The sequence below is a fragment of the Gilliamella sp. App4-10 genome (genome assembly GCF_001690495.1).
GTDB lineage: Bacteria > Pseudomonadota > Gammaproteobacteria > Enterobacterales > Orbaceae > Gilliamella > Gilliamella apicola_G.
The window spans coordinates 1-57671 of record NZ_LZGS01000046.1 but is presented as its reverse complement, the minus strand read 5'-3'; the positions used below and the strand labels follow the sequence as shown (position 1 = coordinate 57671).

The following is a 57671-nucleotide window of genomic DNA, read 5'->3' as shown; positions in this document are numbered from 1 at the left end:
TATATTAATCAACATGATACCAGAATTGAAATAAATTCCATATGCTATATTATATTTAGCACATTGCGACTCTTGCATATATGACTCATCAGCAACAGAAGCTACAATAGCAAATTCTAAATTAACCTGATAAATAAATCTACGTTTTTAAGGCAAAGTGCATCACTATCAATATAAAGCAATCTTTCAGCAACATCTTTTAAAATTATGGGAGCAATTAATTGCACATAAGCTGATATAGGAAATCGTTCAGTATTTTTTGATCAACTTTAAACTCATCATTAATAATATATTCAGTTATAGAAACATAATTAAACTTTATTGTTGCCAATTTTTGTCTATTCTGTTCCGAAACAATATGCATAAAAATATGAGATCGAATTTGATTTTTTTATTATTTTCAATATTTAAAACAATGTCTATGCCAGCTAATAGGGCATCGTTATCATCAAAACACAAAAGGATATGGAATACCCTTTTATTATCTAAAAATCATATGACAATAACTCATGTTTTTGCTAATAAACTTATCAACACCAATTACCGTATTATTTCTTAACGTTTGTTCAGAGTTTTATGCTTCAAATAAAGTAAATAATATTTGAATGCAGAAAAATATTTATGCTGGCTAGCAAGTAATTTTGCATATCTTCTGGTGGTTGATGGGGCATTTTCATTAGCTAGCAATAACTTAACGTTTGCCCATGGAGAAGACTTGATATAACGTTGATAAAGTGGCGTCAAATATAGTTTATACCACGGTTTATTGCCGGTGACATAATGGATAATCACGGCATCATCGCCGATAAGATTATCTTCTTTTCCACCGACAGTTAGCGCAGTAAGATAATTAAAGCGTTTAGGTAAGAATACGGTTTTACCCTGCATTAAGATATTGAGAACATCTTGATCGGCAAATTTATAAACTTTACCACTATTAATCATCGCAAAAGCTTTTTCCGTAAGGTTATTTTGCACCCACATATCCGTATTAATATAAATCATTCCAGCATTAAAGTATTCACCATATGGGATATCGCAAACGAGGCATTGTTTTTCTTGTGTTTTTTCGACATCAGGTACAACCGCTGAATATTTATTGCTTAAATCAATATTAGTTAATTCATTAAGGTTATTTGTGCATAACACATCACAATCTAAATATAAAACTCGAGAAGTGACTTTATTTAGTATCTGTGGGACAACGAATCGTAAACAAGTTGATGCCGAAACATGTAGAATTAAAGTATCAGGATTAATTGAAAAATTATCGCTAATTTCGTAACAAATTATGGTAATATTTTCTTTATTGAATTGATTAAATCTTATAATTTTTTCACTAGAAACATTATTAGCAAATAAATGGAAAACCAGATTTTTATCGGGATTATTCAAAATTACTGAAGACATAGCAATGCTAGCTGGCATTGCATAATTATCATCAAAGCAAAATGCTATATGAAGGGTTGTTAGAGATTCTATGGCGTTACTAAATAACGTCTTAGTTGCGCTGATAAAAAGATTTTCTTTCATTTTGTGCCAAGGTTCGACTAGGTTAAAAAAAATTGAACCATTGTAACATACGTTAAATTAAACAATGAAGTAATAATCAATTTTATATTGACATATCAATTTTGTAATGACTAAATAGCATGGTTAAGTTTTTAAAGAGCGTTAGAAATGAATAATAGAATTAACATTGCATATTGTACGGATTCAAATTACCTTGAGCATGTAGGTGTATCTATTACCTCCATTATGCTTAATAATATGCAACATAATATTCATTTCCATGTTTTTTTATATGATGTATCTCCAAAAGACCAACAGAAATTACAAAAAATTAGCCCCCTAATTAGTATCTACATTATTCCTTGCGAAGAGCTAGATAAATATAAAGTTCAAACAAACAATAAAATAACTCATATTAATCGTTCAATGTATATTCGGTTATCAGTTCCAAGACGATTATATGGGAAAGTTGATAAATTTATTTACTTAGATGCAGATACGCTCTGTTTTTCTGACATATCAGCGATTTCAAATATAAATATAGATTCGGTCATTTGTGCTGTGACACCAGACTCATTAGATAAACAAAATATGTCAAAAAATAAAGAAAGACTTGAGCTTACTTCTGAAAGTTATTTCAATTCCGGCTTTTTATATATTAATGTTGATAACTGGATGAAATTTGATACAGAAAATAAAACAAATAAAATATTATTATCGTTAGAACATAAAGATTTGATCTATCCAGACCAAGATGCGCTAAATATTGTTTTACAACATCAAGTTCTATTCATAGATCCTAATTGGAATTATTTGTTTACTTGGATGAATGATGAGCAAAAAGAAACATTTTTTTATAATGAAAAATCTTTACCCTATATCATTCATTTTACTGGTACTCGAAAAATGTGGTATCAAGAACATACGGGACTTGCGCAAAATATCTATTGTTTTTATAAACACTTCACACCTTGGGCAACTAGTCCACTTAAAAGTTATAAACATAAAATGCGCGTTAATGATTATCGTATTTATGCTCAATCATATTTTAAAAGAAAACAATTCCTAAAAAGTTGTAAATATTTTTTACATTATATTAAATTAAAGTTGTTTAGAAAAAATTAAATAAACTTTTTAACTAGATATAAGATAGAAGCAATAAAACTTAATTTCTAAAATATCGCATCTTTCATTGATGTAATATTTAGCATAATGACGAAAATTACATATTCACTATAATAGATGCAGTGAGAAAAATTTTGTAACCATCCTCCTAAAATAGTAGAAAATTCTCTATGATAAAAATAAAAGAGGATTTAAATATGCAAAAATGACTGAACACCAAATCGTATCTATTTTAAAAGAAGCTGAGGCAAACATTTCAGTTAAAGGGCTTTGCCATACATACAATATGGGCAATTCAGCTCTTTATACACAAAGGAGAAAATACAGTAGTATGGAAACTTCATAAACAACCATTGATTATATTAAAATCAAAACGGTTATATTGAACAATTTAACCCACTTATCGAACAGAATTTTTTGGTGAAACGTGGGATGCATATTGATGATAATATATAGATGTATATCATACAATTTATTTTTTTGATTCAACTCGTTGTATGTAGCAAATTGATAGTTTGAATTATTGGAAAGCGCTTGTCACTTTATAGCATTTATCCACAACATCAATTTTATTACTTTGTAACCGTTTTTTATCTGTTTTATACTCTTCTTTCTATCATAAAATAAAACACCATCAATAGAAATAAATTTATTAATAAAGAAAGATAATCCATTTTTATGCTACAACATCAACATAAAGCTTAAGGATATTTCCTCGAAGAGATTTAAAAATAGGAAGTAACTATTACTATTGCATCCCCCCACTTCCTTAATCATTCATAAGGTTTGCTACAGAACGATATTTTTCCATAAAAAATATAGACCTTACTTTTTTTGATTTAACAAGGCTCTTCATAGCTAAATTAAACGCTTTTACCATTAAATTTTTCTGCCTATTTAAGTAGTAAAACATTCTCGTAGTTTATTATCATACTCCCTTCAATACCTTATCAAGCAAAAAATTTTTACATCTAAGCCTGTAAAAATCCTGTTCTATTAATTTGTAAAATTTCCTTGATATAATTTTGCATATAATCCATTCATTGATAACAATTCTTCATGATTACCTTGCTCAACAATCTTGCCACTATCAATAACAAGTATTTTATCCGCATTTTCAATTGTTGATAGACGATGAGCGATAACTATTGATGTCCGCCCTTTTTGAAGATCTTCTAAGGCTTTTTGTATTACTTGCTCTGACTCAGTATCTAAGGCAGAGGTCGCTTCATCAAGCACTAGTATCGGAGTATTTCGTAATAAAGCTCTTGCTATTGCAATACGTTGACGTTGACCACCTGATAATAATACTCCACTCTCTCCAACTATTGTATTAAACCCTTTTTCAAGTCCTTTTATAAAATCATAAGCATAAGCTTTTTTAGCAGCTTCTTCGATTTGCTCTTGAGAGTATTCACCGACTCGACCATAAGCAATATTATTAGCTATAGTATCATTAAACAGATGAACATTTTGCGAAACTAGCCCAATTTGATTACGCAAACTATGTAAAGTAAAGTCTTGAATATTATAATTATCAATTAAAATTTCACCATCATTTATATCATAAAAACGAGTTAGCAAACTTGCGATAGTCGTTTTTCCTGATCCTGATCGCCCAACTAAAGCAATCGTTTTATAGGGTTCTACTGTGAAATTAATATTTTGTAAAGCTGGTTCTTGTCTAGTTGCATAAGTAAAATTAACGTGCTTAAATTCAATGTTTCCTTTAACTCGATCAATATTGATTTTTCCATTATCTTTCTCGATTGGTTGATCAAAAATAGCAAATAAAGTTTGGCAAGCAGCCATTCCTTTCTGAAACTCGGCATTAACACTAGTTAAACTCTTTATCGGTTGCATTAACGCAACAAGTGAGGAAAAAACGACGGTAAACTGTCCTGGAGTGATATTCAAGTCAGGATCACTTGCCATTAATAATACAAAAGCAATTGCAAATGAAATGATAAGTTGAATAATAGGCGTTGATAAAGCAGAAATAGACACAAGTCGCATTGAATCATGTCTAAACTTATTGCTTACTTTATCAAAGTTTTTAGATTCTTCGTCTTGAGCACCAAATAAAATAATTTCGCGATGACCTTTTAACATTTGTTCAACAGACATCGTGACACTACCCATTGAGTTCTGCATACTTTTAGCCAGTTTTCTAAACTTTACAGAAATAAAAGTGATTAAACCAATAACAACTGGTGTAATAATGATCAACGATAAAGATAGTTGCCAGCTATTGGTAAACATTGTGTAAAATAATCCACAAATAAAAGCAGATTCACGTACTATTGTTATTAAAGCATCAGATGAAGAAGAAGCAACTTGATCTGTATCATAAGTAATTCGTGATAATAATCTTCCTGTAGAATTTTGATCATAGTAACTTACCGGCGCATCAACAAAATGATTAAAAAGTCGTTGCCGAATTTTAAGGACAATTTTAGTTGAAATTAAAGACAAAAAGAAAGCATATCCATAATTTGCAACACCCCGTAATAAAACTAATCCCAAGATATATAAAGGCGCCATCATTAAAAAATGCTGATCGTTTTCTACAAAACCTTTATCAAGTAATGGTTGCAACAAAGCAATAAGCGAAGTGTCTGCAAAAGCACTAAGAATCAGTAATATTACTGATAAAAAAAGAATAAATTTATGTTTAGCAATATAAGGCCACAATTTAGAAAAAGTTTGCCAAGTTGATGAGTCTTGATCAATATTATTATTTATTGCTGAATTAGCTGGATTATTATTTTTTTTCATAATATATTTTTTAATTAAGTGTTAAATTGTAATTGATGCATTTTTGCATAGAGGCCATTTTGTAATAACAATCCTTTATGAGTGCCTTCCTCAATTATTTTACCTTGATCAATAACTAAAATTCGATCTGCTCGTTCAATTGTTGATAATCGATGTGCAATAATAATAGAAGTACGATTTTTTTGTAAATGTTCTATTGCTTGTTGGACTAATCGTTCAGACTCATTATCTAAAGCTGATGTTGCTTCATCAAAAATCAAAATCGGATTATCTCGCAATAAAACTCTAGCAATAGCAATTCGTTGACGTTGCCCACCTGATAATAAAACACCATTATCACCAATTTCAGTATCCAAACCATGCTCCAACTTTTCAATGAATTCCATTGCATTAGCTTGTATTGCTGCATTTATGATATCTTCTTGACTAAACTTATTTTTTGCTCCATAAGCTATATTATCAGCTATCGTTCCATTGAATAAATGAACTCGCTGAGAAACATAACCAATTTGATTACGTAACGATTTAAGAGTGTACTTTTTGATATCCACAGAATCTAATAATATTTCCCCTACTGAAATATCATAAAATCGTGGCAATAGACTCGCTATAGTGGATTTACCCGCACCAGAACGGCCAACTAAAGCAACCGTTTCACCTTCTTTAATTTTAAAACTAATATTATTTAAAGATGGCGATGTTCTTGTTGGATATGTGTATGTCACATGATGAAATTCAATACTACCTTTGGCTCTTTTTAAATCAATAGTTCCGCTATCTTCTTCAACTGCTGAATTTAGAAGCCCAAAGAGTGACTCACAAGCAACAGAACCTTTTTGCAATTCAAGATGCACACTTGTTAGCTCTCTCAAAGGACGCATTACAGCAACCATAGCCGAAAAAACGACAGTAAATGATCCTGGTGTAATATCTAGTGTTTGGTTAGCGACAAGAAATAAAATTAGCCCTAAAGCCAATGTCGCCACTAATTGAATGATCGGTGTTGATAAACCAGAAACTAGAACGATCTTTAAAATACCTCGCCTAAAGACTTCATTAATTGAATAAAAATTATTTTTTTCATATTTTTGAGCATTAAAAATCAAAATTTCTTTATGCCCTTTTAGCATTTCATCTGCTGCAGTTGTAATAGTTCCTATACCTTTTTGCATGGAAATAAGTGCATGTCGAAATTTTTTTGCGATAAATTGAGCGATAAAAATGACTAATGGCACAACAACAATTAAAACTGAAGCAAGTTTCCAATTTCCATAAAACATCACTATACATAAACCAATAGCATAGGCTACTTCTCTAACTAATATAATAAGTGCATCTGATGATGCTTTTGATAATAGTTGTGTATTATATGTTATTAATGTAACAAGCTCTCCAATAGGATTTTTGTCGAGAAAACTAATAGGACTTTTTACTAAATGGTTAAATATTAACTGCCGAAATTTAGTTACCACTTTACCCGACAACCAAGAAAGACAATAGGTAGAACAATAATTTGATAAACCGCGTAATGCGATTAGGCCAATAATGCCAATTGAAAAAAGAATCAATAACTCATAGTTCTTATCCATCAATCCATTGTCAAGCAAAGGTTTTGTTAATGAAATTAAAGTTGCATCCGTTGCTGCATTGAATAAAAGTGCAATAATTGCAACAATTAAAGCTTTTTTATGCGGATAAATAAATGGCCACAATTGTTTTATAGTATTTAATGAGCTATATTTATTGGACATAATAGATACACAAAGTTAATTAGAATATAGATTATACTATACATAATCTATGAATTTGAAATTTTATTACAATTCTTTTTCAACTAGAAAAAATTTGTTTTACCTATATAATACACAATTAAAGCAAAACAAGTTTTTATTCTTTACTGTATAGAAAGCTCAACTCAACAATTAATAATTAATTGTATTAAAGAGTGATGCAATAGGAAATAGGCAATGTATTTCAATGCTAATGACATTATAAAAAAAAGAATAAGATTTGGAGTCAATGATAATATTCATCAATTAAACATTGCATATGGCATTGATAAAAACTTTTTTTTGGGTTGTGCTGTTTCAATCACGTCTATTTTATTAGCTAATCCTAATTTGGATTTTAGTTTTCATATATTCACAAATTACATTAACAATGAGCTTGAAAAGAAATTAGAGCAACTTGCCGATAAATATAACACCAATATAACAATTTATTTAGTGGATGATAATAATTTATCTAACCTACCAACTACTAAAAACTGGACAATTGCGACCTACTTTAGATTTATAGTTGCCGATTATTTCTATGAGAAAACAGATAAAATACTTTATCTGGATGCTGATATTATATGTAAAGGATCATTGGAAGATTTATTTATATTGCAGTTTGACAATGCTGTTGCCTATGTAGTGACTGAAAAAGATCCAATATGGTGGGATAAATGTGCTACTCGACTCAACGAACACAAATTATCAACAGGTTACTTTAATGCGGGATTTTTACTGATTAATCTGAAAAAATGGCAAGAATTTAATGTAAATAGTAAAGCTTTAGAGTTACTTTCTGATTCAAATCTATCAAAAAAATTCACCCATCTGGATCAAGATGTATTGAATCTGTTATTGCTCGAAAAAGTTAAATATCTTGATAGAAAATATAATCAACAAGTCAGTATTAATTATGAATTAAAATATAAATCAGACATCAACCATTGCCCACCTATTTCAGATGAAACAATATTAATTCATTATATTGGACCAACTAAACCATGGCATAGTTGGGCAAAAGATTACAAATGTTCCAAATATTTTATTGATGCTAAATCTGCTTCGCCGTGGAAATCAACGCTTTTATTATCAGCTACCTCAGCTACGCAAATGAGATATTGTGCAAAGCATAGACTACATCAGAGAAAATTTTTTTCGGGAATAATTTGTTATTTAAGATATTGTATAAAAAAAATAAAAATCTAAAAATATAATTATTTATAAGAACGCACTTCTAATCGTACCTAACATTGCATCTGGACTGTATTGATACAAAATATCTAAAGCAACAGGTTTAAACTTATTCTCTAGAAAAAAATCAATATTTTGATAATTTTCATCATCAAGAATAAAAACTTGCTCTGGTGAATAAAAATCATATTCTTTTATAGATTTATTAGTAGTAATTAATTTTTTATTAAATAAAATAGCTTCAATAGCTCTTAAGGTCACTCCACTTTGACCAATTTGTCCTATTTCTAAAATTATATCACTATGTTTTACTTTTTCTATATTCTCAAAATAACTGATTTTTTCTCCTGATTTATAATAACCAGATTGATTAAGCTGATGATCTATATTGGTTGATTTGTAATTGATTAAATTAAAATCTGTTTGATAACCATGTTGTTGTAATATGGGCGCAATTTTATTAATAACCTCGGCCCTATTTTCCCAATACTCACCTATAAAAAAGCAAGTTTTTATAGAGTTACAAAAATGATTTGACTCAGCCCTCAATTTTTTCATTTCTGAATAAGTAAATGGCAAAAATTGATTTAAATATGTAAAATTGTATTTGTGGCAATCATCAAAATCAAAACTATAAATTTTATCAAAAAAAGGTGTGATTTTATCTACATAATCTTCATTTTGGCACAACCATTTTTTGTTATTTTTCATACTATTATTTAAAACTTCAATAGTATCACGTAATATCAGAACTCGATGACATTGCAGATTTTTAACTAAGTCAATAAATCCAGAAATAGCAAAGCCACTACATAATAGAATATCATTGGTTTTTAACGCTCTTAATTTCATAAATTGGTGAATTTTGATAAACCATTGCCTAGGAAGGTTTTTTCTATCTAATATAAAATTAATATCCCTAAAATGTTTCATTAATTTGTTAAAAAGCACAACGTCATGCTCAGATTTCATGCTATTAACCATATACTTTTCATAATCAGCATTCCATTCAGCAAAATAAACAGTCATCAAATAGCCTAAATAGATTTAATTTTAGAAATACAAGAAAGTAGTTGTTCTCTCCAATTTGAACCCGATATATTATATTTTTTTAATTTTTCCATGCTCATCACTGAATATAATGGTCTTTTAGCTTTAGTAGGAAAAGATTGAGAATTAATTGGAAAAACTTCAGGCACCTGTGTCAATAATTTTTTTTCTAATGCTATATCAAATATCTTTTTAGCAAATAAAAACCACGATGTAGACTCATCACCACAATAATGATAAATGCCTCCATCAATTTTTTTCTCAAGAAGTTGAATAATTACTCTGGCAAGATCTCCAGCATAAGTTGGATTGCCAACCTGATCGTTCACAATAGATAACTCTATTTTTTCACTTGCTAACTTTAACATAGTTTTAACAAAATTATTACCATGCTCACTAAACACCCAGGAAGTTCTAATAATAATCGCTGAGGGGTCATTGCTTAAAACCGCGAGTTCACCTTTTCGTTTAGTTTCGCCATATACGTTGATTGGATTAGTTATGTCACTTTCCACATAAGGTTGATTTTTTGTTCCATCAAATACGTAATCAGTTGAAACATGGACAAGTTTAGCATTGTATTTTTCAGCGGCAATAGCCAAATTTTCAGGTCCAATAACATTGGCTTGATAAGCCAATTCATACTCATCTTCTGCTTTATCAACTGCCGTAAAAGCAGCTGCATTAACAATGGCATCTGGTCTATGTATAGAGAAATAATTATCAATAGCTAAATTATCAGTTATGTCTAATTCTTGGCTATCAGTTATAAGTAACGTCCAATTTTTAGGAAATATATTTTTAAAACAATGCCCCAATTGACCATTGGCTCCCGTTAACAAAACTTTCATGAACTTATTATAACTCCCTTAAAGTTTTACCTAATTTATCTTTAGCAGATAATATAGGATTTGATATTGGCCAATTGATATTTATAGTCGGATCATTCCACAATAAACACTCTTCAGATGATGGATCATAATAGTTGGTACATTTATATTCAAAATCAGCTATATCTGACATTACCAAAAAACCATGTGCAAGGCCAGGTGGAATCCATAATTGCGTTTTATTATCTTCAGATAGAATAACACTAACCCATTTTCCATAGGTTGGTGAATTTTTTCTGATATCTACAGCAACATCAAAAACTTTTCCTCTAACAACTCTAACAAGTTTTCCTTGAGGATTTTCTTTTTGAAAATGTAATCCCCTTAAAACTCCTTTTTGTGAGCGGGAATGGTTATCCTGTACAAAATTAAGTTCAATATCTAACATTTTTTGATAACGTTTCTGCTCAAATGTTTCAAGGAAAAAACCTCTTTCATCTCCCAAAACTTTAGGTTGCACGATTTTTACATCAGGAATTTCAGTTTGAATGACTTCCATTATAACCCCCTATCCTTCTATCAATTTTGATAAGTATTGACCATATAATGTTTTACCTAAACTTATTACTTCCTCTTTTAATTGCTCTATACTTAACCACCCATTACGATATGCAATTTCTTCAAGACAAGCTACTTTAAACCCTTGTCTTTTTTCTATAACTTGAACAAATGATGATGCTTCAAGCAAACTATCATGCGTACCTGTATCAAGCCAAGCAAAACCTCTACCTAGAATTTCAACATTTAATAATCCAGCTTCTAAATACATCTGATTCAGAGTAGTGATTTCTAATTCCCCTCTTGCTGATGGCTTCACTTGCTTTGCCATTTCAACAACATTTTCATCATAAAAATAAAGTCCTGTAACAGCCCAATTGGATTTTGGTTTAATTGGTTTTTCTTCAATAGATACTACTTTAAAATTTTTATCAAAATCAACTACGCCAAAGCGCTCTGGCTCTACTACCTGATACCCAAAAATAGTTGCGCCTTCTTTTTGAGACTCTACTTTTTCTAATTTTTTTCCGAAGCTTTCGCCAAAAAATAAGTTATCACCCAAAATTAATGCACAATGTTGTTTTTGAACAAACTCTTCACCAATTAAAAAAGCTTGAGCTAAGCCTTCTGGCTTAGGTTGTTTGGCATAACTAAGTTTAATGCCAAAACGAGAACCGTCACCTAATAAGCGTTGAAACATAGGGAAATCATCTGGTGTTGTAATAATTAAAATATCACGAATACCTGCCAACATAAGTACAGATAATGGATAATAAATCATTGGTTTATCATAAATTGGTAATAGCTGTTTTGATACACCTCGAGTTATAGGGTAAAGACGAGTTCCTGAACCACCTGCAAGTATAATTCCTCTCATAAATCTACCTTATTAAATAATACCTTGTCTTGATCGTGCATATGAACCATCTTTAATATGCTCGCACCAACTTTTGTTATTTAAATACCAAATTACAGTCTTACGCATACCACTTTCAAATGTTTCTTGTGGTTTCCAACCTAAATCTTGATAAATTTTAGAGGCATCAATAGCATATCGCTGATCATGACCAGGTCGATCTGAAACATGTGTAATGAGATCCTTATAATAATTAATTCCATTTGGCTTATTTGGAGCTAGCTCTTCAAGTAATTCACAAATGATATTCACTACATCAATATTTTTTTGTTCATTGTGCCCACCAATATTATAAGTCTGACCTACTTTTGCTTTAGTAGCTACAAGGTAAAGGGCTCTAGCATGATCTTCAACATATAACCAATCTCTTACTTGTTGACCATTACCATATACGGGCAATGGTTTGCCTTCGAGAGCATTAAGTATCATTAAGGGGATCAATTTTTCTGGAAAATGATATGGACCATAGTTATTTGAACAGTTGGTTAAAACAATAGGTAAACCAAAGGTTCTATACCACGCACGAACTAAATGATCACTAGAGGCTTTTGAAGCTGAATAAGGGCTACTTGGAGAGTAAGGCGTTTTTTCAGTAAATAAGTCATTTGTTCCATGCAAATCACCATAAACTTCATCTGTAGAAATATGATGAAAACGAAACGTAGATTGTTTACTTCTATCTAACGCTTTCCAATAAGCTAAAGTAGCTTCCAAAAGAGTATAAGTACCTATGATATTAGTTTCTATAAATGCGGAAGGATTATCAATAGAACGATCAACATGACTTTCAGCAGCAAGATGCATAATAATATCAGGATAAAAATCAATGATTGTAGAATCAAGAGATTTTCGATCACAAATATCAATTTGCTTAAAATGAAATTGTTTATTTTTAGATATTTCAATTAATGATTCTAAATTGCCCGCATAAGTCAATTTATCAATAACTAAAACTTCATCTTCTGTTTGATTAATAATATGCCTAACAACAGCAGAACCAATAAAACCAGCGCCACCCGTAATTAATATTTTCATATTAGTCCCAATCAATAAATGATTTAACAAAATATAAATAGCTATAATATAACTAGCTAATAATGTTTAAAAAAGTTAATTAAGCAAATATCAGTCATAGTTTAACATGCTTTAAATGTTAATTAAAATAATTTATAACCATTTGAAATAAATGGAATTATTAACAGTAATTTGAAAAACAACTGTAACAAATATACATGAAAAAAATAAAATTAATGCCGCATCACAGACAAGAGATATGGCGACTACACCATAAAAATAACCGCCACCGATTAGGCAAAATCGTTTTATAGTCAGTTGTCCAACCATTTATAACATACTAACAAACTAGATTAAAGCTGTTGATTCCTTAACCAGTAAGAATGAACGCTATGAACAAAACTTATCCGGATGAAATGCGGTATGTCGACACTAAGCGTTTACCTTATTTAAAGACGAAATTTAATAGCAGACTAGATAATATTTATTCATCGGTTTTGATAATTTTTCAAAAGAGCTGAGGATCTCTAACCAGACAAATTCCAATTTAGCTCAGCACAGTTTCTATACAACGACGTATTAGCCCAATGTTCTTATATCATTAACTGTATTTATTCGGATAATGGTCGTGAATATCAAAGCACAGACAAGCACCTATTTGTTAAAATGAGCGGTAATTATATTATTAATCAAAATCTTACAAAACAACCCTGCTCTCAAAAGAATGGGAAAGCAGAAAAAGTGATACGCACTTTAATGGAGATATGGCATAATCAGCAAATATTTAGTGATTCAAAAGACAGTAAACAGAAGCTTAAACGATTTTCAGAATTTTTAGAGAATTATTTTAATCATAAAGTGTAAACAACCCTATGTTTTCCTATATATAACCTATTTTATTAAACCATAAAACAGGTTATAATCTAAACAAAATTAGAATAAAATAATGGCGAGAAAATAAATGATAAAACGGATAGCATCACAAAAATCAGTAAAAGTTAAATTTTTGTGGCTCACTATATATAAAAGAAATTTTAATCCTAGAGAGCAGTATTTCTTAAAAAAATTACTCGTAATTAAAAAAGATCGTACTTATAAAACAGTCAGCTTCTTGGGCTTTAATATTCTATCTAAAAAACAGCTCGTAACAAATAATATTATTAATTTGGTCACTGATTCCACTAATAATATACCAGAAGCATCTAGAACTAATTCTGATTTATTAAGTTCATCTAACAAGTTGTGGTTTACACCTATATCACCACAAGATCAACTTTGGGATCGCCTTAAACCAGCTAAATATACATCAAATACGAAATGTGTGGTTATACTCCCTGTTTATAAAGGATTAGATGAATCATTATGTTCAATTTATCATGCATTAAAAAGTAGAGTTTCAGATCAATATAGCTTACTAGTTATCAATGATGCTGGACCAGATGAAAAATTAAATATAAAACTAAATGAATTATCAAAAAAAGGGTTATTTGATTACCATTTGAATGAGCAAAATCTAGGTTTTGTTAGAACAATCAATTTTGCAATTAATAATTTATCCCATAATCTGGATGTTATATTACTTAATTCTGATGCTTTCGTTTTTGAAGGTTGGTTTGAAAGGATGATTGATTATGCAGATAAAGATGAAACTATTGCAACAATAACACCTATGTCAAATAATGCTACTATATGTAGCTATCCTTTTACATGCCAAGATAACAATCACAACCTCGAGATTTCACCATCAGAATTAGATAAATTAGCAGCTAAAATAAATAAAGGATCCTATATCGAAACACCAACTGGTGTTGGTTTTTGCTTTTATATGAGAAGAACAGTAATTAATCAAATAGGTATGCTTGATGATAATTCTTTTAAAGTTGGATATGGGGAAGAAAATGATTTTTGTATGAGAGCTATCCATGCTGGTTTTAAAAATATTATCATTGGTGATGTATTTGTATATCATGTCGGATCTGTTTCTTTCTCCGCCATTAAAGCTGAAAATATGAAAAAAGGAGAAAATGCATTAAATCTAAAACATCCAAATTATCTTAATTTGGTTCATAATTTTATAAATGTAGATCCTGTCTTTATTTTGCGTCGTAATTTGGACGTTGCAAGATTGAAATTGAAAATTGGGCAAAGTGAGAGTATTGTAATTGTTACCCATGCATGGGAAGGGGGAATTAATACATATTTAGAAAAAATAATAGGTCAATATACTGATCAAGGTATTAATTGTATTTTGTTAAAAGTTCACGACAAGAAACTTTATTCTATTTATTTTCATGAAAATGGCCAATTTAATCTTTGCAATTTAAAAAATTTGTCGTTAAGTTGTGACTTCGGTTTTTTAGATCTATTTTTTAAAACTATTCAACCGATTTTAGTACACATCAATAGCTTTGCCAGCCTTGATTGGCATCATCATGAGAAAATTTTATCTTATTTTGCTTCATCTAATTTAACTTACAAATTCATTATTCACGATTATGCTTGTATGTCATATGATTATAAATTGCTAAAACCTGAATATATTTATGAAGGGGTACCTTCATTAGCACGAAGAAATCATTGGTATAATGTAAAAACGGTTCCGGTTGATTACGACATTAATATTGCTGACGCCTATGCACGGCATAAGGCATATGCATCATTTTTAAAAAATTGTTTTAAAATCGAATCACCATCTTATTGCGCTAGGGATATAGTTCTAAAGGATTTTCCTGATTTGGACATTGATGTTATCCCTCATGATGATGAATTAGGTAATATTTTACCTGCTGAGAGAAAAAAACAAAAAAATAAAATAAAAATTGCATCAATAGGTGCACTTAGTATTGAGAAAGGTTCACAATTACTTTCTACATTAGCAATTGATTCAAAAAATAGAAATTTAAATTTATCTTATTTTTTAGTCGGATTTAGTAATCCAGGTGATCAACACGTAATGAAAACAAATCATGTTACAATCACCGGTAAATACAAAAATAATAAAGAATGTATTGATAAAATTAGAGAAATTTCTCCCGATTTAATTATATTACCAAGTATATGGGAAGAGACATTTTCTTACACTTTATCAATAGCTTTGGCTCTAAAAATACCTACATTAGTTTTTGATATTGGAGCACAATCTGAAAGAACCAAAGACATCAGTTGGGTGGTAAAACTAGATCCATTATTAATGAATAACCCAAGAGGTATTTCTGATTTAATCGTTAATCTAAATATTGATAAGTTATGGAAGGAAGCTAGAAAAGTATAGTTGCTTAAATATTAATATACTAAATAATACAAAAAAACAAAAGTACAACCAATCTTTTTAAATGATTTACCATAAAAATAGATAATCATTTTTGTAAAGATTGGTTTTTATTCATTTAATCTACGTTTTTGTTATATATTTTCTTTATTGTTCTTGCTAATTTTTTAAAAAATGTATTCTTATATTTTAAATATCGACTTTCTAATTTATTATAAGAGCTTAATAATACATTGTACTTTTCCATATTAATACTATTATCAGATAATAAATGATCATTTTGAGACGATAAATCGTTAATCTTTTTCAATAGATTATTATGGTATACAGATAATTCATTATATGCATTGTAATATTGTTTAATTGACTTAACAATTTCTGATTCAGATCTTATTTTTTGCCGATCCTCTAAACCGATAAATCTTGTGTTAATATTTTCTTGGGACTCTTTGATTATGGCACTAATATAGGAATCTAAACAATATTTAGATAAAACTTCACGCCTAATTTTGTGAATATCCTCTCTAGCTTTTTCGTAGCCAACAATTATTTCTTCAACTATCTCCCGTGCAGAGATTTTTCTTAAGCAACATCTCCCAGAATAATTAAACTCTTCTGCTTTTTTATAATTATTTACGGATAACCAGCCAATCCCACCAAAATGATCATAGCAATAAACTGGAGTATCACCCACAATAGCATATTGAACAGTTTTTCCAATGGTAACAACAGCATGAGCATTTTCAATCATTTTTGGAGTTAAACGCTCTGTACTTCCTCGAACACCAATGTTCGTTACATTTAATAAATATTCATTTTTTAAAATTTCCATCGCATCCAAGATTTCTTCTGGAGGATGATTACTAACTAACATTATGTTTTTTAATGATTCTTCATTTGCAGTTTTTTCATGGAAAAATTCAGCTGGCGATGCATTAAATAAAATATTACTAATATTAGTAGGTAAACCTAAATCACATAAGTGATTAAACGTTTCTTTACTATTAGCAAAAATTTTATTAGCTAATAATCTCTCAGTATATAAGCCAAAAGTTTCTAAATGCTCATAAGGAGATAAATGCGCAAATACAAAGTATGTTTTATTATTAAAATTATCTATATAATGATCAACCAGTATAGGCAACACCTGGTGTTGAGCCCAAACAATATCATACTTGAAAGGATCTGGTAAGTCGTCTGTGGTTAATAAATTAACACCTGAATTTTTAACAATATCAGCAACTGGAGAGCCTATATAATTGGCAACGATATCAACTATATAATTATTTTTTTTGAAGCATTCTGCAATTTCTAAGGCGACAATTTCAGAACCTCCTATACTAGCCATATGGTTAGTACATATTAATACTTTTAACATAAATTAGTAGCCGTGCGGTTATTACTCGATAATATATACACTAAAATTAAAATAAATTCCCATTAATATTGTTTAATTAAATATAAATTATGTTAACTATTCAATTGGTTACTCATTAACTAAGAAACAAAAATTGATAAACATTAATACTAATTGAAATAAAAAACGTTTCTATAAATGATCATTTATAATATTTACCTAAATTTTACTTACTACAAAATATTTTAAATCCATCTAACGACTTAATTAACTGATATAAATTATACTTATTATAAATAGTATCAAAATATACATTTGAATTGTATTCTTTATTATCTATCTCAATTTTAAATTTAGCATGATTTCTATCTTCTTCAAAAGAATCAGAGGCAATATCAACATAATGAGAAACGACAAATACAGTCCCGTTATCATGATGGCGTAAAATTGCCTTTTTTATTATATCTGCATTATTAGCCATAGGATGAGCTTCGGGTATGTCATACTTATTAATTTTTGATTGTTTGAACCAATCAAAGGTATAATCACTATAAAATGAAAATCTGTCGGAATTGGAACCTATATTGTAAGGACCATTTATTTTTTGTAAATCTTCAGTCGTCATTTTCTCTTCATGCCAATCTCCATTTTATACTGGTTCAATCTGATGTGAAAAAGTTTTTTCTTTACCAATACATGAAGCACGAACTATGTCAGCATAATCGGAAATTTCACTTTTAACTTCATTTTCTTTGGAATTATAAAAATCTTCAGAAAAAGGATTATAATAAACAGCCGTTAAAGACCTCGGATAGACATACCAAAATAGTATTTTATTTTCAACTGAGAATTGAACAGGTCTATCAACTGAATAGATGCCATGGCTCATATTACGAAAATCTAAATAATAACGATATCTAACAACTGAAGTTTCAAGCGTTGGTATCGCTTGATAAACAACCATCATATTAAACCCAATATCAGCATAAATTTTTATTTTAGATGATTTGTTTTTCCCTAAATCGGCCCAACTGTAGAGAGTAAGCTTACCTGAAGAGTCATAATTCAGAGGTTCGAAAAATTTATTTAAATCATCTTTCATTATATTTTTAGAAAGAGAAGCAATCTCATCAAAAAAGTTAAAATTTAAAGTTAATTTATCATTTAATTTATTGTTTGTTTTATATTTATTAATTAAATAGAATCGAAAACGCTTAATGGAGTCCGTTGAATAATCAGTTAATTGCATTTTTTCTTTATACCCTATACTCCCCCAAACATTATGAAAAGTATAGCGAACTGAGCTAAGAGTAATAACTGATCGAATTTTATTTTTACCGGAGGGACTCATTTCACATATTTGCGTTAAGATTTCATTTAATGACGCTTTTCTAACCTTATCAACAAGTGATTGGTTTGAATTAATAGACCACGGATATATTCTGCTTGCAAAATATTTATCCAAAGGAATAGTTCCATCACTAAGTTGCATTAAACTTCTGCTATCTAATTTTGCAATCATATCTTCAATATAGGCACTTTAACTTACACTGAAGTAGTTAGAAAAAAGATAAATAACTACTGGCAACATGCTGTCTTTTAATAATTTTAACTGATAACTTATCTTCTTTTTATTTATTTTAATTTCGCCTTTTTGTTCCATAACAGCATAGCACAAGAGAGGTAAAGATATAACATAGCTTATTTGAAATTTACCATTTACACTCTTAAAATTTCCAAACATTGATAGTTTCTTTTCAAGAAAGGAAGCTGAGGTCACATTAATAGACTCGCAATAAGCAAAGCTTCATTAGAACTGGAAATTCCCTTATTTATGGCTAACTCACAAACACCAAAACCCTCTATCCTGGGCGCAATTAATGTATGTTCCACTATTGCACTGATTGGTATTAGGAACAAAAAAGCCAGTATTAATTTCACTTCATATTTTACTTTTTTTTTGCGATATGTTATACAAAATAACATATATTTAATTTGTTGGCAAATTCAACAGAAGCTAAATAGCCTAAAGCAGAATGCAATTATTTAGCCGTTAGAAAATAACCATTTTTTAAACTTAATTATAAAATTATCCGCTACAAACTCATAAAGTGCTTTACCCAAATTACTTGTAAAGCATACTATAACTTATTGATTTGTATTATATTATATTAAATATGTTTTTAAATAGATAAGCACTTGCGGACACACATTAATATTCACATCAAGTATCAGAATAAGTACTTCTAATGGTAGAAGAAATTGTAACAATACATTGCTTTGTAACACCTTGCCTTGTGAATAAGACGCAAATAAGCCGTAATCTAACTTAATACGTTATAATATACATAGTCTACAATGTGTATTTTTTCTTTGTGAAGTAATTTTTAATATTGTTTCACAATATAGGCAGTTAATTTTGTTTTTTTAAATATATTCATTCACTATAACCATAGTAGTTACGCAAATTACAATAAACAACAATGGGGTTTCCTACATTTTAAGAGTAAATCAAGCCTTCCACAAATAATATTCAAATTTATTAATTAGATTCGAACTTTTTTAATCTAATTTATTACCGTCCTATCCTATAATCCCTCAGCTTATTCGCAATCGCCGTGTGTGATACGCCTAGCCTTTTGGCGAGTTTTCTTGAACTTGGATATTGGTCATATAATTTTAATAAGATTTCTTTCTCAAATTGTTTAGTCATTTCATCAAGGGTTTTATTTTCAATATTGCTAACCCATGATAATTGCGATGTGGCTGAAGTTGGTAACACAATATCTTTGACAGTTAATATCGGCGAGGTTAATTGCGCTAATGCTGAATAGAGGATATTTTTTAGTTGTCTTACATTCCCAGGCCATGAATAACCTATCAAATAATCAATCACATTATGATCAATCCTTGGTGGAGTGATGCCTTGTTTATTGGCAAATTCATTGACAAAAATATGAGTAAGTAGCGCAATATCATCTTTACGCTCTTGTAAAGAAGGTAAATTAAGCGACAACACATTCAGTCTGTAGTAAAGATCTTTTCTAAATTTACCTTGTTCGACCAACTCGGCTAAATCGACCTTTGTTGCACAAATAATTCTTACATCAACATAGACTTCATTATCATCGCCCACACGGCGAAAATAACCATCATTAATAAAACGAAGTAATTTGGTTTGCATTTGAAAAGACATTTCATCAATACCATCAAGCAATACAGAACCACCATTAGCTTGCTCAAAAAAGCCTTTTTTATTCTCAATAGCACCAGGATAGGCGCCTGCTGCATGGCCATATAATTCACTTTCGACCACATCATCAGGCATGGCTGCACAGTTTAATGCTAGAAAGGTTTGATCACCGCGTGGACTATATTGATGGCAAGCATTAGCCAGTAAATCTTTACCTGTGCCAGTTTCTCCAGATATTAATAATGGTTCGCGTTGTATAGAAAAGGCTTTAGCTTGAGCAATGAGTTTTTGCATAACCAAACTTTCGGTGGCAAAAATATCAAAAGCATGCCCACCCACTACTTTGATTTTTGATAATCGTTTTTTTAGATAATCAATTGATTGTAAAATAAATAGGGTTTTAGACGATCCCATTACTCTTTGCAATAAAACATGCTGAGAGTTTAAAACTATGATCGTATCATCTTGTTCATCTATATTGATTATATTATCAAGATTGAAGATCTTTTGATAATCAAAAGGTTGATTTAATACTAAAGCATGATTAGGCAATAATGCCTTAGCGACATGATTATACGCAACCAGATGTTGGTTATTATCAATTTCAATGATTGCTACTTGCATAATTTGCCCACTTTTCACTAAGTTTTACTAAATTATCTCGTCGATGTTGCCACTCAGAACTTTTCGTTAATTCTGAATAAGTCATTTTTGTATTGGTTAGTAAACGTTTTGCTTTATCTGATGTTACAGGATGAACCCTATCTAATGCAGTCAATTGGTCTAAAATAGCTAACGTCCCTTGTCTATTGTTACAAGCCAAAAGCAGATCACAGCCTGCGGATAATGCCGCTTGTGCTCGCTCGGCATAATTGCCCATTATTGAAGCACCTTCCATTGATAAATCATCAGAAAAGATGACACCATCAAAATGCAATTGCTCGCGAAGTACTGTTTTAAGCCAATACGATGAACCACTAGCCGGTTTATTATTAAAAGCAGGATAGATAACATGAGCAGGCATAATCGCATCGAGTTTTTTATCAGCAATAAGCTTAGCAAATATTTGCATATCATGTTCAATCAACGATTTTTTACGATCATCAATGGGCGTTTCTTTATGCGAGTCAGCAATCACATGACCATGTCCCGGAAAATGTTTACCCGTTGTTTTCATACCTGCTACATGCATACCATCAATCATAGCGGAAGCAACTTGATAAGCGATATTGGTATCTTGATGAAACGAACGTGTACCAATAGCTAAGCAGTCATGACCTAAATCTAAAACAGGTGCATAGCTAAGATCGATATCAAAGGCAATGAGTTCCATAGCAAGTACCCAGCCGGCATCAAAGGCTAATGACTTAGCTTGCTCAAGATTATTAAGGGCTGCAAACGATTGCGCAGGAGGAATCGCCGTAAATCCCTCTCTAAACCGCTGAACACGTCCACCTTCATGATCGACCGAAATTAATAAACGCTGTGAAGAAGCCGCTCGAATCTGTTTTATCAATGCCATTAATTGAGCTTGATCTTGATAATTACGACTAAATAAAATCACCCCTGCAATCAATGGATTTTTCAAAAGCACTTTATCTTCATTGGTTAATGAAGTACCTTCGACATCAATCAATAATGGTCCCATTTATTCATGTGCCTCTGAAACGTTATCTTTATTAGTATTTTGTTGTGAAGAGAAGTCTTTCGATGTCACTCTTGTTAAGATTTCTCCGCTTTGTGTTGATAGCAATTCGACTGAAAGATTAGCATCATTACTCTCAGTTGGTACTTTATATATAGTTGTAAATAGCACATATCCAGCATTGATTGATTTAGCTAACCCTATCATCTTACCACGTGACACAAACTTATCATCAGCCGAAATACCTAACGCTTGTTTAGCTTGGTTTGTTGACTGCCTATTGACAACTGTAAACATATTTTGTTTATTCATTAATTGATGTAATACGTCATCAATTTGATTTGTTACAAGATAATCACCACTACGATTTTGAATGTCACTAATTAAAATAATTTTATTGTCATTATTTGAAAGTGACACGTGTAATATTTTATTTACAAATGGTGATAATATTGTGTTCCAATCAGTTTGTTTAACGATCTGAGGCGGCGTTTCAATCACCTCTGTATCATCAGGTTCAGTGACATCAACGGACGGTTTTACTTCAACTTTTGGGGAATGACTAATAAGATGACAACCTGCTAATACACAAGTCATTGCACTAATAACAAATAGACGTTTTATCTGTTTCATATAATATTTAACCTATTAATCGACCTAAATTTTTACCACCTAATAGGTGCATATGTAGATGAAAAACTTCTTGCCCAGCATCTTTATTACAATTCATGATTAAACGATAACCACTTTCATCAATACCTTCTTGTGCTGCAATTTTGGCAGCAACAACCATCATATGCCCAAGAATGACTTCATCTTCTTCTTTAATATCATTAACAGTTGGAATAAGTTTGTTAGGAATAATTAAAATATGTGTCGGCGCTTGAGGAGAAATATCACGAAATGCCGTAACTTTGTCATCCTGAAAAACGATATCAGCAGGGATTTCTCTTCGAATAATTTTGCTAAAAATAGTTTCCTGAGCCATCAAACTTCTCCTTTTATACAAACTTCTATGCGTAAAATTGACATGTATGTACAAGCATAACATATTTTAATAGCAAAAATGTATAGAAATCGTTACATTTTAAAATACATTTTTATATAAAAATTCTTCTAGAAACGAGTTAATTTTATTTATTATTTAAATGTTTTTGATAGTTTGTAAAATAGTTAATCAATATTGAAATTCGTCAGATATCAATTTGATTTTTAATAAATTTTTTGCTTTCCATTTTAGATGTAAGATCAAACCATATCCTCTGTTAAAAACCAATATAAATACAAGAAGTTTTCTTTATAAAAACGTAATACAAACCCTCAAATAATCTTGGTATATTCGTTTGTCAAATATAATAAGTTGATATATAATGCCTCGTCGATTTCAACCGCCTATTTTCATGTTCCTTGCTTTCAATGGGTTGCGGTTGCCCCGACAGAAAGCTGATTAATCCGTAGGGAGCGATAATGCGTCATTACGAAATAGTATTTATGGTTCACCCAGATCAAAGTGAACAAGTACCGGGTATGATTGAACGTTATACTGGTACGTTAACCACTGATGGTGGTAAAATCCATCGTTTAGAAGATTGGGGTCGTCGTCAATTAGCCTATCCTATCGAAAAACTGCACAAAGCACATTATGTGTTGATGAATGTTGAAGCAACTCAAGAAGCTGTTAACGAACTTGAAGATAACTTCCGTTTCAATGATGCAGTAATTCGCAGTTTAATTATGCGCACCAAACACGCTGTAACTGAAACTTCGCCTATGTTAAAAGCTAAAGATGAACGTCGTGGTTCTGAAGAAGATTTTAACGAAGCAAATATGGACGATGATTCTAACGAATAATCGTTTAATGTTATCGGGTATTGTTAAAAAAACTCCGATACGAAAAATCAGTCCAAGTGGGATCTCACACTGTCAATTTTATCTAGAACATGTGTCTGAGCAAATTGAAGCAGAACTCACAAGGCAAGCATGGTGCATCATGCCAGTGATTGCTAGTGGACATCACGAGTTAAGTTACATAAAAAAAGGCAGCAAAGTTTCAGTTAGTGGATTTATAAGCACCCACACTAAACGTAACAAAACAAGTCAACTTGTTTTACACGCTGACCAAGTTAAACTATTAGGAGAATAGCCAAATGGCACGTTATTTCCGTCGTCGCAAATTCTGCCGTTTTACTGCAGAAGGCGTTAAAGAAATTGATTATAAAGATGTTTCTTTATTAAAAAGCTATATCACAGAAAGTGGTAAAATTGTACCAAGTCGTATTACTGGTACAAGTGCAAAATATCAACGTCAATTAGCTCGCGCTATCAAACGCGCTCGTTACTTGGCATTATTACCATACACTGATAACCATCAGTAATTAGCAACAGAGGGAACATATAATGCAAATTATTCTACTCGATAAAGTTGCTAATTTAGGCAGCTTAGGTGATCAAGTTAATGTTAAAGCGGGTTATGCGCGTAACTTTTTGATTCCACAAGGTAAAGCAGTAGCAGCGACTAAAAAGAATATCGAATTTTTTGAAGCTCGTCGTGCTGAATTAGAAGCAAAACTTGCTGAGACATTAAAAGCCGCTGAACAACGCGTTGCTGAAATTAATGCACTTGGTAAAGTCACTATCACTTCTAAAGCTGGTGATGAAGGCAAATTATTTGGTTCAATCGGTACTCGTGATATCGCAGATGCAGTTAAAGCACGCGGTATTCAAGTATCAAAAAGTGAAGTTCGCCTGCCAAATGGTGTACTGCGTACTACTGGCGAACACGAAGTGTTCTTCCAAGTACACAGCGAAGCATTTGCCAAACTTATTGTTGAAATTATTTCTGAATAATTATCACTCAATACAAATAAAAAACCCGTTAATAAAAACGGGTTTTTTATTATCTCTTTTCGGTACAATAACAGGCCAGATAAAATCATTGAGTTATTGTACATCACTATATACTATTAAAAAAATCAACTAGTTAATAATAATTGATTTACCTCTACCCCGGATATCTGACACCGCTTCGGGTTTATTGTCAGTGATTTTTATGGCTTGAATATCACCGCTAAAATCTTGCTGCTTAAACTGATACCCCATCTGTTTGAGTTGATCTTTTAAATCTTCTGGTACTTTATTTTGAAAACGCTCAATAAAGATAAGATTAGTTGGTAATAATTGATGATGATAACGCGGAGCATCTATTGCTGCTTGTAATGACATATGGTTATCAAAGACATTCGTTACTACTTGAAAGATAGAAGTAAAAATCCTTGAACCGCCCGGCGTACCAATAACCATTGCAACATCATTATTTTTAATAAATATACTTGGCGTCATAGAAGATAAAGGGCGTTTATTTGGCTCGATTGCATTAGCATCTTTGCTCACAACACCAAACTGATTAGCAACACCTGGTTTACTGCTAAAATCATCCATTTCATTATTGAGTATAATACCAGTGCCTTCTATTACAACCGCCGAACCAAACCAGCCATTGAGCGTATATGTATTAGATGCCGCATTGCCCCATTTATCCACAATAGAAAAATGCGTTGTCTGTAATTTTTCGCGATTATTGTCTAAACCAGGTTTAACTTGTTCAGTAATCGAAATGGCTTTTGGATTAACTTGCTTAGCTCTTTGCATCAAATAATTAGCATCAATTAACTGAGTAACAGGTACCCTGATAAAATCAGGATCCCCCATATATTCAGCCCGATCAGCAAAAACACGTTTTTCTATTTCTGCTAATAAGTGAACATACTGTGCTGAATTCACTTTCACATCTTTGAACTCATTTGCAAGAGCTTGTTTCATTAATAAGAGTTGAATTAAACCTACGCCACCTGAACTTGGCGGAGGGGCGGTAACAATTTGCATATCTTGCCATTTAGCAACTAAAGGATCTCGCCATTTAGCCTGATAATTAGCTAAATCATTTTCAGTAATTAAACCATCATTTTTTTCCATCTGTTGTGCGATTAATTTAGCGGTTTCACCTTTATAAAATCCATCACTACCTTGGTTTGCTATACGCGCTAATACTTTGCCAAGTTCGGGCTGTTTAAATATTTTTCCTGCTTGCATAGCACCAAAGTATTGCTTAAAGTGACCATTAGCAGGTGCAAGCTCGGCTACTTCTTGATAACGTTTAACTAACTGTTTATCTACAGTAAACCCTTCATTGGCAAATCGAATAGCCGGTGCCATCACCTCTTTCCAAGATAATTTACCAAAACGTTGATGTACTGCCCACATACCGGCAACTGTTCCTGGCACGCCCGATGCTTTGTAAGAATATAAACTCAAATTAGGGATCACATTTTTATGTTCATCAAGATACATATCTCTATCAGCTTTATTAGGGGCAATTTCTCGATAATCAATAAAATAAGGCTGACCATCCATCCAAAGGGTCATAAAGCCCCCACCACCAATATTACCCGCTTCGGGATAGGTAACAGCAAGAGCAAAAGCGGTAGCCACAGCAGCATCAGCCGCATTTCCGCCTTTTTTTAACATTTCTTGTGCAGCGATTGCACCATAATAATCAGGTGAAGCCACTGCTCCAGCCTCTAATTTTTGCGTTAAATTTTCTACAGCAAAGGCTGGTTGACCTACCACTAAAAATACAATAAGGCAATAATACTTTATCAATTTACGTTTAAGATAGAACATATGGCATCTCCTAATAACACTATTATTTAACTCCACCACTTAACAACAACACGCATGAAACACATTAATAAAATATGTAACGATTAGCTAAATGGAATTATCAATATAACATAGAAAATTCAAATATCGATCAAATATTAATCGATTTAAATCAACACTCTTAGGCTTAATGCTTGCTTGTTCCTAACATTCAGTTTAAATAAAAAGAGCGTAATCAACTTAAATTAAAGTGTATACGCTCTTATATAAATCATGATAAATTAAGCTGTTTAAATTTAGCTTACTGACTTACCTGCTCATCTCTATACAATTTATTGTCATATAATTTGACAAAAGGAATATAAATTAGCAAAGCTAAAATAGCCGAAAGTATCGCAACTATAGCCGCTTTGTAATCACCGCCAGTACTAATAAATGCCCCTAATCCCATTGGTGATGGCCAAGGAATTAATGCGATGATTGGATGAATAAAACCCGTATTAATAGCCAAATAACCTAATGTTCCGCAAGCCATAGGTGCTAAGAAAAAAGGCAGTGCTAAATAAGGATTGTATACAATTGGCATACCAAAAATAACCGGTTCGTTGATATTAAATATTGCTGGCACTGCAGACGCTCGTCCTAAGATTTTTAGTTGGCTAGACTTTGCAAAAAACGCAATAAAGAATGTCATTAATAAGGTAGAACCTGATCCCCCTAAAATCACGAGTGAATTATTAAATTCACCAGCAAAAGGAATATGTGCTCCCGCCGTATTTTCAGTCATATTAGTTAACATAATAGGGGTAATAAATGCGCCAATAATACTCGCACCATGAATCCCAACCACCCATAATGCATGAATTAAAAATAGGATAACCATAATACCCAACCAACTTTTGGTGAGATTGGTCACAAAGGCAAATGGCACGGCAATAATATTGAAAATATCAGTGCCAAAATAAATCAAAATACCATTAAGAACGATCACGGAAAAAGCAATCACAAAGGTTGGAATCAATGCAGTAAAAGATCGCGAAACACCTAATGGAACTGTTTCAGGCATTTTCACAACCCAATTTCGTCTAACACATAAAAAATAGAGATGAGTCGCCACAATAGCCATGACTATTGCAATAAATATACCCGACGTACCTAACCGAAAGATAAATGGTTTTAAACGTAACCCATTAAAAACTAAATTACTTTGATCATTGAGTAAGGTAATAATACCATTTTGCATAATTAGTTCAGGCAGCGTCATGAAAAAAGCAAACACCGACAACATTGCACCATTAAGAGCGTTAACTTTAAGACCAGTTTCTTCCGCTTCGATTTTAGTCAGTTCATAACCAACCACAAAGTTAAAATAGAGCGCTAAAATACCGATTGTTGCCGTGTTAGCAATCATATAAAGATCACTCACTCTAAAAAAAGTATTTTCAAAAAAGCCTTCTAATCCCGTAAATGTCATTGGTAACGTGTTGAATACTAAAAACATGGAGCCAACAATAGAAAAAGGTACTGACGCCATTCCCGCCGCCATTACAGCTCGAACAATTTTGAATTGTGATATTTTCGCCATGGGCGTCATCAGATATTTCTGTAAAATAACAAATCCCGTATTCATTTTGTTTTCCTCATCTAATTAATAAATTCCTCGTAAGCTTGGATTCTTTTGAAATGCAAATCCTGATTATGTTGAATTTTATTTAACTTGCTAAGCATTAAAGTGATAATGATTAGGCTTACTGTCAGTAACACCATTAATACATGTAAAGCAACTGGTGTCTGTTTTAAAAAGGGAAAGAAAAAGTGATACAAAGGGGTATAGAGCGTAATCATTAGTGTCACAAATACTATCGCTAAGGCACGATAAAATAACCGTGCATAAGGCAATTTATTGCAGTGATTTCGATAAAGTTTAATTTGTTCCCATGTGGTGAGTATGCCTAAAACAAAAAGAGCAAACGGTAAAATCGCTACCATCGACAATGACCCCATTAAAAAAGTTGCCCAATAAAGATTTAAAAATAAAAAAAATGCGACGGTATAACGAATCGCTAAAAATCGATTAAAATAGAGATTGGTTAGGCTGATTTTTTTATGCATGGTTAGCTTTTCTGTCATTATGCGACTCCTTATTTAGCCCTTTAATGTTATTTCTAGCTCATGATATTTTTCATATAGATGTAACATTTCAATCGCCATTTCTCGAAAGCTCATGGTTGTCATTAAATGATCTTGTGCATGCACCATAATAATTTCCATCGTGATTTTGGTGCCATTTGCATAATTTTGCAGTAATTGTGTTTGTGAATGGTGTGCTTGTAAAATCTCTTTATTTGCTTCTTCAAGCAATTGATTGGCGGTAATAAAATCGGCTTGTCTCATCGCTTTAAAAGCATCGTGAATTTTAGTTTTAGCATTACCACTATATAAAATAATATTAAAAGCGATAAGTTGAATATCCTCAGAGTTCATTTCTTTATTCATTGCTATACCCCTTTTTCAATAAGTTGGATAAAAAGTTGTTTAAATTGGTCAAAATTATGTGTTTTCAATAGTTTTGCTTGCATTTTTAAATCGTCAATCAAGTTAACAATCGCTTTTGTCATCATCGCTAGAGTTGGATTTTGATAAATAGACGGTGAAATCAGAAAGATAAAGTGGACTTGTGGGTAATTATCATCCCAAAATACGCCATCAGGAATTATTGCAATGCCAATTTTAGGCAATTTTCCTACTGGCATTGCTGGATGTGGCACCACAATAGTTTGGCTAAAGAAAATATCACCTAATCGCATACGGTTTTCCATTTGTCTTATCATCTGTTGTTTATAATCGCTAGTTTCATTTAGCGCTAAAAGATCAAGTAAACAATTTAAAACTTGTTCTTTACTTTGTGGCTGTTCACATCGGTAAAAATAATCAGCGGATAAATCATCTACCATTTGCAAAGCATCAATAACATGATCTAAACAGCTTGACGTTATTGTTTGTTCTTTATTTGCCGAAATAAGCATATTAGGTGACAAAAGATGACGGCGAATTTTTTGTACATCATCTTCGGTAAAAAATACTGATACATGAAAAACCGGGACTTTAAATACTTTTGATGAGAGATCCACTGACGAGATAATAAAATCAATCTTGTCTAATATCTTTGGCTCAATTTCATAATAGCCTTGCGTGGCAACAATTTTGATTCTTTCATTAAATTCACATTCAACGCGATTTTTTAGTAGCTGAGCACTTCCAAGACCTGTTGCACAAATAATTAATACCTTGGCTTTTTGTTCATTTTTCTGTTTTTCAATCGAAGCTAAAAAATGCAAAGTCAAATAGCCCCATTCATCGTCATGAATAGTAAATTTTTTAAGCTCAGGAAGCTGGTTAAGGTAATTTTTAACTAACTCAAACAATTTTGGAGAATTGGCTTTAATTTCATTAAGCAATGGATTTTTCAGTTTAATATGTTGCTTTAAGCGAACCATCATCGGTTTTAAGTGCTGGATAATGCCGTTTTTCAATTGCTCATCATTTAAGAATAAATATCCTGCCTCATGTTCTATTTTGATGAGTAAATTAGTCAAAGATGAGTACAATTCAGCATCAAAATCATTTTGACAAAAATTTGATTTACTCATTAAATGTAAAGTTAAATACAATTGTTCTTCTTTTGGAAAACAAAAACCTGTCACCTTTTCAATTCTATTGATAATTTTTTTAGCGACTTGATATTCCAAAGTATTTTTGGTCGATTGTGACATATCAAGATTTTGAATAGAAAGCCCTGACTGTAAGCGTTTAATGCTTAATGACAGATGTAACACAATATTTTGCATCATCACATCGGATAATTTTATTTTTGCCTCACGACATTCATCTAAAATAATAATGGTTAACGAATCAAAACTAATGACATCACTAAACTTGTTTAAATAAGTTAGATGCTGCAAAAGATTAATCGATCCTTCATGGAAAAAATAACTCAAAATGAAATGTCGTTTTGCTTTTTCCTCGCCTTCAACATAAAATAAGGATTGGCTTTTTTTAACAGTAAGGCCATACGGTTTGAGTTGGTGTTTAATTTCTAAAATATCTTTATTGAGTTGGGAAGAACTAATAAATAATCGCTCTGATAATACCTCTAGATCAATTTTTTGACATTCTAACAATAACAAATTAAGAATATGGTGTTTTCTTTGACATGCTTCTCGACAATTCGCTTGTTCTTCATTGCGATCTAATAGATGATGTTCAATTAAAAATAAGTTGAAAGCGGTTCTGTTTTTAATTTGCAGTTGGTAGCCATAACCTTGTTTACTAACAATACATCCACCATGACTTTCAATCAATGGTTTCAAATCATTAAGGTAAGTGCGAACTGTGCGATCTGATAATGATAGCTCAGTTGCTAACCACGCACTACTTTTGAATAGATTTTTAGAACTAACTAATAAACTAATAAGGTCACGTTGTTTATTTTTAATCACAATTATCCATTCCTGTGCCAACTAAAACCATATTGTTAATAATATAGTGACGGCTTTTACTAGTTAGATCGTCACGCCACATATCCTGCAAGATAATAAGGCGATGCCATTTGGCAAACGCCAAAACTTATCTCTAAAACAAAATTTCATTAACATTATTGGATATTATCTTCAATTAACTTGGCTAATTGTTCGATGCCCGATTGAATGGGTATATAGGCCTGAAAAGGAATACTCACGACAGGTTTACTCTCTTCATCGCCCAAACTTTTCAATTTATCAAACATCATCATCGTTTGCGGACTAATCAAAAAGAGTGAAAAATCACCACTTTTAATCATATTTGCCCCTTCAGTTGCTGATACTGCATCAACCGAAATCACTTTATCTTTGCTAGCAAAATATTCGGTCACTTTTTTAGCCATTAATGATGATGACATGCCTGCGGCACAAATTATTAATGCTTTTTTCATAGATTCTCCTATAAGTAATTATGCTTTATAAGACTTCACCATTAGACTCAATGACTTTTTTAAACCATGCAAATGAGGCTTTGCGACTACGTTTTAGTGTGCCGTTGCCTTTATTGTCTTTATCAACATAGATAAATCCATAACGTTTTTCCATTTCGCCTGTACCTGCTGAAACAAGATCAATACATCCCCAAGGGGTATATCCCATCAAATCGACACCATCTTCTTCAACAGCTAGCTTCATTTGTTTTATGTGATCACGTAAATATTCAATACGATACAAATCTTGCACCGAACCATCGACTTCTACTTTGTCATAAGCACCAAAACCGTTTTCTACAATAAATAGTGGAAGCCTATACATATCAGTCAACCAATTTAACGTATAACGTAAGCCCTCGGGATCAATTTGCCATCCCCAATCAGATACCTTGACATATTGATTACCAATTAGATCGGTTTTTTCGTTATATTCATAGCTTTCATTATCTTCCTTTTTCCTAATTGCATTGGACATGTAATAGCTAAAGCCAATGTAATCAACGCTGCCATTTTTCAAGATCTCAAGATCTTGATTGGTGATATCAAGTTGAAAATCTTTACGTTGCCAATATTTTTTAATGTGGTTTGGATACACGCCATGAACATGCACATCAGCAAAAAAGTATTTACGCTCCATCGCCTTTTGTGCCATTAAAATATCACCGGGTTTACTGGTCTCTGGGTAGATGGGTATCATAGCTAGCATACAACCTATTTCAAAATCAGGGTTAATAGCATGACCAATTTGCACCGCTTTAGCACTGGCAACTAATTCATAATGTGCTGCTTGATACATGATTTGCTCTCGATTATCGCCCGCTTTATAGTAAATCCCTGAATTAGTAAATGGTGCAAAATCTTCATTAAAGTTAGCTTGATTGTTGATTTCGTTGAAAGTCATCCAATATTTAACTTCATTTTTATAACGATCAAAACAGACTTCGGCAAAACGCACAAAAAAATCAATTAATTTACGATTACGAAATCCACCATACTCAGTAACAAGATAATAAGGCAATTCAAAATGAGAAAGTGTGACAACCGGCTCAATATTATATTTTAAGCATTCATCAAAAAGATCGTCATAAAATTTTAACCCTTCTTCATTCGGTGCAAGTTCATCTCCTTTTGGAAAAATACGCGTCCACGCAATAGAGGTTCTAAAACATTTAAAACCCATTTCGGCAAACAGTTTAATATCATCTTTATAGTGATGATAAAAATCAATGGCATCGTGATTTGGATAATATTCACCTTCAATTACACCTTCAGTAATTTTTCTATAACTTTTAGGTGAGCCCACCGTCATCACATCAGCGACACTCACTCCTTTACCACCAACTTGCCAAGCCCCTTCTAATTGATGAGCTGCAACAGCACCCCCCCACAAAAAATCTTTTGGTAAACCTTTATTTTTCATAATTAAGTACCTGTGTTTATTGATAATTCAAATTTAGTATAAAAGGAAAAAAATAGAATTACTAACCAACTTTTTCCGTATTGATCAGGAAAAATATAAGTATATTTTGGAGGAAAGTTATGAATTAATGTTAGTAAAGTGAGTAATTTTTTTCGATATTTAGAACTTTATCAACATACACGATAAATATCTAAAAAATAATTTTAATTTTTAAATAGTTAAAGAAAATTTTAAATAAACTCTTCAAGCCCATCGGCATATTTTGAGGGCACAAACTCGATAATATAATATTGAGCAATTTAATGAATATAAAATGTCACTTTCTGCATGATTAAACTTGCTTTTCCTTACTTTCTACTCGGCAAAGAATCACACCGCCTGTGCGAGAACTTTACGATCTGATGATATAAAATGTCCCAATTTATAGTTAATTTCAAGATAATTAATATGTTGCTGTAAATAACGTTCTACTTCGCTAATAGGTTTAAGGTAATTGAGAGAAAAAATAAACAGAGTTTATATCCAACTAGGATTAAAAAGCAAACCAATATAATAAATCCGTTTTTACTTGTGATAGAAATAATCTAATCCTAATTTATTTTATTCTCACAAAAGTAATTATTAGTAAAAAATTAGGATGATATAAATTATTTCTATCGAATTATTATTTAACTGTTATGCCTAATGATTATTTACGTTGCCATTTACCATCTTCACCCTTGTGGTAAACCTTTTCGACCGCTGACCAAGCCACTTTAAAAGCAATCGTTTCGGGATCACTATTATCACGCCGCTTATGCGGATTTTGATATTCCTTAATCGCACTATTGAATGCTTCTTTAAAAATATCTTGCGCATGTTCAGGCAAGACATGGCGTACTGAATCAGGTAAATCTTCACGTGTTTTATATGGCATATCACATTCCCTCATAAATTAATCTTAGATGACTGAAAATTTAAAATGGTAATGATAAAAATAGCACTCCAACGAATGTATTCCCATTTATAAAATAATACAAGTGCTAATTTCATTTAAGAACCCGCCGATGTGATCTAACGAGTCGGAATTCCTCGCGTTGTTGATAGTAATTTCAGAAATGTCAGTAATACATACACCTAACGCTGTATTTGAGACAAGCGTTATAGCGCCGATATCATAAAAAAATCACCGTCATTGATTGGATAAACATTTTATGGTCAGTCATTCAACCATTTATAGTGTGCTTAAGAAAGCCGATTGAAGATAAATTAAAACAGCAAGCTAAATTTTTGTAAAAAATATTCAGGATTCTATACCGTTTCGTGATTAATTAACACTTCGCAATATCCTATTTGTTAAAAAGTGTAATAATCATCGTATCAATCAAATACTCACAAAACCTGCCAGTTAACAAATAAATGATCAAGGTGAAAAGATACATACTTTAATGGCGATGTCGCATAATTAGCAAATAATTTTTAATTAAAAAGAGAAAAAACAAAATTTTAATCGATTTCCAGCAAAACACCTTATGAGTTTTTAACGGATTATTTTAATCATGAAGTGTAAACAACTCGGCATTTTCCTACAGGTTATAAAATAAGACTTTTTATCTAGATGGTGTTCCAATAAATGCTATGTAACTGAGCGTTTATCATAACTTACCATCACACTATCCACGCCTGCTAGTGTGATGCCTTATAAAATAAACGGCGTTTTAAGTAAGAATGCCAGAGTTATTAAAAATAATTGAGCATAAAGATCGAAATTCATCGTTTCAACTTCATATTTTATTAGAAATAATCGTTAAAAGATAATAAAGTATTAGCGTAATGAATCTATAATGCCAAAATTAAGGAAATAAATAATGAAAAAAAAATTTTTAACCGTATTGATTGCTGGATTTTTGATGATTGGCTGTGATGACAAACCAACCGAAAACAAAACGCAACAACCCTCAGCTGCTTCAGAAGTTAAATCTTCTGAGTCTAAAACAACTGATGATGTTTCACAACAATTCGCCCTGAAAGCACGTAAAGGTAATATATGGCTAGACGTTTTTAATACTAATGTTTCCCAAGCTGCAGAAGAATTAAGAGGACGAGGCAATATGACTTCTTCTCTTTATCATCTTGATGACAAAGTCGGGAGATTTTTAAAAAGCGTCAGTGATAAAAACGGTAAAATTGATGTCAATTATGTGAAAAAAAATCCAACGAAACTATTTATCGGTTATCACCCAACACCAGAAGTTCTTGATGAATATAAACAATTGATTACTGAGTTATTAGCATTTAAACCAGAGTTACCCGAACTTGATGCCGCAGGCAAAGCATTAAGTGATAAATACATTGAAATAGGATTAGCTTATGACCAGATAGCTAAATATTATTTAGATAATGAGTACAAATTGGATGACTTTGCCAAATTACCTGAACTGTTAAATAATCTTGACACGCTTTATAACCAATATGTTGAAGCAAAAAGTGTTGCTTCAGCGACTTATGATAAATTATACAAAGAAATCCACGCATTTCAAAAATCAGAAATAAAAAACAAAGGGTTAACACTTAACTATAATTGCATTGAAATCATGGATTTATCTGAAGATATTGTCACATTAATCAATAAAAGCTTTACCGAAAACAATCAGTTTAAAAATCTCGATAAAGCTGCCCTTGAACAAAAAATTCAACAAATAGAATCCATAGCCAATGAATTAATGACGAATAAAGGCAAGACTAAATTGATTAAACAACAAGGTTTAAACGATATGTATTATGACCGTTTTGTCGATCGTTTACCTAGATTGATTAATCAAATGAAAATAGTTTTAAAAAATTTACAGGCTAACACTGTGGAAAGAGAAGTTGAATTTTTGAATGGGGAACTTGAAAGTGTAATTGACGGCTATAATCAAATAATCAATTAAAAATAGATAAAAACCGTTTCATTGCGAACATTTCAGTCATTATCAATGACAATAAATAGTGTTATAAATAAAAGCGGTGTAAAGATTACACCGCTGTTTTTTTAACTTTATAGTAAATGAGCAGACAAGTGATTAAAAGTAATTATCAAAATACCACTGTTTAGTCAAACCTAGATTCATTTGTTTACATCAACAACAAAACGCCCTTTTATTTTCCCTGCGATCATTTTATTTGCCACTTCAACACACTCGTTTAATGTGATTGTCCTGCCGACATAAGATAAGATTTCTTCATCCAGATGATGCGCTAATAAATTCCATGCCGCTATGCGTTTATCATAACTTGCCATGACACTATCTATCCCAGCCAAAGTTACGCCACGTAAAATAAATGGTGCCACGGTTGCCGGTAAGTCCATACCTTGGGTAAGCCCGCAACAAGCAACAATGCCACCATATTGAGTCTGTGCACAAGCATTTGCTAAAGTGTGCGAACCAACCACATCGACAACGGCTGACCATTGTTCTTTTTGTAATGGTTTACCGGTTTCTTTTAAAGTTTGGCTATCAATAACATTAACTGCACCAAGTTTTTGTAGATAATATGCTTCATCAATTTTACTGGTTGATGCCGTGACTTGGTAACCTAATTTAGCCAGTAAACTGATAGCAATCGATCCCACTCCACCACTTGCCCCAGTCACTAGTACTATGCCATCGTGTGGTTTTACGCCAAAATCGACAATTCGCTCAATACATAACGCAGCTGTATAACCTGCCGTGCCAATAGTCATTGCTTGATGGGCGGTAAATTTGTTGGGTAAAGGTATTAGCCATTCAGATTTTAAATAAGCATATTGCGCCAAGCCCCCCCAATGCGTTTCGCCACAGCCCCAACCGTTTAAAATTACTTGTTCGCCTTTTTGGTAACGATCGCTAGCACATTCTACCACACAGCCAACACCATCAATCCCCGGCACCATAGGCCATTTCCTAACTACAGGGCTTTTATTGGTTATGGCTAATGCATCTTTATAGTTAATACTTGAATACGCCACTTGGATTAATGTATCACCTTGTTGTGCTAATAATTGTTGTTTATTAACGTTTTTTAATGAACAGGTAACCCCCGTCGCTTCTTCTTTTTCTAGAATAATGGCATTGAATGACATAATGTCTCCTTATAGCTTAAGGTACTCAAGTAAAGTCAGTATTTACCTTAAACAAGGTTCCAATAATAAGTAGTCATTCAAGAAAAAGCAACGCAATATGTTATATATGAAAAATTAATAATATATGATCAAAAAAAGAGAAAGGACTAGTCACCTATAAATTATTTAATAAAACTGAGCAGATAATCACAAAAATCACATGCTCAGTTTGCAAAAATTGCTAATCAAATAGATTTGCGTATTTAATGAACGTTAATGTTTATCATAACCTAAGTTTTGTTGGTTGCCTTTTGTTTTTCTTGGGCTGCCGATGAAACAGCGCCAATAAACACTACATCACTTGACGAGTTTAATGCAGTTTCAACCGAATCTTGGATCACGCCGATGGCAATCCCAATCCCAATCACTTTGGCTGAAATTTCGTTCGGTATACCAAACATACTACAAGCAACAGGGATAAGTAGTAACGAGCCTCCCGCAATTCCCGATGCACCACAAGCACACACCGAAGTTACAATACAAAGTAATACCGCAGAATAAATATCAACATGTATACCAGCACTAACCGGCATTGAATTAACCGTTGCTAAAGTTAAAACCGTTATAGTGACAGCAGCACCCGACATATTAATTGCAGCGCCTAATGGCACAGCAACAGTATAGGTATCTTCATCCATGTTATATTTTTTACAGATTTCAATATTCACGGGAATATTGGCCGCAGAGCTACGCGTAAAGAAAGCAGGTATAGCACTTTCTTTTAAAGAGGTAAAAACCAGGGGATAAGGATTTTTCCGCATAACTAAATAGGCGAGTAATGGATTGATAACTAATGCGACAATTAACATACAACAAACTAATACAACCAATAAATGTGCATATTTCAGTAATTCACCAAAACCAGTCTCTGCTAACGTCGAAGCTACAAGCCCAAATACACCAAAAGGAGCAAATCGAATAATAATTCTGACAATAAATGAAATAGCATGAGACAGATCATTCATCATTGTTTTAGTGCTTTGACTAGCGTGCCTTAGTGCCAAACCAATACCTACGCCCCATACAATAAGACCGATATAATTTGCCTTTATAAGCGCATTGATTGGATTGTCGATCATTTTTCCTAGTAACGTTTTTAACACCTCACTAATGCCATTAGGCGGAGAAAGCTCAAGGTTATTTAGTGTGTCACCAAATGAAAGTTGCGATGGGAATAAAAAGCTAGCAATGGTTGCTAATAGTGCCGCCAGCATCATTCCAACAAAATAAAGGGCAATTAGCGGTCCCATATTTGCTTGCTTACCATGCTGATGGTTGGATATTGATGCAATCACTAAAATGAGCACAAGTATAGGGGCAACTGATTTTAAAGCATTAATAAATAATCCACCTATGAGTGACATTCCTAATGCGGTATCTTTTGATACTGCAGCAAGAATAATGCCAAATATTAAGCCCAACAAAATCTGCGGTATCAACCCTACTTTTAAGTAAAAACGAACCAACGGATTAGATGAGTGTGACATGGTATTTTCCTGTTTATTAAAAATAAGCTTAAAACATTAACATATTTGAATACTAAATTTATATAAAAAAATCATCATAATAATCTTTTTTTATATATTACTTGAATTAATCACTAAGTTTAATTATTAATTGAAAAATGAATAGATTTAAAAATTACCTAGCAATGAAATGGCTAAGCGCAACCACAAAAAGAAAAAGTGTATAAAATTTAAACTAATTGTAAAAAAGTAAATGAAAGCACAAAATTGGCAGTCGGGTAATTACACTTTTTGAAGAGAATTTGCTACTTTTACTGATTATTTTATAGTTAGTTACTACATAATTAGAACCATAAAAAATGCGCTAATTCAAATAGCGCATTTTTGTATATTAATAACTTATTCAAAATGCACGTGCCACAAAAACTGATACGTGCATATGAAACTAACTATCCATCTGTTTATTTTGAACGGTTAGTTGGTAACACAACTTTATTTCTATGTTTAGTAAATATTTTAGTTATAAACAAGAAGAACAACGGAACATAAAATATAGTTAAAAATGTTGCTGTTAACATACCACCAATTACTCCAGTACCTACTGCATTTTGGCTTGCAGAACCTGCTCCACTATTTAATGCGAGTGGCAATACCCCAAGAATGAAGGCAAATGAAGTCATTAAAATTGGACGTAGACGCAAACGACAAGCTTCAAGTGTTGCGTCAATTAATGATTTGCCCTCTTTTTCAAGAGCATCTTTGGCAAATTCTACAATCAAAATAGCATTTTTAGCTGACAGCCCCATTGTTGTTAATAAACCAACAATGAAGTAAATATCATTATCAAGTCCTCTAAACATCGTTGCATAAACTGTACCTAAAATACCCAGTGGAATAATAAATAAAATCGAAATAGGGACAGTCCAACTTTCATATAACGCAGCTAATGACAAGAACACCACAATGATCGAAATAATATAAAGTGTCGTTGTTTGTGATCCTGTTTGACGTTCTTGATAAGAAATGTCTGTCCAATCAAAAGTAAAACCCTTAGGTAAGTTTTTTGATAACGCTGCCATCACAGCCATAGCTTGCCCAGAACTCAGGCCTGGTGCAGCTGAACCACTTATACCCATTGCCGCCACACCATCATAACGAACCAATGATGGTGAACCATAACTTTTTGAAGTAGTTGCAAAAGCATCGTAAGGTACCATTTGACCATTTTTATTTTTAACATGCCAATAGCTAAAATCATCAGGCAACATGCGGTAAGGTGCTTCTGATTGAAGGTAGACTTTCTTAACCCGGTTATTATAAACAAAGTCATCAATATAAGCAGAACCTAATGCTGTTGATAATACGGTATTTACACTACTAACCGACACACCCAGTGCTTGAGCAGTTTCAAAATCAACATTAATTTTATATTGAGGAACATCTAACATGCTACCAGGACGAACTTGCTGTAAATAAGGGTGATGAGATGCTTGCCCAAATATTTGGAAAAACGCAGCAACTAATGCTTGGTGTCCCAATCCTGCTGTATCTTTAAGCATATAAGAGAAGCCATTAGCCATACCTAAAGATGGCACCGCGGGTAAATTAGTGACAATCACACGACCGTCGGTTATGGTTGAAGCAAATCCCATACCACTTCCAACTAAAGCATTAATTTTTTGATCAGTGCGTTTACGCTCATCCCAATTTTTTAATCGGACAAACCCCATTCCCATATTTTGCCCACGTCCAATTATACTAAAGCCGGCGACAGTAAAAATTTCTTCAACAGAATCTGCTTTTTGTTCGGTATAAAAACGTGATGTTTTATTTAATACTGACATCGTTTGTTCTAATGTTGAGCCAGGTGGCAATTCAACTATCACCAAAAGAACACCCTGATCTTCGTTTGGTAAAAAACCTGTAGGTAAACGGTTAAAACCAAATAATAATCCGACTAGTATTAAAGCATAACAAACAAAAGCAATTACTGGTTTACGAATAACCCTTATAATGCCTTTTTCATAAGAATGTAAACTCTTGTCATAAAAACGATTAAACCATCTAAAGAAACGTTTGGTTCCTTTTGAGCACCAACTAAATGGTGGTATTGACTCTAATTTTTCACCTAAAGAAGTTCTTCTAATTTTACTTTTTGATGGGGCTTTCAAAATCTGCACACAAAGAGCCGGTGTCAACACTATCGCCATTAATACTGATAATGCCATCGCAGTTACAATGGTAATAGAAAATTGACGATATATTCCCCCTGCTGCACCACCATAAAATGCCATCGGTACAAACACAGCAGATAATACAACCGCAATACCCACCAACGCTGAAGTGATTTGTTCCATTGATTTAACAGTTGCATCATAAGGCGATAGGCCTTCTTCATGCATAATACGTTCAACGTTTTCGATAACAACAATTGCATCATCAACTAATAATCCGATAGCCAATACCATCGCGAACATTGATAACGTGTTGATAGTAAATCCACAAATATACAAAATTGCAAATGTACCTAACAGCACAACAGGTACCGTGATAGTAGGAATAAGTGTCGAACGCAGGTTTTGTAAAAACACATACATTACAATAACAACCAAAATGATTGCTTCAACTAACGTATGAATTACATTGTTAATAGATAATTTAACAAATGGGGTCGTATCATATGGAAAAGCATATTTGATATCTTCTGGGAAGATTTTGGATAACTCTTCTAATTTTTCATCCACTTTATTTGATGTATCTAATTGGTTAGCTCCTGTTGCTAAATATATCCCAAGACCAGCTGAGGCATTACCGTTATAACGCGAAATAAAATTATAATCCGATGCGCCTATTTCAACTGTAGCTACATCTTTTAATAAGATGTTCGAGCCATTGGTATTGACTCGAACAAGAATATTTTGAAATTGTTCAGGCGTTTTTAAACGCGATTGGGCGGTAATCGTTGCATTAAGTTCTTGTCCATCTGTTGATGGTAAAGCGCCTAATTGCCCTGCTGTTACTTGCGCATTTTGCGCTTGAATAGCAGCGATGATTTCTTCAATTGATAAATTAAAATAGGTCAGTTTATTTGGATCAAGCCAGATACGCATAGCGTATTCAGAACCAAATAATTGTGTATCACCAACACCTTGTACACGACGAATCTGATCTTGCACAGTAGAGTAAACAAAGTCAGCAATATCAGCTTGTGTTTTTTGTGGATTTGTTGAATAAAAACCAACAACTTTTAAGAAGTTAGTGTTATTTTTAGCAACCGATACCCCATTTTTTTGTACACTTTCAGGTAGACGAGATTTTATACTTTCTACTTTGTTTAACACTTGTACTTGAGCAAAATCTGGATTAGTACCTGGTGCGAAAGTTAACGTTGTTTGGACAACACCTTGAGCACTACTGGTTGATTTCATGTAAATTAGATTATCCAATCCAGTTAAATTCTGCTCAATCAACTGAGTGACCGTATTTTCGATAGTTTGTGCATCGGCGCCTGGGTAAACTGCACTAACAGTTACAGCAGGAGGAGCAATATCAGGATACTGCTCAACGGCTAATAGCTTTATACATAAAGCTCCACCCAGCATCATCATGATAGCAATTACCCATGCAAAAATAGGTCTATCAATAAAAAACTTAGCCATAATTAAACCTACCCCTGTTATTTCATGCTTTTTTGAATAATACTATCTAATTCTTCTTGGGTTAGCTTTGCCGGCTCTCCAACCATTTTACCTTTCATTGGTATACCCATTTCAACTGCGATTAGATTAAGTAAGCCTGTCACAATAACTTGTTCACCAATATCAATGCCTTTTGTAACAACCCAATAGCCATTAATACCCGTGTATACTTGAATATCTTGTCGATATTCAATAGTATTATCAGGCTTTAAAATTTTAGCTGTGTACTGTCCCTTTGCGTTACTGGTAATGCCCTGTTGTGGTACAAGCACAGCATTTTTGATATAACCTAATGTCATCTGAGGTTTAACGAACATACCTGGTAAAATTTTGCCTTCAGTGTTTGCAAACTGTGAGCGTAATGTTACAGTCCCTGTGGTTTCATTGACCGTCATATCAGAAAATTTAACACTACCAGGATAAGCGTATTTAGAACCATCATTAAAGTATAATTCGACATTATTATCTTTAGCTGGTTCATAAATAACATTTTCATCTTGAAGATATTTATTATAACGAGTAGCCGCTTCGGTCATATCAACATAAATAGGGTCAAGCTGTTGAACTAATGCTAATGGAGAAGATTGACCAGCCGAAACTAATGCCCCTTCGGTAACACTCGATTTACCAATATATCCATCAATTGGCGAATATACTTTTGTATAGTCTAAATTGACTTTGGCTGTATGCTCAGCTGCTTGTGCAACTGATACAGCAGCTTCAGCCTGTTTAGCATCGGCTGCTGCCTTATCGTAATCTTGTTGGCTAATTGATTTAGTATTTAATAATCCAGCATAACGTTTAAGAGTCAGTTGTGCAATATTTGCATTTGCTTTAGCACTAGCAACACTTGCTACAGCACTATCATAATTAGCTTGATAAATAGCTGGATCTATTTGATAAAGTGACTGCCCAGCTTTAACATTTGAACTTTCGTCAAATTCACGTTTTAAAACAATTCCACCTACTTGAGGTCTAATTTCAGCTATTTGAGATGCAATAACCCTACCTGGTAAACTGATTTTTAATGTATAGTTCAATGGTTCAACTTTAAATACGGTTACTTTAGGTAATTTATTATTACTGTTTTGTGATTTACCATTATCACAACTTGTTAATATAAGTAGGCTTGCACATACCACTGGCAAGGCTAATACTAGCTTGTTAAATCTCATATAAAATGACCTCAGTAAACTTAATAATTATTTTATTTATAATAATAGATCCTATTTAAAAGTAATCGGCAATTTTACAAAAAATATACATAGATTGTAAGTATCTTTACATTTTAATAGCACAGAGTTCTAAAAAATGATTTACTGAGTTATGATATTAAAATGTATATTGATAATTATGATTATTATTAGAAATAAAGTAATATAGACTAATTGTTTTTTGTGCTATAAAGTATCTTAAATAAAATGTTATACTACTAATATCAAAATACGGTTACTCTAATGAAGTTTAATTCAAATTACTGATAAAAAATAAAAATTTCACATTATTGTACTTCGTAATGATTTTTTCAAAATATGATTGAATAATTTGAGTCTATATTTAATTTAATACAGAGATGGTTATTATGGATAATTTACGTATTGTTCTAGTTGTTGTTGCATCCTTAGTCATTATTGCATTGCTTATCCATGGATTTTGGATCAATAAAAAAGAACATTCTTCGCTTTTTAGTTCAAATAAAAAAAGCAAATTTGCACAAAATACACAACAACATCAAGACTTTTCTATGACCGATAATGATGAAGATGTGATTTTATTCAAACCCAAAGCAACAAAAAATAATGAAATAATTGAAACTAGTATAATTATCGATGAATCTATAGAGCAAAAAAATATACCACAACAAGATGATTTATTTGTTGATAATGATGATAAACAAGAAATTAATACTGATATAACAGAAGATCCTGTTATCAACGTTAATCGTGACCTTTTTGAAGATGAAGATGAAGATGAACAAAAACTTAATTTAACTCAAATAACAAAAGAAAACCAATTTGATACTAATAACAAAATTGACCATAACAACAAACCTAAAAAACTAAATATTGACAACGAGCAATCCACAACCGAAATTATTGTGTTAAATGTTACAGGTCTGAACGGAACATTACTACAAGGCGATGTGCTACTTGCGAGCATGATACAATCAGGTTTTCTATTTGGAGATATGAGAATTTTCCACCGTCATGTAGATCCTGCTGGTAATGGTCCAATACTATTTAGTTTAGCCAATATGGTCGCACCTGGATATTTGGATCCCGAAACAATGCATGAATTTACCACACCTGGCGTATCTATTTTTATGGTTGCACCAACTGAGGGAAACAATCAGCAAAATTTCAAATTAATGTTACAAACAGCGCAACGTATAGCTGATGATGTCAACGGAGTAGTATTAGATGATGAACATCATATGCTAACGCCACAAAAAATCGACAGTTATAAAGAACGCATTAAAAAAGCTTGTAACGAAATTTAGCCACATTATCTTCAACAAAACTTGAACAAAATTCCACCAACACGGGTTGGTGGCGAAAAATAAATATCGATATAACCTATAATAAGTTATGTTAATTTAACTAGGTGTTAATCACAGTTAAATTAATATAATTGTAATGATATTCCCAAAACCTACGTTTTAATTTAAGAGCCTATTATCATGTCACTATCTAATGCAACCGAGAATTCAACAAACTCATTTGAATCGATTAAAGATATAACAGAAAAATTGACTTCATTACGAGATATAATTAGGCACCATGAGTACTGTTATTATGTACTTGATACACCAGAAATTCCTGATTTTGAATATGATAAATTAATAAAACAACTGCAAACATTAGAACAACAATATCCCGACCTTATTACGCCGGACTCGCCAACTCAACGAGTTGGTGGATCCCCATTAGCACAATTTGCATCTATCAAACATGAAATACCCATGTTATCACTCGATAATGTGTTTGATGATGCTAGTTTTATTGCATTTAATAAAAGAGTTAAAGATCGTCTTCATTTAAGTGATACCGACCATGTTGAATATTGTTGTGAGCTCAAACTTGATGGACTTGCCGTCAGTCTCCTTTATGAAAATGGCCACTTTATACAAGCTGCAACGCGAGGGGATGGTACAACAGGAGAAGACATAACAGCCAATGTAAGAACCATCAAAACAATTCCGCTAGTTCTAAGGGGCAACAACATTCCTTCTCGATTAGAAGTTCGTGGTGAAGTATTTATGACACATAAAGGCTTCGAAAAACTCAACACAGAAGCCGAAAAGCGGAAAGAGAAAGTATTTGCCAATCCGCGTAATGCTGCCGCTGGTTCATTAAGACAATTAGATCCTAAAATCACCGCAAAAAGACCATTAACATTTTTTTGTTACGGTGTGGGTATTATCGAAGGCACTACGTTACCTAATACTCATTATGACCGCTTAATGCAATTTAAAGCTTGGGGATTACCAGTTAGTGATAAAGTTCAAAAACGTCAAGGTGCACAGGCTGCTTTAGATTATTTTAAACAAATTGGCGAGCAACGCATGTCATTAGACTTTGATATTGATGGTGTGGTTATCAAAGTTAATAGTATTGAACAACAAAAAGAACTTGGCTTTGTTGCGCGTGCACCAAGATGGGCAACTGCATTTAAATTCCCAGCTCAAGAAGAAGTCACACAATTAAACAAGGTAGACTTTCAAGTTGGACGAACAGGCGCAATTACACCAGTTGCAAGACTTGAACCAGTTTCAGTCGCAGGTGTTATTGTAAGTAATGCGACATTACATAATAGTGATGAAATCACACGATTAGGCGTCCGTGAAGGTGACTATGTAACAGTACGCCGAGCAGGTGATGTTATTCCAAAAATTGTCGCTGTCATATTGGATAGAAGACCCGCGGACACAAAAGAAATCATATTCCCAACTCACTGTCCTATTTGTGGATCACAAATAGTGCGAGATGAAGGCCAAGCTGTGTCGCGCTGTGCCGGTGGACTAATTTGCCCAGCACAACGTAAAGAAGCCTTAAAACATTTTGTTTCAAGGCGGGCTATGAATATCGATGGTATGGGGGATAAAATCATTGAACAATTGGTGGATAAAGATTATGTCAAAACCCCAGTAGATCTTTATAAACTTAGTCTACCAAAGCTATGTAGTTTGGACAAAATTGGCGAAAAATCTGCCAATAATTTATTAAATGCATTAGAGGCATCTAAAAATACCACATTAAGCCGTTTTATATTTGCGCTTGGAATTCCAAATGTGGGGGAAGTTACTGCCGAAAATTTGGTTAATCAACTGGGTAATTTATCGGCAATCGAAAACGCTTCACTTGAACAATTACAAATGGTAAATGATATTGGCGTCGTTATTGCCGAAAGCATTATAGACTTTTTCCAAGAGCCACATAATCGCAATGTAATAGATCAGCTAACTAGCGATAAAATTGGCATTCACTGGCAAGATGTTAACCCGCAAATACAAGCAACCGATACAAACTCACCCTTTTCGGGTAAAACTATTGTATTAACCGGTACTTTATCGATTTTAACGCGCGATGAAGCGAAAAGTAGATTAAAGCAGTTAGGCGCAAAAGTCACAGGCAGTGTATCAAAAAATACCGATCTCGTGATTGCCGGAGAAGCCGCTGGCTCTAAACTTGCTAAAGCCCAAGAACTGGGAATAAAAGTTATTGACGAGCAAGAAATGGTAAATTTACTTGCCGAGTAAATATAAAATCCATTGGTACTTATTAGCTGATTGATTAAAATAACAAGCAAAAAACAAGGAGGACATTATGCCTTTATTAGATAGTTTTAAAGTCGATCATACCAAAATGAAAGCTCCTTTTGTGCGAATAGCCAAAACCATGGCAACCCCAAAAGGTGATGATATTACGGTGTTTGATCTACGCTTTACCATTCCCAACAAAGACAAATTGCCAGAAAAAGGAATTCATACATTAGAACATTTATTTGCCGGCTTTATGCGCGATCATCTCAACAATGATAAAGTTGAAATAATCGATATTTCACCAATGGGGTGTCGCACTGGTTTTTACATGAGCTTAATTGGTCAACCCGTCGAAGAATTAGTCGTTGATGCATGGCTCAAATCAATGCATGATGTATTAAATGTTAAATCGCAAAATCAGATTCCAGAATTAAATGAATATCAATGTGGTACTTATAAAATGCACTCATTAGATGAAGCCAAAGACATCGCTGAACAAGTTATAAAATCCGGTATTGGTGTATGTCATAATGATGAAATAGCATTGACGGATGAACAGCTTGCCAAAATTAATCATCACTAGGAGATATTTATGCCAAATGTCGTTATCGACTTTTTAGAAGGTCGCACTATAGAGCAAAAGAGAGAAATGGCAAAACGCGTGACTCATGCTATTGCCGAAACCCTCAACTGCAAACCGGAAGCCGTACAAATCATCATGCACGAAATATCTAAAGATCAGATTGCTAATGGTGGCGTATTGCGCAGTGATAGAGATTGATATTAACGTGGGAAATAATATAAAAAATAACAGTATCAATAAGTTAAAATTATTTTGTATATCCTGCTCCATAAAAAATCTCAAAATAGAAAATATATTTTGAGATTTTTTATTCCAACATTTTTACTATATTAGCTAAAATCAATCGCAGATAAACAACTTGCTATTTAACCAAGCAATTAATGTTTACAATTGACGTGATGCAGATGAAGCAAATGGCCCATTTTATTCGCTTTGGTTTCTAAATAGTGTTCATTATTCGGATTTTCACCGACTTCCAACGGTACCCGCTGTGTAATTTTAATGCCAGACTGCTCAAGCACTCTTATTTTTTCTGGGTTATTGGTTAATAAACGGATTTGTGACACCCCCAATAAAGTCAGCATATCTGCGCATAAAGTAAAATCGCGTTCATCCGCTGCAAAACCCAATTGCTCATTGGCTTCCACCGTATCTAAACCTTGATCTTGTAACGCATAAGCTCTAATTTTATTCAGTAAACCAATATTACGCCCTTCTTGACGATGATAAATTAAAATCCCTTTACCTTCTTTTGCAATTTGTTTTAAGGCTGCTTCTAATTGAAAGCCACAATCACAGCGTAAACTAAAAAGCGCATCACCCGTTAGGCATTCAGAATGAATTCTTGTAAGAACTGGTGTATCACCCGACACATCACCAAATACTAATGCAGCATGATCTTTTTTTGTCGCAATTTCTTCAAATCCAACAATAGTGAAACATCCCCATGGTGTTGGCAGTTTCGCTTGTGCAACACGTTTTAATTGCATTATTATCTCCGTTTTAACTAAAACATAGATAAGATTTTATAAAAATAAATCTATCTTCTATGCTAAAATATTAAGTAATTTGTACTTAATTGAGTTTATTAATGAGGTTAGTAATAAAAAAAACAATAGCTATATTAGCTATTTTCTTAGCTGTTCCTTTTGTTATTATAGCCATAAATTGGCATTGGCAACCAGCGTCATTAAATAATACATCTAAATATTTATTCTTAATAACGGAAACAGCAAGTTTCCCTTGGGCAATAATTACATCAACAATTTTATTTTTAGTATTTTGTCTGTTATTACCCAAGAAAACAAAAAAACGAATTATATTATTATGGTTGCTTCTTGTTAGTGCAATATTAAGTGGGCAAATAATTAAAAACCTTATAAAATCGCAGATAGCAGAATCAAGGCCTTATGTACTTTGGATGGCTACGGAATTTAATATTAGCGACCAACAATTTTATTCGAAATCACAATCAGAAAGAAAAGAAATTATCCGTCAGTTATTTAACAATTCACCAACGATCCCAAGTTGGTTATCAAACCACTGGCAAAATGAAACTGGATACGCTTTTCCTTCTGGACATACTTTATTAGCTGTAACTTGGGCATTTTTAGCCTTAACATTACTAAAATGTGAGCAACATTATATAATAGTATCGTTCACCATTATTTGGTCTATATTGATTGAAATTAGCCGGTTATTATTAGGCATGCACAAACCCATTGATCTAATAGCAAGTGTATTAATCGCTTGGGTAATTTCATTAATTTTCTGTTTTTATGCTAGAAAATGGCATATAGTAGATCAATAATTTTAAATACTAATTTTGAAAAAGTGCTATTCACAACAGGCAGCATTGATTTTTGAACGTTATAGGTGACTACTTAACTAATCAAAGCAATTTGTAGGAACAGTCTAGTATAATAAATAAAAACGTTTAACTAAAAATAAAAAAGAAAGGTCAACATTATGAAATTTGTTATATCAATTTTATTAATAATTCTCATCTTTGCCATCTCAATAGCAATAGGGTCAGCTAATGATCAAATAGTAACATTTAATTATTTGATTGATAAAACTGAAATTCGCTTATCAGTGTTATTAGCAATTTTATTTGGTTCAGGCTTTATTGTGGGTTGGATATTAACAGGTATTTTCTTTTTAAAATCTAAATTACAACACTTATCAACAAAACGAAAACTGAGCAAACTACAAAAAAAATATGATGAAGGTATGGCTAATCATCAACAAATAAACTTAACTAAAAGCAATTAAGAATAGGTTACTATGTTTGAACTGTTATTTCTGTTACTTCCTATCGCCGCCGCATACGGTTGGTATATGGGTGACAGAAATACAAAACAAAAATATTTAAATCAATCTAATCGACTATCTCGTGAATATGTAGATGGTTTGAACTTTCTTTTATCCAATCAACAAGACAAAGCTGTCGATCTTTTCTTAGATATGTTAAAAGAAGACGATGGCACACTCGAAGCACATTTAACATTAGGTAACTTATTTCGCTCTCGAGGCGAAGTTGACAGAGCGATACGTATTCACCAAGCACTATTAGAAAGCTCATCTTTGACATTTGAACAACGATTATTAGCTATTCAACAACTGGGGCGGGATTATATGGTTGCAGGTCTTTACGATCGTGCCGAAGAGATGTTTTTGCAACTCATTGATGAAGAAGATTTTCAACAACACGCATTACAGCAACTTATCATTATATATCAATCAACCAGTGAATGGGTAAATGCCATTAATATGGCAACTAAACTGGTCAAACTTGGTAATGAAAAATACAAAACCGATATTGCGCAATTTTATTGTGAGTTAGCATCACTGACGATAGCAAATAATGAGCTTGATAAAGCAAATAGTCTATTACAAAAATCTGCAATGGCTGATGCTAAATGTGCACGCACATCGCTCATGCTGGGTCGGGTTCTTATGGTTCAAGACAAAACAGAGCAAGCTATCAAATCTTTTCAACAGATATTACAGCAAGACAAAGCCTTTATTGGCGAAGCATTGCCTTTATTAAAAGAGTGCTATTTAAAGCTAAATAACCGATATGAATTTCAACAATTTTTGGAATTATGTGTCGATCAAGATACCGGTAATGTAGCCGAGTTGATGCTTGCTGATCTTATTGAAGAACAAAAAGGCTTAGATGCTGCACAATACTTTATGTATCGTGAATTACTTAAACATCCTAACTTAAAAGGATTTTATCGATTAATGAACTATCATGTTGCTGATGCAGAACAAGGTAAAGCCAAAGAAAGCCTTTTACTTTTACGCAACATGGTTGGCGAACAAATAAAAACCGTACCCAATTATCGGTGCCAAAAATGTGGATTTACGGTTAATTCAATCTACTGGTTATGCCCTGCTTGCCGTTCGTGGTCAACAATAAAACCTGTTCGTGATTTTGAACAACTTTCAAATAAATAAAAAAAAGAGATTTTTATGTTTCTAATTGACTCTCACTGCCATTTAGATAGTTTAGACCTTAGTACTAAATCTATCGAAGATGTTTTACAAGAAGCTACCAACAATGACGTTAAACATTGCCTAAGTGTGGCAACAACACTGTCGGGCTATGAATCGATGAAACATAAGCTTACACCCTATCAAAATCAATGCTCCTTTTCGTGTGGAATTCACCCACTTAACCTTGATGACGAAATATACGATGCCGAGCGCTTTCAAAACTTAGCCCAAGAAGATAACGTCATAGCACTAGGTGAAACAGGTCTTGACTATTATTACCAACAAGATAATTTGGAGCTACAACAAGAGAATTTTAAAGAACATATTCGATTAGGCCGAAAATTAAGTAAACCCGTCATTGTCCATACACGTAATGCCAAAGAAGATACCTTAAAAATCTTAAAAGATAAGCATGTTCATTCGGGCGTGTTGCACTGTTTTACAGAAGATATCGAAACAGCAAAACAACTATTAGATATCGGTTTTTATATCTCATTTTCAGGAATAATCACCTTTAAAAATGCCGAAGCTCTACGTGAAGTTGCCAAATACGTGCCACTTGATCGTATCTTGGTCGAAACCGACTCACCTTATCTTGCTCCCGTTCCATACCGAGGCAAAGAAAACCAACCCGCTTATGTTCGTGAAGTGGCACAATATTTATCTGCTTTAAAAGGTGTCTCTTTAGAAGAGATAGCACAAAAGACCACATCTAATTTTTGTCAATTATTCAATCTGCAAGGAAAATTAAATGAATTATAAGTTAGCCATTGATTGGGATGATTTTTTAACAAATTATTGGCAAAAAAAACCTGTAATCCTACGCAAAGCATTTGCACATTTTATTGATCCCATTACACCGGATGAACTCGCAGGTTTAGCGATGGAAGAAGAAATCGATAGCCGGATTGTTTCTAATAAAGATGGTATTTGGGATGCTAGATTTGGACCATTTACTCAATATAATAACTTAGGCGAAGATCATTGGAGTTTACTAGTACAAGCTGTTGATCACTGGCACGAGCAAGCTGCCACACTACTTGAGCCTTTTAAATGCATGCCACAATGGCAATTTGATGATCTCATGATTTCTTACGCAACACAAGGTGCAGGCGTTGGGCCCCATATCGATAATTATGATGTGTTTATCATTCAAGGCATGGGCAGCAGGCGTTGGCAAGTTGGCGATCGCAACCAACATTATAAACAATTTAATGCACACAAAGCATTATTACATGTTGAAGAATATCAACCCATCCTTGACGAGGAAATCACTGCTGGCGATATCTTATACATTCCACTAGGTTGTCCACATAATGGCACATCCATTGGTGAATCACTCAGTTATTCTGTTGGTTTTATGACGCGAACATCCCAAGAGCTATTAAGTAGCTTTGCTGATTATGTCATTGATAACCTGCCAAACGGTATTTATTATCAAGATCCAAATTTAAAACGACCTAAAGATCCATACCAAGTTCAACCTTATGAACTAACAAAACTACAAGATCAAATCATCGATGTAATCAAAACACCTGAGTTATTTAACGATTGGTTCGGTAAACACATTACACTACCAATGCACGATTTAAATATTGTACCAGTTGAACCACCATACGATTGTGATGAATTTGAATCACTACTAAAAAATGGAGCAGAACTAAACCGAGTACAGAGTATTCGAATCCTTAAGGTGGGCAATTTTGGCTACATCCATGGCGAAAAAATTGACTTACCAATGCCCATGATTGATCTTCTTTGTAAAACGGAAATACTCTCTTACCAACAGTTACAAGATAAAGACACTCTTCAAGTCATGCTTGATCTTGTCAACAAAGGCTATTGGTACTTTGCTGAAGAATAACGAATATCTCCGCTGATAATAAAATCGGCGGATAAAACGACTATTTAGCGCTTTAAACTTAGCTTTTTGTTAATTTTAAGTATATACTTGCCCCGCTTTAATTTACCCGCCGTTTAAACAAAAATTAAACATCATAAAACGCAAATTTTAAGTAACTATCTATTTTTAATAACTAGAGGTATACATGAAAACTGAAGCAAACACTATCTTGCACGCAGAAAGTGAAAGCAAATGCACAACCCCATATCAAAAAAGAACCTTATTTGCATCTACCGTTGGTTATGCGCTAGATGGTATGGATATGATGATTTTAGGTGTATGTTTTAGCCTAATCTCAGTCAGTTTTAACCTAACAAAAACAGATTTAGGCACCTTAACCTCAGTAACTTTACTTGGCGCCGTATTAGGTGGTATTTTATTTGGTGTACTAGCCGATAAATATGGTCGAGTAAGAGTCTTTTCATGGACAATTTTGATATTTTCTCTTTTTACTGGATTATGTGCAATTTCACCTAATTACGAGTGCTTTTTAATATTTCGCTTTTTAAGTGGACTTGGACTTGGTGGTGAGTTTGGAATTGGGATGACTTTAGTTTCTGAAAGCTGGCCTAAAAATAAACGCTCAAGAGCAACATCTATTGTTGCATTAGGTTTTCAAGTCGGCATCATTTTAGCAGCATTAACCGTCAACTTTATTGGTGAAATTTATGGTTGGCGCTGGGCTTTTGCGATGGGTGTGCTACCTGCGCTATTTGTTGCATGGACACGTAAAGGTCTAAAAGAGCCAGAAATCTGGCAAAATCTAAAAGACCAAAACAAAAACAAAATAGCCGTTGGCAAATTATTTAAAAATCCAAGAACCATAGCAACCACAATAGGTTTAACCATCGCTTGTGCTGTACAAAACTTCGGTTTTTATGGACTCATGGTTTGGATGCCAAATATGATTGCAACTGAACTTAAATTGCCATTTAAAAATACCATGTTTTGGACTATTTCAACCACTATAGGTATGTCATTAGGAATTCTAATTTTTGGTTGGTTATGTGATAAGTTTGGTCGTCGCCCTTCTTATATCTTCTTTTTATTCATTTCGGCCGTTTCAATTTGGTTCTATTTTCATCAAACCGATATGTTTATATTAATTATCTTTGGCTCAGTAATTGGCTTTTTTGTTAATGGTATGATGGGCGGATATGGCGCTCTACTTGCTGAACATTACCCAACAGATGCCCGTTCAAGTGCTGAAAATATTATTTTCAATGTCGGTCGAGGCATTGCCGGTGTATCACAAGTACTAATTGCTTATTTAGCCACCGTTTACTCAATTAGCTACGCATTAGCTTTACTATCAGCCGCTTATTTATTATCCGCGACTGCATTTGTCTTTTTAATACCGGAAACAAAAGGTAAAGAACTCGAATAAAATTACACATAAACAGGGCAGTTGCTCTGTTTTTTATACGCTATTGATTAATTACATCAAAAAATTAAAGCAAACTATCTTCAGTGAGTATTACAAGAAGAAGGCGTCAATTGAATACTAAACAATTTTTCATCATGAATATCATAATGATGACTAACACCATTTGGGAAAGCATCCCTAAGTTTTTGAACTTGTGGGCTATTACTATAATAAAGTGTTTTTAGACTTTCTGTCGTCATTTTTTGAAGAATTATTACTTGCTTGATTAGCATCAGCTTTTGAATTATCACAACTACAAAGAACCAAGCTTATCAATTTTGCTCTAGCAATATCACTTCTTTAGGCATACCTTTCATAATATATTTATAGATAAGTTTATTGTTATCTTTTGATATATTATCGAACATCATAAATTTATCAACCATAATGGGTAACTTTTCTTTTAGACCTTCAACAACCGAATCTTGATCAAAACTATAATCACTATCTTTTTGATTATTAATTGTTTGATTTTTTCAGGTGTTGATTGAGCTATAATTTTTATCCTTCTTTCCACAATATCCATATTTTCTTGAATATCCGTTTGTTGAGTATCTATAACTTTTGCTTCTGAATTATCAAAACCAAATAATATTATTCCATTAACATGACAACTGTTGCTTTAATACCTGTCATATTTATTCCTATCCAAGTCAATTCATGACTACTCGCTATCTTATAGAGTAATGATAAATTTTTAATTGTCCATTAAAGAGTAATAAATAAACAATATAAAAAAAAGAATGGTCAAAATAAAAGGGCTTCAAGTAGCCCTTTTATTACAAATAAATTCTAACTATTTGTTCAAATTAACCAAATATATCTAGTCATCATCACAATCATTCGGTTTTACATCCACTGAAAAAACTTTATCATCATTGATATAGTAATCATGATTCGCTCCTCGTGGAAATACTAATCTTAGTGTCTTCATATTAGAATCATCACTACAGTAAAACTCAATCAATTTGTTGCGTACCTCTTTTTGATTGCCTTCAGCCTGTAATGCATCTTTAGTACTATTATTCACAACGTATTTATAATTGATAGTTTTATTATCTGTCGAAACATCAACTAAAGTCGTGTTCTGATCAATTGTCGCTGGTAATTTTGTTTTAATCGCCTTAATCATCAAATTTTCAGCAACGCTATAATTACCCTCTTGCACCTTATTAAGCATATCTTCTTTTTCAGATTTTGTTTGCTCATACAAATCTTTCGCTTTATCACTAATGGTTGCACTTGTTTGTTTAACTTTATCGCTAATCTCTGCGCCTATTTCCTTAGCTTTGTCACTAACATCTGCGCTCATTTGCTTAACCTTATCTACAGCGTCTGAACTCATTTGATTAGCTTTGTCACCAATTTCAGAACCTGTTTGTTCGGCTTTTTGTTTAATATCATCAACTGTTGTTTTTGAATTATCACAATTGACTAAAAAAAACCCTAATACTGCTAAAGTAATCACTTTAAAAAATTTCATTTTATTGCCCTTTTTGCTTGTTTTCTATTTCAATGGTTGTGACAATAATGAATTCATTCATTATTGTCCACTAATTTTAAAATTAATAACTTATAACATTAACAGTAAAAAGATTTAAATCAGTCTGTTTACTGTTACAAAAAACAATTAGTTAATATTCATACCGCCTGTAACGCCATAAGTTTCGCCCGTAGTATAGCTTGATTCTTCTGATGCTAAATGCACATAAACACCAGCAAGTTCAACCGGTTGACCTGCGCGTTGTAATGGTGTTTGTTGTCCAAATTCTGGAATAACATCACTTGGTTGACCGCCACAAATTTGTAATGGCGTCCAAACAGGCCCAGGTGCGACACTATTTACGCGGATGCCCTTATTTCCTAACTGCTTAGCTAAGCCACGAGTAAACGCGATAATAGCTGTTTTAGTTGCAGCATAATCTAATAAATTAGCACTAGGTTGATAAGCTTGAACAGACGAAGTTGTAATAATGGTTGAACCTGGCTTTAAATACCCTAACGCTGCTTTAGTGATCCAAAAAAGCGAAAACACATTAACTTCAAAGGTTTTCTTAATTTGCTCGGTGGTAAGTTCCATAATGTCTTCAACTGCAGTTTGCTTACCAGCAACCAGTGTCAAATTATCTAATCCACCTAATTTATGATGTGCTTCATCAACTAATTTTTTACAAAAAGCCTCATCACTTAAATCACCAGGAATTAATACGGCTTTGCGTCCTGCAGCTTGGATAACTTTTGCTACCTCTTCTGCATCTTTTTGTTCAACAGGAAGATAGTTTATTGCCACATCAGCACCCTCTTTAGCATAAGCTATCGCCGCCGCTCGCCCGATGCCTGAATCGCCACCAGTAACAAGCATTTTACGCCCTTCTAACCGATTATGACCTTGATAACTTTCTTCACCACAATCAGGAATTGGGTTCATTTCGTATTGTAGAGCTGGCGCCACCTGCTTTTGTTTTGGAAATTTGTCATGATGATATTTGGTAAGTGGATTATAGATTTGTTTGCTCATAATTTTCTCCTAAGTTAAATATGTATTTGAAAACAAATTCAATATAACTTAAATAAAATCAATTAATTACCACAAAATCCTATTGCTAAGCATATTTTAATCTTTAAAATACCTAATTAATTCAATAAATTATATTTACTGATAACATAAATTAGAATATTCTTTTTTAAAACTTAATCGTATTGATCAATATCATCCCCAAAATTTTAAAATAAACAACTGAGGTTAATAATGAATAAAGGTGGCTTTCCCTGATTGACTTGGCGAGGTCAATAAAATTAGTAATGCCAGAGCCATGTATGATACATTATCTTGCACCTGATTTAGTGTATCAAATTAAATTTAACTAAGCTAGCGATAACAAATTAAATTATTTTAATTAA

At 32.7% G+C, this 57671-nt stretch carries 50 protein-coding genes (1 of these 50 running past the window's edge); 19 read left to right on the top strand and 31 right to left on the bottom strand.

Features of this window, described 5'->3' with window-relative positions:
• Both A9G23_RS09710 and A9G23_RS09705 read right to left on the bottom strand, forming a co-directional pair.
• Positions 1 to 135, bottom strand: the 5' portion of a protein-coding gene (locus A9G23_RS09710) for a glycosyltransferase (RefSeq protein ID WP_141669940.1). It extends 135 nt beyond the left edge of the window; only the first 135 of its 270 coding nucleotides appear in the window; it begins with the start codon at positions 133 to 135; its stop codon lies beyond the left edge, outside the window.
• A gap of 420 nt (positions 136 to 555) precedes the next feature.
• Positions 556 to 1533, bottom strand: a complete 978-nt coding sequence (locus tag A9G23_RS09705; RefSeq protein WP_081297028.1) for a glycosyltransferase family 8 protein — start codon at positions 1531 to 1533, stop codon at positions 556 to 558.
• A 147-nt stretch (positions 1534 to 1680) separates the two neighbouring features.
• Here A9G23_RS09705 and A9G23_RS09700 point away from each other — a divergent pair, with 147 nt between their 5' ends.
• Positions 1681 to 2637, top strand: coding sequence for a glycosyltransferase family 8 protein (locus A9G23_RS09700; RefSeq protein ID WP_065587415.1), 957 nt, complete (start codon positions 1681 to 1683; stop codon positions 2635 to 2637).
• A gap of 205 nt (positions 2638 to 2842) precedes the next feature.
• The gene (locus A9G23_RS11550; protein WP_176700616.1) at positions 2843 to 2983 is read left to right on the top strand and encodes a hypothetical protein; all 141 of its coding nucleotides are present in this window, start codon (positions 2843 to 2845) and stop codon (positions 2981 to 2983) included.
• Between the two features lie 650 nt (positions 2984 to 3633).
• Here the strand turns inward: A9G23_RS11550 and msbA (A9G23_RS09695) are convergent.
• Together msbA (A9G23_RS09695) and msbA (A9G23_RS09690) are read right to left on the bottom strand one after the other, a co-directional pair.
• The gene (gene msbA, locus A9G23_RS09695) at positions 3634 to 5415 is read right to left on the bottom strand and encodes a lipid A ABC transporter ATP-binding protein/permease MsbA (RefSeq protein ID WP_065587414.1); all 1782 of its coding nucleotides are present in this window, start codon (positions 5413 to 5415) and stop codon (positions 3634 to 3636) included.
• Positions 5416 to 5429: 14 nt separating this feature from the next.
• A complete protein-coding gene (gene msbA, locus A9G23_RS09690; RefSeq protein ID WP_065587413.1) occupies positions 5430 to 7166 on the bottom strand; it encodes a lipid A export permease/ATP-binding protein MsbA in 1737 nt (578 codons plus the stop codon).
• A 216-nt stretch (positions 7167 to 7382) separates the two neighbouring features.
• On the opposite strand from msbA (A9G23_RS09690), the gene A9G23_RS09685 reads away from it, so the two are divergent.
• Positions 7383 to 8396 (top strand): glycosyltransferase, encoded by a 1014-nt coding sequence (locus A9G23_RS09685; protein WP_065587412.1) that lies wholly within the window; start codon positions 7383 to 7385, stop codon positions 8394 to 8396.
• Between the two features lie 12 nt (positions 8397 to 8408).
• Here A9G23_RS09685 and A9G23_RS09680 read toward each other — a convergent pair whose 3' ends face one another.
• From A9G23_RS09680 to rfbB, 5 genes are read right to left on the bottom strand one after another with little or no spacing between them, the layout of a single operon-like run.
• Positions 8409 to 9410: a hypothetical protein gene (locus A9G23_RS09680; RefSeq protein ID WP_065587411.1), complete on the bottom strand. Its 1002-nt coding sequence runs from the start codon at positions 9408 to 9410 to the stop codon at positions 8409 to 8411.
• 8 nt (positions 9411 to 9418) lie between these two features.
• Positions 9419 to 10282 (bottom strand): dTDP-4-dehydrorhamnose reductase, encoded by an 864-nt coding sequence (rfbD, locus tag A9G23_RS09675; protein ID WP_065587410.1) that lies wholly within the window; start codon positions 10280 to 10282, stop codon positions 9419 to 9421.
• Positions 10283 to 10289: 7 nt separating this feature from the next.
• On the bottom strand, positions 10290 to 10820 hold the full coding sequence (gene rfbC / locus A9G23_RS09670) for a dTDP-4-dehydrorhamnose 3,5-epimerase (protein WP_065587409.1): 531 nt from the start codon (positions 10818 to 10820) through the stop codon (positions 10290 to 10292).
• Between the two features lie 9 nt (positions 10821 to 10829).
• Positions 10830 to 11696: a glucose-1-phosphate thymidylyltransferase RfbA gene (gene rfbA, locus A9G23_RS09665; protein ID WP_065587408.1), complete on the bottom strand. Its 867-nt coding sequence runs from the start codon at positions 11694 to 11696 to the stop codon at positions 10830 to 10832.
• Positions 11697 to 11708: 12 nt separating this feature from the next.
• Complete coding sequence (gene rfbB / locus A9G23_RS09660; protein ID WP_065587407.1) at positions 11709 to 12770, bottom strand: dTDP-glucose 4,6-dehydratase; 1062 nt, start codon at positions 12768 to 12770, stop codon at positions 11709 to 11711.
• 940 nt (positions 12771 to 13710) lie between these two features.
• Between rfbB and A9G23_RS09650 the strand changes: the two genes are divergently transcribed.
• Complete coding sequence (locus A9G23_RS09650; protein WP_065587405.1) at positions 13711 to 16020, top strand: glycosyltransferase; 2310 nt, start codon at positions 13711 to 13713, stop codon at positions 16018 to 16020.
• 115 nt (positions 16021 to 16135) lie between these two features.
• Here the strand turns inward: A9G23_RS09650 and A9G23_RS09645 are convergent, their stop codons facing one another.
• From A9G23_RS09645 to A9G23_RS09610, 7 genes are all read right to left on the bottom strand, one after another.
• Complete coding sequence (locus A9G23_RS09645) at positions 16136 to 17395, bottom strand: hypothetical protein (protein WP_065587404.1); 1260 nt, start codon at positions 17393 to 17395, stop codon at positions 16136 to 16138.
• Positions 17396 to 17600: 205 nt separating this feature from the next.
• Complete coding sequence (locus A9G23_RS09640; protein WP_065587403.1) at positions 17601 to 17999, bottom strand: hypothetical protein; 399 nt, start codon at positions 17997 to 17999, stop codon at positions 17601 to 17603.
• 24 nt (positions 18000 to 18023) lie between these two features.
• Positions 18024 to 18896, bottom strand: coding sequence for a hypothetical protein (locus tag A9G23_RS09635; RefSeq protein ID WP_141674931.1), 873 nt, complete (start codon positions 18894 to 18896; stop codon positions 18024 to 18026).
• Positions 18897 to 19949: 1053 nt separating this feature from the next.
• Positions 19950 to 21191: a sigma 54-interacting transcriptional regulator gene (locus tag A9G23_RS09625; RefSeq protein WP_065587400.1), complete on the bottom strand. Its 1242-nt coding sequence runs from the start codon at positions 21189 to 21191 to the stop codon at positions 19950 to 19952.
• Positions 21172 to 22215, bottom strand: a complete 1044-nt coding sequence (gene nagZ / locus A9G23_RS09620) for a beta-N-acetylhexosaminidase (RefSeq protein WP_065587399.1) — start codon at positions 22213 to 22215, stop codon at positions 21172 to 21174. The genes A9G23_RS09625 and nagZ overlap by 20 nt, the downstream gene beginning before the upstream one ends.
• The gene (locus A9G23_RS09615; RefSeq protein ID WP_065587398.1) at positions 22216 to 22845 is read right to left on the bottom strand and encodes a hypothetical protein; all 630 of its coding nucleotides are present in this window, start codon (positions 22843 to 22845) and stop codon (positions 22216 to 22218) included.
• Positions 22846 to 22852: 7 nt separating this feature from the next.
• A complete protein-coding gene (locus A9G23_RS09610) occupies positions 22853 to 23200 on the bottom strand; it encodes an HIT domain-containing protein (RefSeq protein ID WP_065587397.1) in 348 nt (115 codons plus the stop codon).
• Positions 23201 to 23679: 479 nt separating this feature from the next.
• Here A9G23_RS09610 and rpsF point away from each other — a divergent pair, with 479 nt between their 5' ends.
• From rpsF to rplI, 4 genes are read left to right on the top strand one after another with little or no spacing between them, the layout of a single operon-like run.
• Positions 23680 to 24063, top strand: a complete 384-nt coding sequence (rpsF, locus tag A9G23_RS09605) for a 30S ribosomal protein S6 (RefSeq protein ID WP_065587396.1) — start codon at positions 23680 to 23682, stop codon at positions 24061 to 24063.
• Positions 24050 to 24355, top strand: coding sequence for a primosomal replication protein N (priB, locus tag A9G23_RS09600; protein ID WP_442899732.1), 306 nt, complete (start codon positions 24050 to 24052; stop codon positions 24353 to 24355). The genes rpsF and priB overlap by 14 nt, the downstream gene beginning before the upstream one ends.
• Positions 24356 to 24359: 4 nt before the next feature.
• Positions 24360 to 24587, top strand: a complete 228-nt coding sequence (gene rpsR, locus A9G23_RS09595; protein WP_025314965.1) for a 30S ribosomal protein S18 — start codon at positions 24360 to 24362, stop codon at positions 24585 to 24587.
• Between the two features lie 22 nt (positions 24588 to 24609).
• A complete protein-coding gene (gene rplI / locus A9G23_RS09590) occupies positions 24610 to 25059 on the top strand; it encodes a 50S ribosomal protein L9 (RefSeq protein ID WP_065587394.1) in 450 nt (149 codons plus the stop codon).
• Between the two features lie 129 nt (positions 25060 to 25188).
• Here the strand turns inward: rplI and ggt are convergent, their stop codons facing one another.
• The 8 genes from ggt to A9G23_RS09550 all read right to left on the bottom strand — a co-directional run bounded on the left by ggt (position 25189) and on the right by A9G23_RS09550 (position 34221).
• Entirely contained in the window at positions 25189 to 26892 is a 1704-nt protein-coding gene (gene ggt / locus A9G23_RS09585) for a gamma-glutamyltransferase (RefSeq protein ID WP_081297027.1), read from the bottom strand.
• Between the two features lie 280 nt (positions 26893 to 27172).
• Positions 27173 to 28501 (bottom strand): PTS cellobiose transporter subunit IIC, encoded by a 1329-nt coding sequence (gene celB, locus A9G23_RS09580; protein ID WP_065587393.1) that lies wholly within the window; start codon positions 28499 to 28501, stop codon positions 27173 to 27175.
• Between the two features lie 14 nt (positions 28502 to 28515).
• Positions 28516 to 29001, bottom strand: coding sequence for a hypothetical protein (locus tag A9G23_RS09575; RefSeq protein WP_065587392.1), 486 nt, complete (start codon positions 28999 to 29001; stop codon positions 28516 to 28518).
• A gap of 15 nt (positions 29002 to 29016) precedes the next feature.
• Positions 29017 to 29355, bottom strand: a complete 339-nt coding sequence (locus A9G23_RS09570) for a PTS cellobiose transporter subunit IIA (protein WP_065587489.1) — start codon at positions 29353 to 29355, stop codon at positions 29017 to 29019.
• A gap of 14 nt (positions 29356 to 29369) precedes the next feature.
• A complete protein-coding gene (locus A9G23_RS09565) occupies positions 29370 to 31370 on the bottom strand; it encodes a BglG family transcription antiterminator (protein ID WP_065587391.1) in 2001 nt (666 codons plus the stop codon).
• Between the two features lie 155 nt (positions 31371 to 31525).
• Positions 31526 to 31843 (bottom strand): PTS cellobiose transporter subunit IIB, encoded by a 318-nt coding sequence (locus tag A9G23_RS09560; protein WP_065587390.1) that lies wholly within the window; start codon positions 31841 to 31843, stop codon positions 31526 to 31528.
• 25 nt (positions 31844 to 31868) lie between these two features.
• Positions 31869 to 33305 carry a 6-phospho-beta-glucosidase gene (locus A9G23_RS09555; protein WP_065587389.1) on the bottom strand — a complete coding sequence of 479 codons (1437 nt, stop codon included), beginning with the start codon at positions 33303 to 33305 and terminating at the stop codon, positions 31869 to 31871.
• A gap of 688 nt (positions 33306 to 33993) precedes the next feature.
• The gene (locus tag A9G23_RS09550; protein WP_065587388.1) at positions 33994 to 34221 is read right to left on the bottom strand and encodes a ChaB family protein; all 228 of its coding nucleotides are present in this window, start codon (positions 34219 to 34221) and stop codon (positions 33994 to 33996) included.
• A gap of 931 nt (positions 34222 to 35152) precedes the next feature.
• Here A9G23_RS09550 and A9G23_RS09545 point away from each other — a divergent pair.
• A complete protein-coding gene (locus A9G23_RS09545; protein WP_065587387.1) occupies positions 35153 to 36217 on the top strand; it encodes a DUF3829 domain-containing protein in 1065 nt (354 codons plus the stop codon).
• A gap of 176 nt (positions 36218 to 36393) precedes the next feature.
• Here the strand turns inward: A9G23_RS09545 and acuI are convergent, their stop codons facing one another.
• From acuI to A9G23_RS09525, 4 genes are all read right to left on the bottom strand, one after another.
• Positions 36394 to 37389 carry an acrylyl-CoA reductase (NADPH) gene (gene acuI, locus A9G23_RS09540; RefSeq protein ID WP_065587386.1) on the bottom strand — a complete coding sequence of 332 codons (996 nt, stop codon included), beginning with the start codon at positions 37387 to 37389 and terminating at the stop codon, positions 36394 to 36396.
• A gap of 269 nt (positions 37390 to 37658) precedes the next feature.
• Entirely contained in the window at positions 37659 to 38915 is a 1257-nt protein-coding gene (gene sstT / locus A9G23_RS09535) for a serine/threonine transporter SstT (RefSeq protein ID WP_065587385.1), read from the bottom strand.
• Between the two features lie 440 nt (positions 38916 to 39355).
• Positions 39356 to 42553, bottom strand: coding sequence for an efflux RND transporter permease subunit (locus A9G23_RS09530; protein WP_065587384.1), 3198 nt, complete (start codon positions 42551 to 42553; stop codon positions 39356 to 39358).
• Positions 42554 to 42570: 17 nt separating this feature from the next.
• Positions 42571 to 43767, bottom strand: coding sequence for an efflux RND transporter periplasmic adaptor subunit (locus tag A9G23_RS09525; protein ID WP_065587383.1), 1197 nt, complete (start codon positions 43765 to 43767; stop codon positions 42571 to 42573).
• 407 nt (positions 43768 to 44174) lie between these two features.
• On the opposite strand from A9G23_RS09525, the gene zipA reads away from it, so the two are divergent.
• The 4 genes from zipA (at position 44175) to A9G23_RS09505 (ending at position 48135) form a co-directional block, all read left to right on the top strand.
• Positions 44175 to 45092, top strand: a complete 918-nt coding sequence (gene zipA / locus A9G23_RS09520) for a cell division protein ZipA (RefSeq protein WP_176700615.1) — start codon at positions 44175 to 44177, stop codon at positions 45090 to 45092.
• A gap of 228 nt (positions 45093 to 45320) precedes the next feature.
• Positions 45321 to 47351 (top strand): NAD-dependent DNA ligase LigA, encoded by a 2031-nt coding sequence (ligA, locus tag A9G23_RS09515; protein ID WP_065587487.1) that lies wholly within the window; start codon positions 45321 to 45323, stop codon positions 47349 to 47351.
• Positions 47352 to 47418: 67 nt separating this feature from the next.
• Entirely contained in the window at positions 47419 to 47937 is a 519-nt protein-coding gene (gene luxS, locus A9G23_RS09510) for an S-ribosylhomocysteine lyase (RefSeq protein ID WP_065587382.1), read from the top strand.
• Positions 47938 to 47946: 9 nt separating this feature from the next.
• Positions 47947 to 48135, top strand: coding sequence for a 2-hydroxymuconate tautomerase (locus A9G23_RS09505; RefSeq protein WP_065587381.1), 189 nt, complete (start codon positions 47947 to 47949; stop codon positions 48133 to 48135).
• 179 nt (positions 48136 to 48314) lie between these two features.
• On the opposite strand, the gene ribA is transcribed toward A9G23_RS09505, so the two are convergent.
• Entirely contained in the window at positions 48315 to 48926 is a 612-nt protein-coding gene (gene ribA, locus A9G23_RS09500; RefSeq protein ID WP_065587380.1) for a GTP cyclohydrolase II, read from the bottom strand.
• Positions 48927 to 49027: 101 nt separating this feature from the next.
• On the opposite strand from ribA, the gene A9G23_RS09495 reads away from it, so the two are divergent.
• The 6 genes from A9G23_RS09495 to A9G23_RS09470 all read left to right on the top strand — a co-directional run bounded on the left by A9G23_RS09495 (position 49028) and on the right by A9G23_RS09470 (position 54731).
• The gene (locus A9G23_RS09495) at positions 49028 to 49747 is read left to right on the top strand and encodes a phosphatase PAP2 family protein (RefSeq protein ID WP_065587379.1); all 720 of its coding nucleotides are present in this window, start codon (positions 49028 to 49030) and stop codon (positions 49745 to 49747) included.
• A gap of 158 nt (positions 49748 to 49905) precedes the next feature.
• Positions 49906 to 50211, top strand: a complete 306-nt coding sequence (locus tag A9G23_RS09490) for a LapA family protein (RefSeq protein WP_065587378.1) — start codon at positions 49906 to 49908, stop codon at positions 50209 to 50211.
• Between the two features lie 12 nt (positions 50212 to 50223).
• Positions 50224 to 51402, top strand: coding sequence for a lipopolysaccharide assembly protein LapB (gene lapB / locus A9G23_RS09485; RefSeq protein WP_065587377.1), 1179 nt, complete (start codon positions 50224 to 50226; stop codon positions 51400 to 51402).
• A gap of 15 nt (positions 51403 to 51417) precedes the next feature.
• Entirely contained in the window at positions 51418 to 52203 is a 786-nt protein-coding gene (locus tag A9G23_RS09480; RefSeq protein ID WP_065587376.1) for a YchF/TatD family DNA exonuclease, read from the top strand.
• Entirely contained in the window at positions 52193 to 53305 is a 1113-nt protein-coding gene (locus tag A9G23_RS09475) for a ribosomal protein uL16 3-hydroxylase (RefSeq protein WP_065587375.1), read from the top strand. Before A9G23_RS09480 ends, A9G23_RS09475 begins: the two co-directional genes overlap by 11 nt.
• A gap of 184 nt (positions 53306 to 53489) precedes the next feature.
• Entirely contained in the window at positions 53490 to 54731 is a 1242-nt protein-coding gene (locus tag A9G23_RS09470; protein WP_065587374.1) for an MFS transporter, read from the top strand.
• An 862-nt stretch (positions 54732 to 55593) separates the two neighbouring features.
• Here the strand turns inward: A9G23_RS09470 and A9G23_RS09465 are convergent.
• A complete protein-coding gene (locus A9G23_RS09465) occupies positions 55594 to 56253 on the bottom strand; it encodes a YtxH domain-containing protein (protein WP_065587373.1) in 660 nt (219 codons plus the stop codon).
• Positions 56254 to 56400: 147 nt separating this feature from the next.
• The gene (locus A9G23_RS09460) at positions 56401 to 57288 is read right to left on the bottom strand and encodes an SDR family oxidoreductase (protein ID WP_065587372.1); all 888 of its coding nucleotides are present in this window, start codon (positions 57286 to 57288) and stop codon (positions 56401 to 56403) included.
• Positions 57289 to 57671 lie beyond the last annotated feature (383 nt).

What these genes read in the sequence shown, in the direction of transcription:
- A9G23_RS09705 (WP_081297028.1), bottom strand. Translation starts at nt 1,533, where the DNA reads ATGAAAGAAAATCTTTTTATCAGCGCAACTAAGACGTTATTTAGTAAC.
- A9G23_RS09700 (WP_065587415.1), top strand. Translation starts at nt 1,681, where the DNA reads ATGAATAATAGAATTAACATTGCATATTGTACGGATTCAAATTACCTT.
- A9G23_RS11550 (WP_176700616.1), top strand. Translation starts at nt 2,843, where the DNA reads ATGACTGAACACCAAATCGTATCTATTTTAAAAGAAGCTGAGGCAAAC.
- msbA (WP_065587414.1), bottom strand. Translation starts at nt 5,415, where the DNA reads ATGAAAAAAAATAATAATCCAGCTAATTCAGCAATAAATAATAATATT.
- msbA (WP_065587413.1), bottom strand. Translation starts at nt 7,166, where the DNA reads ATGTCCAATAAATATAGCTCATTAAATACTATAAAACAATTGTGGCCA.
- A9G23_RS09685 (WP_065587412.1), top strand. Translation starts at nt 7,383, where the DNA reads ATGTATTTCAATGCTAATGACATTATAAAAAAAAGAATAAGATTTGGA.
- A9G23_RS09680 (WP_065587411.1), bottom strand. Translation starts at nt 9,410, where the DNA reads ATGACTGTTTATTTTGCTGAATGGAATGCTGATTATGAAAAGTATATG.
- rfbD (WP_065587410.1), bottom strand. Translation starts at nt 10,282, where the DNA reads ATGAAAGTTTTGTTAACGGGAGCCAATGGTCAATTGGGGCATTGTTTT.
- rfbC (WP_065587409.1), bottom strand. Translation starts at nt 10,820, where the DNA reads ATGGAAGTCATTCAAACTGAAATTCCTGATGTAAAAATCGTGCAACCT.
- rfbA (WP_065587408.1), bottom strand. Translation starts at nt 11,696, where the DNA reads ATGAGAGGAATTATACTTGCAGGTGGTTCAGGAACTCGTCTTTACCCT.
- rfbB (WP_065587407.1), bottom strand. Translation starts at nt 12,770, where the DNA reads ATGAAAATATTAATTACGGGTGGCGCTGGTTTTATTGGTTCTGCTGTT.
- A9G23_RS09650 (WP_065587405.1), top strand. Translation starts at nt 13,711, where the DNA reads ATGATAAAACGGATAGCATCACAAAAATCAGTAAAAGTTAAATTTTTG.
- A9G23_RS09645 (WP_065587404.1), bottom strand. Translation starts at nt 17,395, where the DNA reads ATGTTAAAAGTATTAATATGTACTAACCATATGGCTAGTATAGGAGGT.
- A9G23_RS09640 (WP_065587403.1), bottom strand. Translation starts at nt 17,999, where the DNA reads ATGACGACTGAAGATTTACAAAAAATAAATGGTCCTTACAATATAGGT.
- A9G23_RS09635 (WP_141674931.1), bottom strand. Translation starts at nt 18,896, where the DNA reads ATGATTGCAAAATTAGATAGCAGAAGTTTAATGCAACTTAGTGATGGA.
- A9G23_RS09625 (WP_065587400.1), bottom strand. Translation starts at nt 21,191, where the DNA reads ATGCAAGTAGCAATCATTGAAATTGATAATAACCAACATCTGGTTGCG.
- nagZ (WP_065587399.1), bottom strand. Translation starts at nt 22,215, where the DNA reads ATGGGACCATTATTGATTGATGTCGAAGGTACTTCATTAACCAATGAA.
- A9G23_RS09615 (WP_065587398.1), bottom strand. Translation starts at nt 22,845, where the DNA reads ATGAAACAGATAAAACGTCTATTTGTTATTAGTGCAATGACTTGTGTA.
- A9G23_RS09610 (WP_065587397.1), bottom strand. Translation starts at nt 23,200, where the DNA reads ATGGCTCAGGAAACTATTTTTAGCAAAATTATTCGAAGAGAAATCCCT.
- rpsF (WP_065587396.1), top strand. Translation starts at nt 23,680, where the DNA reads ATGCGTCATTACGAAATAGTATTTATGGTTCACCCAGATCAAAGTGAA.
- rpsR (WP_025314965.1), top strand. Translation starts at nt 24,360, where the DNA reads ATGGCACGTTATTTCCGTCGTCGCAAATTCTGCCGTTTTACTGCAGAA.
- rplI (WP_065587394.1), top strand. Translation starts at nt 24,610, where the DNA reads ATGCAAATTATTCTACTCGATAAAGTTGCTAATTTAGGCAGCTTAGGT.
- ggt (WP_081297027.1), bottom strand. Translation starts at nt 26,892, where the DNA reads ATGTTCTATCTTAAACGTAAATTGATAAAGTATTATTGCCTTATTGTA.
- celB (WP_065587393.1), bottom strand. Translation starts at nt 28,501, where the DNA reads ATGAATACGGGATTTGTTATTTTACAGAAATATCTGATGACGCCCATG.
- A9G23_RS09575 (WP_065587392.1), bottom strand. Translation starts at nt 29,001, where the DNA reads ATGACAGAAAAGCTAACCATGCATAAAAAAATCAGCCTAACCAATCTC.
- A9G23_RS09570 (WP_065587489.1), bottom strand. Translation starts at nt 29,355, where the DNA reads ATGAACTCTGAGGATATTCAACTTATCGCTTTTAATATTATTTTATAT.
- A9G23_RS09560 (WP_065587390.1), bottom strand. Translation starts at nt 31,843, where the DNA reads ATGAAAAAAGCATTAATAATTTGTGCCGCAGGCATGTCATCATCATTA.
- A9G23_RS09555 (WP_065587389.1), bottom strand. Translation starts at nt 33,305, where the DNA reads ATGAAAAATAAAGGTTTACCAAAAGATTTTTTGTGGGGGGGTGCTGTT.
- A9G23_RS09550 (WP_065587388.1), bottom strand. Translation starts at nt 34,221, where the DNA reads ATGCCATATAAAACACGTGAAGATTTACCTGATTCAGTACGCCATGTC.
- A9G23_RS09545 (WP_065587387.1), top strand. Translation starts at nt 35,153, where the DNA reads ATGAAAAAAAAATTTTTAACCGTATTGATTGCTGGATTTTTGATGATT.
- acuI (WP_065587386.1), bottom strand. Translation starts at nt 37,389, where the DNA reads ATGTCATTCAATGCCATTATTCTAGAAAAAGAAGAAGCGACGGGGGTT.
- sstT (WP_065587385.1), bottom strand. Translation starts at nt 38,915, where the DNA reads ATGTCACACTCATCTAATCCGTTGGTTCGTTTTTACTTAAAAGTAGGG.
- A9G23_RS09530 (WP_065587384.1), bottom strand. Translation starts at nt 42,553, where the DNA reads ATGGCTAAGTTTTTTATTGATAGACCTATTTTTGCATGGGTAATTGCT.
- A9G23_RS09525 (WP_065587383.1), bottom strand. Translation starts at nt 43,767, where the DNA reads ATGAGATTTAACAAGCTAGTATTAGCCTTGCCAGTGGTATGTGCAAGC.
- zipA (WP_176700615.1), top strand. Translation starts at nt 44,175, where the DNA reads ATGGATAATTTACGTATTGTTCTAGTTGTTGTTGCATCCTTAGTCATT.
- luxS (WP_065587382.1), top strand. Translation starts at nt 47,419, where the DNA reads ATGCCTTTATTAGATAGTTTTAAAGTCGATCATACCAAAATGAAAGCT.
- A9G23_RS09505 (WP_065587381.1), top strand. Translation starts at nt 47,947, where the DNA reads ATGCCAAATGTCGTTATCGACTTTTTAGAAGGTCGCACTATAGAGCAA.
- ribA (WP_065587380.1), bottom strand. Translation starts at nt 48,926, where the DNA reads ATGCAATTAAAACGTGTTGCACAAGCGAAACTGCCAACACCATGGGGA.
- A9G23_RS09495 (WP_065587379.1), top strand. Translation starts at nt 49,028, where the DNA reads ATGAGGTTAGTAATAAAAAAAACAATAGCTATATTAGCTATTTTCTTA.
- A9G23_RS09490 (WP_065587378.1), top strand. Translation starts at nt 49,906, where the DNA reads ATGAAATTTGTTATATCAATTTTATTAATAATTCTCATCTTTGCCATC.
- lapB (WP_065587377.1), top strand. Translation starts at nt 50,224, where the DNA reads ATGTTTGAACTGTTATTTCTGTTACTTCCTATCGCCGCCGCATACGGT.
- A9G23_RS09480 (WP_065587376.1), top strand. Translation starts at nt 51,418, where the DNA reads ATGTTTCTAATTGACTCTCACTGCCATTTAGATAGTTTAGACCTTAGT.
- A9G23_RS09475 (WP_065587375.1), top strand. Translation starts at nt 52,193, where the DNA reads ATGAATTATAAGTTAGCCATTGATTGGGATGATTTTTTAACAAATTAT.
- A9G23_RS09470 (WP_065587374.1), top strand. Translation starts at nt 53,490, where the DNA reads ATGAAAACTGAAGCAAACACTATCTTGCACGCAGAAAGTGAAAGCAAA.
- A9G23_RS09465 (WP_065587373.1), bottom strand. Translation starts at nt 56,253, where the DNA reads ATGAAATTTTTTAAAGTGATTACTTTAGCAGTATTAGGGTTTTTTTTA.
- A9G23_RS09460 (WP_065587372.1), bottom strand. Translation starts at nt 57,288, where the DNA reads ATGAGCAAACAAATCTATAATCCACTTACCAAATATCATCATGACAAA.